Here is a 55816-nt window from a genome sequence, read left to right on the forward strand (position 1 = left end):
TTGCCGTGGTCGGCGAGCCCGCAGTCCGGGCACTGCTGGGCGAGCACCAGGCCGGCCACCGGGACGCCGAGCAGCCGGGCGGCGCAGAGCCGGACCAGCAGGTGCCCGGCGGTGAAGTCGAGCCGCCCGGACTCGTGCCGGAAGCGCGCGGCGCGTTCCCGTTCGAGGGCGGTCAGCAGGTGCTCGCCCACCTCGGGGTGCCGCAGCACGGCGTCGGCGGACGCGACGGCGACGAGCGGTGCGCTCTGGTCCTGGGCCTCGGTGGTCATGACTCCAACCTAGCTCCAACCCGGGCCCCGCCGGAGAGGGGTGCCGCCGCCCGCCGACCGGGTGTTCCCGGGAGACCGGTGCTCCGTTCGTATGAATGTCGGATGCGACCTGAGGGTCGAGAGGGTACGAATCACCTGATTTAGGGTTGGATGTCCCGGATCTGTGGGATCGACGGCAGATGTCATGGAAAACGGCAGGTCGTCCGAGCGCCTGCCCTTTCTCTTATGCGCGGAGGAATTGTCGATGGGTCAGGCCACCGGTTCGCCGGATCACCGAACGACCGCCGTGAGAACGCCCGCCACCCGTGGTCGCCGGGCCGTCCGCGCGGCGGTCGCGACCGTCGTGGCCGCGCTGCCGCTGGCCGCCGTGCTGACGGTCGGTTCGGCCGCGCCGCTGGCCCCGCCGCTGGGCGCCTGCACCGGGCCCTCCTGTCCCGCCACCTGGCCGACGCCGCCGAACAACGGCGACTTCACCGGGCGGGACGCCAGCATCAACGTCTTCACCGGCGGCAACTACACGGTGAACGGCCGCGCCGCCGAGGCCGAGGGCAAGATCGTCACCCTGGGGAACCTGACCGTCGACAAGAACGGCGGCGGCATCTACAACATGGGCGTCGTCGGCGTCGGCTCGCGCGTGGTGCCGCCCAACGGCAGCGACTTCGTGACCACCGGTGGCGCCGTCGACGTCAAGACCGGCAACTCCATCCTGATCGGCGGCAGCGACTCGCACGGCGCGGCCTTCGGCAACCTGCGCCACGCGGGCAGCGTGAGCGGCACCGTCAGCATCGACCCCACCGGCCAGTCGATCCAGGACGCCAACGCCGCCGCGCCCTACCAGACGGTGCTGACCCAGATCGAGGAGATCTCCGACTGCGTGGGTCGGTCCGCCCCGACCGGCCAGGTCGACATCGCCTTCGGTACGGCGACCTTCACCGGCGACGGGACCAGCATGCGGCAGGTCTTCAACGTCACCCAGAACCTCGCCTCGCCGACCGGCGGACAGATCGGCCTCGCCTTCACCAAGATCCCGGCCGGCGCCACCGTCGTGGTCAACATGATCGGCGACAGCCCGATCATCAACACCTACACGGGCACCGGTCTGGCGGGCGACCAGACCACCGATATGCGCTCGAAGCTGATGTACAACTTCCCGACCGCGACCTCGGCCCAGATCCTCGGCAGCGCCCAGTTCCAGGGCTCCGTCATGGCCGGCAACCCGGGCGGCACCACGACCATCGCCCAGCCGGGCATGAACGGCCGGGTGTACCTGGCGGGCAACCTGATCCACACGGGTACCGGTGGCTACGAGATCCACAGCTACCCGTTCGACGGGGACCTGCCGGAGTGCACGGTGACGCCCAGCCCGTCGCCGACCTCCTCCTCGCCGTCTCCTTCGCCGACGTCTCCTTCGCCGACCTCTCCGTCTCCGACCTCGCCCTCGCCGACCTCGCCGAGCCCGACGTCTCCGTCGCCGACGTCCCCCACGCCGACCTCTCCGTCCCCGACCTCCCCGTCCCCCACCTCCCCGTCTCCCACCTCGCCGAGCCCGACGTCCCCGTCCCCGACGTCTCCCACGCCGACCTCGCCGGCGCCCACCTCCCCGACCCCGAGCAGCCACTCGCCGTCGGCCAGCGCGTCCACGTCGAGCGCGGGCCCAGCCCCGACCAGCCACCACCCGACCAAGCAGCCGACGAGCCACCACCCGGGCGGCGGCGGTGAGTTGCCCTCCACCGGTGCGGGCAACGCTCCGGTGGTCTTCGGTCTGGCGGGCGTCGGCCTGCTCGGCCTCGGCGGTCTGGCCGTGATGGCCGCCCGCCGCCGCGGCCGCCACAGCTGACGGCCCCGCACGACGGCTGAACGGCGCCGAGCGCGCCCGAGCAGCCGGCCGGCGTACAGGCCGCCCGAGTCGATCCGACCGGGCGGCCTGTGTCGTACCCGGAACTCCAGGGGTACCGGGCTACCGCTGCGCCGGGTAGTCCGCGAGCCCGGAGGCGAGCAGGGCGAAGGCCCGGTCCACCGCCGTCTCGATCCGGGGGCGGATCTCCTCGGCCGATTCGCCGGCCACCACGGCCCGCCGGATCTCGGCGAGGACCGCCCGGTGGGCGCCCGCGACGGTGCCGGCCACCACGTGCGGGAGCGGGTCGTCCGGGGCGGCTCCCGCCTCCTCGGCCAGGACGGCGGCCAGTGCCCCCTCCGCGCGTTCGCCGAGCTCCAGCAGTCGGGCGCGCAGCGCGGGGCTGTCCGTGACGATCCGCCAGAACGTCGCCATCCGCGGGTTCAGTCCGACCGTGGGCTCCCCGTCCGCGACCGCGGCCAGCAGGTCGGCCCGGACGGCGTCCACCGCGGAGCTGCCGGCCGGGCGGCGGCGGACCACCTCGGCCAGGTGGGCGACCACGGCGTCCTGCCGGTCGAAGAACAGGTCCTCCTTGGTCGGGAAGTAGTTGAAGACCGTGTTGGGGGAGACCCCGGCGGCCCGGGCCACCTCGACGACCGTGACCCGGTCGAACCCGCGCTCGGCGAACAGGCCCATGGCGGTGTCGGCCAGGAGGTCCCGGGTCTGCTGCTTCTTGAGTTCGCGAAGTCCCATGCCGGGATCCTACGGCAGAATCATGGAGTCACATAAAACTTGCAGTGACACCAAGAATATCGGCTACGGTGACGGCATGACCTTCACCTTCGGCATCTACCCCGGCGGACTGCTCGGCGACGACAGCGGTGTGCTGGCGCCCGTCCGCCCCGACGACCCGGCGCTGATCACCGCGGCCCTGCGCGAACTCCAGGGCGGGGCAGGCGAGTTCCTGGTCCGTGCCTACCGCTCGTGCGGCGATCCCGGGTGCGCCCCGGAGCGGCCCGAGCAGTACGCGGTCGAGGGGCGCAGGCTCGACCTGGTGCTCCAGTACCGCGACCGCAGCGGGGAGTTGGCGGGCTGGCTGGACTTCGTCCGGGAGACGGTCCGGACCGAGGGCCACCGGGTCGCCCTCCTCCAGATCTGCGAGGAGCCCAACCTCGATCTGCCGCCCGTGGACGGCAGCATCCCCGACGTGCGGCGGGCGCTGGTCGCGGGCGTGGTCGCGGCCAAGGAGGAGGCGCTGGCCCGCGGGTACGACGAGCTGGCCGTCGGCTTCAACGCGGTGCCGTCCTTCGACCCCGCGGACACCTTCTGGTCCGAACTCGGCGAGCTTGCCGACGAGCGCTTCCACCGAGCCCTGGACTACGTCGGCCTGGACTTCTTCCCGGACGTCTTCCGGCCCGTGCCGCCCGGGCAACTCACCGACGCGGTACGGGCGGTGGTCACGTCGTTCCGGCGGGACTGGCTGCCCCGGGCCGGCATCGGGGCCGCCGTCCCGCTGCGGGTCTGCGAGAACGGGTGGCCCACCGGCCCCGGGCGGAGCGAGGCGCGGCAGGCCGAGGTGGTCGAGGAGGTGGTGCGGACGGTCGCCGGGCTGGCCGCCGAACTCGCCGTCACCGGTTACGCGTTCTTCGCCCTGCGGGACGCCGACAGCGCGGGGGCGGGGCTGTTCCACCACTTCGGCCTGCTGCGCGACGACTACTCGCGCAAGCCGGCGTTCGACACCTACCGGAAGCTGGTCGCCGAACTGACCGAACTGACCGAACCGGCCGAACCGGCCGGACCGACCGAACCGAGCGCAACATCCGGACCGACCGAACCGAGCGCAACGGCCGAAACATCCGAACCGGCCTGCCGGGAAGGCTAGTTCGTCTCGAAGAACCGCTCCACCGTGCGGCGCCGGGCGGCGACCTCGTGCACCGGCTCGCCGATCACCCGCCCGGCCAGGGTGACGGCCAGCTCGCCGACGTCCTGGCGGAGCCGCTCGGCCGCCGCGGCCCGGTCCGCGGCGATCCGCGCGCGTCCGGTGGTGAGCAGCTCGTCCCGTTCGCGCAGGCCCTCTGCCCGGGCCGCGGCGATCGCCGCCGCGCCGCGTTCGGTGCAGTCCTCCCGGATCCGGGCCGCCTGGTGCCGGGCCTCGGCCAGTTCGCGCAGGTGGGTGTCGCGGACGGCCTCGGCCTCGGCGCGCAGGGCCTCGGCGTGCTCGGCGCGGCCCTCGGTGGCCTCCCGGCGTTCGGCCTGCACCCGTTCGATGCGGGGGAGCAGGTGCCGGCCGAGCGTCCAGAGGATCAGGAAGAACAGCGCCAGGCCGAGGGCCAGCGGGGCCGGTTCGGGCTTGAGCGGGCCGAGTTCGAGATTCACGCAACCTCCCCGTGGTCCGACGTGCCGTCAAGCGGCAGCCTTCCCTGGGTCGACGGTGGTCGAACTCGACCCTGGGATGAGCTTCGTCACGACGCCGGGGAGGTTGCCGCTTCCGGCTCGTCGGGCGACGGCCCCGGTCAGGTGACCTCGCCCCGGCGGGAGAAGCGCTCCGCCCGCCATTCGCCGCTCTCCAGGACCTCGGCCAGCTGCCGGGCGGCGTCCCAGACCTCGGTGTAGGACAGGTAGAGCGGGGTGAAGCCGAAGCGCATCAGGTCCGGCGCGCGGAAGTCGCCGATCACCCCGCGCTCGATCAGCGCCTGCACCACCGGGTAGCCGTCGGCGTGCCGCAGGGCGACCTGGCTGCCGCGCCGGGCGTGCTCGCGCGGGGTCACCACCTCGATCCCGTCCAGGCCCTCCGTCAGCGAGATGAACAGGTCGGTCAGCGCCAGGCTCTTCGTCCGCACCGCCGCGAGGTCGGCCCGCTCCCAGACGTCCAGCGAGGCGTCGAGGGCGGCCTGGCCGAGCAGCGAGGGCGAGCTGGTCAGGAAGCGGCCGATGCCCGCCTTGGGGTCGTAGCCGGGCTCGAAGGCGAACGGGCGGGCGTGCCCGAACCAGCCGCTCAGCGGCTGCAGCGGACCGGCCGCCAGGTGCCGCTCGGCGACGTACAGGAAGGCCGGCGAACCGGGGCCGCCGTTCAGGTACTTGTAGGTGCAGCCGACCGCGAAGTCCGCGTCGGCGGCGCCGAGTTCGACCGGCAGCGCGCCCACCGCGTGGCACACGTCCCAGATCATCAGCGCGCCCGCGGCCTGCACCCGGGCGGTGATCCCGGGCATGTCCAGCAGCTCGCCGGTGCGGTAGTCCACCTGTGAGAGGACGACCGCGGCGACGTCCCCGTCCAGGTGCCGGTCCAGCTCCTCGGGCCGGATCAGCGCACTGCGCGCGCCCTCGACCAGGCCGGTCACGCCCTCGGCGATGTACAGGTCGGTCGGGAAGGCCTCGGCGTCGCCGAGCACCGTGTGCCGGCCGGGGCGCAGCCGCAGCGCGGCCGACAGCACCTTGAAGAGGTTGACCGAGGTGGTGTCGCAGACGACCACCTCCGCCGGATCGGCCCCGATCAGCGGCGCGATCCGCCGTCCCAGCCGGTACGGCTGCTCGAACCAGCCGGCGTCGTTCCAGCTGCGGATCAGCTCCCGGCCCCACTCCTCCTCGACCACCTGGCGCACCCGCTCCGGCGTGCGCACCGGCAGCGCGCCCAGCGAGTTGCCGTCCAGGTAGATCACCCCGTCCGGCAGCGAGAACTCCTTGCGGAACGCCGCCAGCGGATCGACGGCGTCCAGCGCCGCGCAGTCCTCGCGCGTGGTCATGCCCATGTGCCCGTTCTCCTCGCTCACAGCTCGTCCCGGATTGCTCACAGCTCGTCCCGGATCGTCCACAGCTCCGGGAACACGTCCTGCTCGGCCGACTTGCGCAGCCAGGTCAACCCGCTGGAGCCGCCCGAGCCGGGCTTGGCGCCCATCGTCCGCTTCACCGCCGACAGGTGCCGCTGGCGCCAGCGGGTGACCCGCTCGGCGACGTCCAGCAGGGCCTCGCCGAGCGGCTGCAGCGCGGCGAACTCCGGCTCGGTGTACACCCGGCGCCAGGCCGCGGCGGCCTCCTCGGACGGGCGGTAGCGCTGCTCGGAGGGCTCCGGGAGCGGGCCCAGTCCGCGCCGCGCCAGCAGCGCCAGCGCCTCGTCGTACAGCCCGGGGGAGCGCAGTGCCTCGACCAGCTCCTCCTGGGTGCGCGGCATGCCGTCGTACATGGCCAGCAGCGCGGCGTTCTTGTTGCCGAGCGTGAACTCCAGGTGCAGGAAGGCCGCGGACTGGAAGCCGGACGCCTCGCCGAACAGCGAGCGGAAGGAGTTGAACTCCTGCGGCGTCATAGTGGCCAGCAGGTCCCAGGACTCCACCAGCACGTCCTGCGCGTGGGTGCCCCGGCGCAGCGCGGCGAGCGCGGCGGGGAGGTCGTCCTCGCGCAGCGCCTGCCGGGCGAGCGTCCACTCGTGCCGCAGCAGGTCGAAGAGCAGCTCCATCACCTGGGTGGTGATGATGAACGACAGTTCCGCGGGCTCCTTGCCGCGCGGGTGCTGCAGGCCGTGCAGCTCCTCCAGCCGTACGTACTCGGCGTACGGGGTGCTCCGACGCGGCGCCCCGCCCCGACCGAACGACAGGTTGGGTGTCTCCACCGTGTCGTGCCCCATCCCGATTCCTCCTGATCCGTCGGGCGCCTGGCCCGCTCCGGTGAACCAGCCGGATTGCCCGGTTCCACCGGGTGCCCATTGTGCGGCGGTGGCGGCCCCCGCTTGAATGGTCGACGGATACCGCAACCGCCGTCGGAGCTGTCGTTCGCGAGGCGTTCGGCTGATTCGCTTTACGAACGAAAATCCCTTGATCCGAACACCCCGGGGAGCCGCCATGGACGCCGTCGACCGCCGCCTGCTGGCCGAGCTGCAGGCCGATGCCCGGCTCTCGTACAACGAACTCTCCCGCCGGGTGAGCCTGTCCGCACCCGCGGTGGCCGAACGGGTCCGCCGCCTGGAAGCCGACGGGGTGATCAGCGGCTACCACGCCCACGTGGACCCCACCCGGGCCGGGCTGCCGATCACCGCGCTGGTGCAGATCCAGTGCTACGGCCCGCGCTGCCTGCTGCGCGACCCCGAGGTGGCGACCTGGCCCGAGGTGCTCCAGCTGCACCGGGTCACCGGCGGGGCCTGCTGCGTGCTGCTGGTCGCGGTGCCGACGATGGCCGAGTTCGAGGCGCTGTGCGACCGGCTCGGCGCGTACGGCCAGCCGTCCAGCTCGATGATCCTCTCCAGTCCGGTGCCCTGGCGGCCGCTGGCGCCGCGCTGACCGGGAGGGCGGGAGAGTCGGGAGGGCGGGCGGCGGCCCGCTGGCCTTGACGCGGACGTCAAGGAGTAGGTTCCGGCCCATGTCGAACGAGCGCCACATCCTGCTGCTGCCGGGGAGCCTGCGGGCCGGCTCCACCAACGAGACCGTGCTGCGCACCGCGGCCGCCGTGGCCGCCGCCACCCCCGGCCTGCGGACCACCTACTACACCGGGCTGGCCGGGCTGCCGCACTTCAACCCGGACCACGACACCGATCCGCTGCCGGAGCCGGTGGCCGGGCTGCGGGCCGCGATCGAGGCGGCCGACGCGCTGCTGGTCTGCACGCCCGAGTACGCCGGGACGCTGCCGGGCTCGTTCAAGAACCTGCTGGACTGGACGGTCGGCGGGGTGGAGATCTCGGACAAGCCCACCGCCTGGATCAACGCCGCCGGCCCGGGGCGCGGCGGGGGCGCCGAGGCCACCCTGCGCACCGTCCTCGGCTACACCGGCGCGGCCGTGGTGGACGCGGCCTGTGCGCGGATCCCGCTGGAGCGCGGGGCGGTCGGCCCGGACGGGCTGGTCGCCGATCCGCTGGTGCGCGAGCGGATCGGCGAGGTGCTGGCGAAGCTGGCGGCGGCCTGAGCGGGGCCTGAGCGGGGCCCGGCCGCCGTCCGGCCGACGACCGGCCGTGGCGCGGCGGGCTCAGTGCGCCGAGGGCAGGGGCACCCCGAGCCCGGCCAGGCCCTCCAGGAACAGCTCCACGCCGACCGCCGCCAGCAGCAGCCCGAGCAGCCGGGAGAGCACCTCCAGCGAGGTCCGGTGGGTGCGCCGCATCAGCGGTGCGAGCAGGGCCACGCAGACGTAGTTGATCACCGTGACGGCCGCGTACGCCCCGGCGACGGTCGCCTTCCAGGCCAGGCCGTCCCGGTTGAGCGAGGCGACCAGGACGGCCGTCACCGCGAGCGGGCTGGCGATGTACGGCAGCAGCAGCTCGCGGATTCCGTCCACCAGCGGGTTGGGCAGGTGCTCGTCCTCCTCGGCCTCGCCCCCGAGGTGGACGCCGAAGACCAGGGCGACCGCGTAGACGAAGAAGATCAGACCGCCGGCGAGCTGGAGCGACTGGTCGCTGATGTGGAACAGGCTGGTCACCTGGTCCGCCGAGAATCCGAGCACCAGGCCGATCACCGCCGAGATGACCGTGCTCCAGGCCGCCAGCCGCCGCAGTTCCCGGGTGCTGCGGGTGGTCGCCAGCCGGGCGAAGGCCAGCAGGGTCTTCGGCGGTCCGACCACGGCGAAGAAGGTGATGAACGCGCTGCTCAGGTTGAAGACGAACATGCCGCCCAGCATGACCTCGGGGCCCCGGACGGCCGACCCGCCACGCCCCGCGACCGGCGTGGTGTCCGTCTCCCCGGGGCCGTGGCGAGTCTCCCGGTTCATTCCCGATCGCCGACGAATTCGCCCGGATGGCGGCCCCGGCTCGAACGGGTGGACGGTCTCGGTTGCTATGGAGACAGGACCGCCACGCCGGCGGGCCCCACCGGCACGACCACCGGCGCCGCCACCGGCGGGGACCACGCCGTGGAATCGAGGATGCGACATGTGCCTGAACCGTAAGGACCTGGGCCTGCTGGCCCTGCGCAGCGCGGTCGGCGGGGTGCTGATCGCGCACGGCACCCAGAAGCTGTTCGGCTGGTTCGGGGGCGGCGGCCTGGAGGGCACCACCCAGGCCATGGACCACATGGGCTTCCACCCGGCCCGGCAGAGCGCCATCGCGGCCGGCCTCGGCGAGGCGGGCGGCGGGGCGCTGCTGGTGGCCGGACTGGCCACCCCGGCGGCCGGCGCGGTGGTGGCCGGGACGATGGCGGGCGCGGTGGCGGTGCACGCCCCGGCCGGCTTCTTCGCGATGTCCGGGGGCTACGAGTACCCGGCCTTCCTCGGCGCGACCGGGCTGGCGATCGGCCTGGCCGGGGCCGGGCGGTACTCGCTGGACCACGCGACCGGCCACGTCTTCGACCGTCCCTGGGTCGGCCTGTTCACCTTCGTGGCGAGCGCGGCCGGGGCGTACGGCGTGGTGGCGCGCCGTCGGCACGTGGTGCGGCTGCGCGAGGAGCGGGCCGCGGTGGAGGCGGACGAGCAGGAGGGGTCGGGGCTGTCCTGACAGGGCCCGGGGAGCCGGGTCCGCGGCCCGCGGTCGGCCGGTCCGCGGTCCGCGGTCGGTGGCGTCACCCGGAGGCAGCAGTCCTGCTGGCGGCTGCTTCCGGGCGCTCGGAACGTGGGCGGGGAGGCGTGCCGGGCAGCCCGGCGCCGACCGCAGACCACGGACCGCAGACCACCGACCGCAGACCGGCCGACCGGAAACGAGGGACCGCATGGACCGCCAGCCGCTCACCCGGGCCACCGCCCCGAGCCGAACGGCCACCGCGCCGAGCGCGACAGCGGGCCCGAGCTCGACGGCGGGCCCGAGGGTCGCCGCCCCGGGCCCCAGGGTCACCGCGCAGGACCTGGACGCGCCCCCGCTGCGCGGTCGACGGCGTTCGGTGGCCTGGGTGGTGAGCGCCGCCCTGCTGGGCTTCGCGGTGCTGGCGGGCTGCTCCTCGGGCAAGTCCGCGAGCAGTGTGGCCTCCCAGGCGGCGTCCGCGGTGGAGAAGGGTGCGGGCGCGGCCGCCTCGGCCGCCTCGGCGCTGGCCTCGGCGGCGGGCGGGGCCGGGTCGGCGCTGGCCTCGGTGGCCGGCGGGGCGGGGTCCGCGCTGGCCTCGGTCGAGGCGCAGGCCTCGGCGGCGGTGTCCGACGCCGCCTCGGCCCTGGCCGGGGTCAAGGGCGGGCTGGACGCCAAGGCGGACGTGGCCGCCGGGGAGGTGACCACCGGCTCGGACGGCAAACCGCAGGTACAGCTGACCGTCACCAACCACGGCCAGCAGTCGTACCGGTACGTGATCCAGGTGAACTTCACCGACGGCTCGGGCAAGGTCCTCGACGCGACCGCGGTGACCGTCCAGGACGTGATGGCCGGGCAGAGCGCCCAGGCCACCGCGCACGGCAACCGGGACCTGTCGGGCACGGTCAAGGCCGAGGTGGCGAACGCCGTCCGGTACTGACGCGCAGCTCAGCACGGGAGCGGAACCTTAAGCGGGGCTCAAGGCCCAACGGGACCCCTTGACGGGCGAGTTGGTCTAGTCCATTTTTATTGCCCAGGTGCAGGGAGCCCCTGAACCGGCGCCGACGGCCTCGTGCCGCCGGCGCCGGTTCGGCACATCCCGGTGTCCGTCATGGCCTGATCCCGCACGATTCCCCACCCATTCCTGTCATGTCCCGGTCGTCCGGCCCCACCCCGGACGCGCGCCCCCGGGGCGGTGGCGGGGACCCCCACAACCAGGAGTCACGCACCCATGCTGCGCTCACGCATTGAAAGGGCCGGGACCCCGGCTCCGCAGGGCGGCCGCCGACGCCGCCCGAAGAGCCTGGCCGCCGTCGCGGCCGGCACCACCGCCTCCCTGCTGCTCGGCGCGGGCCTCGCGCTGTCCGGCGGCGGCGCGGCCAACGCCGCGACCACCAACTCCACCGGGGCGCCCGCCACCAGCGGCGGCATCAAGGTCGCCTACTTCGACCAGTGGTCGATCTACGCGAACGGGTACTACCCGAAGACGATCCAGGACACCGGCGCGGCCGGGAAGCTGGACTACCTGATCTACGACTTCGCCAACATCCACCCGACCGACCTCGGGTGTTTCGAGGCCACCAAGGCCGCCGACACGAACGACAACAACCCCAACGCGGGCGACGGCGCGGGCGACGCGTTCGCCGACTACCAGAAGAGCTTCGGCGCGGACATCTCGGTCGACGGCGTCGGCGACGTCTGGAACCAGCCGATCGCGGGCAACTTCAACCAGCTGAAGAAGCTGAAGGCGAAGAACCCCAAGCTCAAGGTCCTGATCTCGCTGGGCGGTTGGACCTACTCCAAGTTCTTCTCGGCGGCGGCCGCGACGGACGCCTCGCGCAAGCACCTGGTCTCCTCCTGTCTCGACATGTTCATCAAGGGCAACCTGCCCTCGGAGGCCGGCTACGGCGGCCCGGGCACGGCGGCCGGCGTCTTCGACGGCGTCGACATCGACTGGGAGTACCCGGGCGGCGGCGGCCACGCCGGCAACCTCTCCAGCCCGGCCGACAAGCAGAACTTCACGGCCCTGCTGAAGGAGTTCCGCACCCAGCTGGACGCGCAGGGCAAGGCCGACGGCAAGACCTACGCCCTGTCGGCGGCGGTCGGCGCCGGCCAGGACAAGATCATGAACGTCGAGACCGACAAGGTCGGCCAGTACCTGACCTTCCTCGACGTCATGACCTACGACATGCACGGCGGTTGGGACGCGCAGGGTCCGACCAACCACCAGGCGCCGCTCTACTCCGCCCCGGGCGACCCGTCGACCCCGGCCAAGCCGGGCAACGGCAAGTACTCGATCGACAACGCCATCAAGGCCTGGACGGTCGGCGACGCGGAGTACGGCATCCCCGGCGGCTTCCCCGCCAACAAGATCAACATGGGCGTGCCGTTCTACTACCGCGGCTGGACCGGCGTGAAGGACAACGGCAAGCACGGCCTCTTCCAGCCCGCCGCCAGCCCCGCGGCCGGTGCCGCGATGTCCGGCAACGTCCCCGGCATCCAGATGTACAAGGAGCTCGCGGGCTTCGTCGACAACCCGGCGAAGACCTTCTGGGACGACGAGGCCAAGGCCACGTACTTCTACGACGGCACCACCTTCTGGAGCGGTGAGGACGCCAAGTCGATCCAGGCCAAGCTCGACTACGCGCACTGCAACGGCCTCGGCGGCTCCTTCGCCTTCTCGATGTACGACCTGGGCACCAAGACCGCCCTGTTCGACACGATGGTGACCGCCACCAACGGCTCCGCCGCCGGGTGCCCGGCCCCGCCGACCGGCACCCCGACCCCGACCCAGACGCCGACCGGCACCCCCACCGGCACCCCGACCGGCACGCCCACGGGCACCCCGACCGGCACCCCGACCGGCACCCCGACCACGCCGGCCACCTGCTCGGCCGCCCCGAGCTGGGACGCCAACACCACCTACGCGGCCGGTGGCACCAAGGTCTCGTGGAAGGGCCACTACTACACCAACAAGTGGTGGACCAAGGGCGAGGACCCGAGCCTGAGCGGCCAGTGGGGCGTCTGGACCGACAACGGCCCCTGCTGACCGACCGCACCACCGAACCACCGAGGGGCCTGGCGGACCCTCGCGCCGAACGCGGGCGGCCCCGGACGAGCACGATCTCGTCCGGGGCCGCCCGTCGTGTCCGGCCGCTCAGATCTTGGCGTAGGTGACCGTGATCGTGGTCGCCGAGCTGGTGATCACCAGGTTGCTCTCGCCCTTCTCGGCGAGGCCCGAACCGTTGCCCGCGGACGTCACCTCGAAACCGGCGGCCTTGAGCGCCGCCTCGTACTTGGCGTAGTCGCCGGCGGTGGCCTCGCAGGTGATGATGTAGGCGCCGGCCGCGCCGTTGACCAGGGTGATCTTCCCCGGGGGGAGCGGGATGTCGGCGGGCAGGTCGGCGGGCCTGGTCTTGCCGCCGACGACCGCGTTGGTGGGCACGGCCCCGCCTGCCGCAGGGGCGGCCGGGGTGGTGGCCGGAGCGGCCGCCGGCTGCGAGGCGCTCGGGGCGGCCGCCGGGGCGGAGGAGGCGGGGGCGGCGGCCGGGGTGGTGGCCGCGGCGCTGCTCGGGGCGGCCGTGGACGAGCTGTCGTTGTTGCAGGCGGTGAGCCCGAGCCCGGCCACGATGACGGTGGCGAGCAGGGCGGAGGTGCGCTTGAGCGGCATGGTGAAGGCCCATCGGTAACGGAATCTCAGTGGTCTTATAGCGCCACGCAGATTGGCATATGAAAGGCCTGATGCCAATGGGATTCCGTGGACCTGGAGTCCTCGCCCGTGCTCAGCCCAGGTCGGCGGTCCGCCCCGGGGCGTCCGGGCGGCTCTCCTCGATCCGGCGGAGCATCCGGGCCAGCAGGGCGGCGAGCGCGGTGCGCTCCTCGCCCACGACGTCCTGGAGCAGCTCCTCCTCGAAGACCGCCGCCATCCGCATCGACTCCAGCCACTTGTCGCGGCCGGCCTCGGTCAGCTCGATGATCACCCGGACCCGGTTGGACTCGTCCCGCTCCCGGGTGACCAGGCCGTCGGCCACCATCCGGTCGATCCGGTGGGTCATCGCCGCCGGGGTCAGCCCGAGCCGCTTGGCCAGCTCGCTCGGACCCAGCCGGTACGGGCTGCCGGAGACCACCAGGGCCTTGAGCACCTCCCACTCGGCGGACGTGATTCCGAGCACGGTCAGCTGGCGGTCGTACGCCACGCCCATCCGCCGGGAGACCCGGTTGAGGGTCTGCACGATGGTCTCCACCTGGGGGTCCACCATGGGGAACTCCCGCTGGTAGAGGGCCACCTGCTCGGCGATGCCGAGTTCCAGGGGGGTGGCCGGGGCGGGCTTGTCGGCAGCCGGCGCCGGCTTGTCCGTAGTCATGCGGACCAGTGTCGCACGAGGGTGCACTCCTTAAGCCTTTGACTCCGCAGCCTTCCGGTGCTAAGACTTTATCTCGACAGACTTTAGCTCTGAAATCTTCTGGACTTAAGAGTATCCAGTCGAAACCTCGGAAGGGATGTGCACGGTGACCGGCACGGTGAAGCAGCAGGGGCAGCAGCGACGTGGGGCGGGCAGCCGGCTGCGCCGCGTCCAGATCGGCAACGCGCTCAGCGCGTTCGGCAGCGGGTTCACGATGCCGTACATGTTCGTGTACGTGGACCAGGTGCGCGGGCTGGGCTCGCTGGCGGCCGGGATGGTGTTCACCGTCTTCGCGCTGGCGGCCCTGGCCGTGCTGCCGTTCACCGGGCGCGGCATCGACCGGTACGGTCCCCGTCCGGTGCTGCTGGCCGGTACGGCGCTCGCCGCCACCGGCGCGTTCGCCTTCGGCCACGCCACCGACACCCCGGCCCTGCTGGTCTCCTCCTTCCTGTTCGGCGCGGGTGTCACCACCTGCCAGCCGGCGCTCGCCACGATGATCGTCCGCTGCTCGACGCCGGCCACCCGCTCGCACGCCTTCGCGCTGCAGTTCACCCTGGTCAACCTGGGCATGGGCATCGGCGCGCTGGTCGGCGGGCAGATCGTGAACGTCGCGGACCCGGCCAGCCTCACCCGGCTGTTCACCATCGAGGCGGTGACCTTCCTCGGCCTGGCGCTGGTCACCGGCACCGCCCGGATGCCGCGGGTCCAGCTGAGCGTCGTCCACGGCAAGAACGACGGTCCGACCGGTCTGCGCGCCCTGGTCGCCGACAAGGCGATGCTGCGGCTCTGCCTGCTCGCCGGCCTGATCTTCTTCACCTGCTACGGCCAGTTCGAGTCCGGTGTCGCGGCCTTCGCCACCGACACCGTCGGCACCGCGCCCTCCACCCTGGGCCTCGCGATCGGCGCCAACGCGCTGACCATCGTGGTGCTGCAGATGTTCATGGTGCGGATCACCGCGCGCCGCCGCCGCACCACCGCGATGGCCGCGGCCGGGCTGGTCTGGCTCGGTGCCTGGGCGATGGCCCTGGTGGCCGGTCTGATCCGGACCGAGACCATGGCCGCCACGGTCGCCATCGTCTCGATCTACGCCCTCTTCGGCGTCGGCGAGTCGCTGCTCGCGCCCACCATGGGCCCGATCGTGGCGGACCTCGCCCCGGCCCGGCTGCTCGGCACCTACAACGCCGGGTACGCCCTGGTGAAGCAGATCGCGATCGCGGTCGGCCCGGCCGTCGGCGTGCTGCTGGTCGGCTCCGGCACCTGGCCGCTCTACCTGGCGGCGATGGCCGGTTCGACGCTGCTGATCGTCATGCTGGCGCTGCGGCTGCGTCCGCACCTCACGCCGGAGCAGGACAATGCCGCGCCGGTCGTGGTCCGTACCGTCCCGGTCCGGGAGCTGCAGACCGCCGCGTAGCGCAGGGGTGCGCAAAAGCGTTCGAAACGGGCGCCGACCGGGTCACCTGGTCGGCGCCCGTCGCGCTTGGCTTCACGACCACCGCCACATAGTGTCAGTGGCTGTTGACCGCCCGGATCCGGCCGCGACGCCGGGTGCCGGGCAGAGCAGACAGGCGAAATCGGCGAGGCAATGACGCAAGCGGCGCTCACGCACCCCCCGGCGGCCCCGGCCCCCGCCGCCCCCGCACCAGCCCCGCGCGGGGGCCCGGTCCGCTGGGCGGCCGACCGCTCCGGCTGGCTCGGGCCGATCGCGGTCGCGCTCTTCGCCGGTCTGCTGCGGTTCTGGCACCTCGGCTACCCCAAGGCCTTCGTCTTCGACGAGACGTACTACCCCAAGGACGCCTGGTCGCTGCTGCGGCAGGGCTACGAGGGCAGCTGGCCCGACCACGCCAACGCCGACATCCTGGCCGTCCCGCAGTCCGTCCCGCTCGGCTCCGCGCCGGAGTTCGTTGCGCACCCGCCGCTCGGCAAATGGGTGATGGCGATCGGCGAGCAGCTGTTCGGTCTGCACCCCTTCGGCTGGCGGTTCATGACCGCCCTGCTCGGCACCGTCACCGTCCTGATGCTGGCCCGGATCGGCCGCCAGCTCTTCGGCTCCACGCTGGTCGGCTGCACCGCGGCCCTGCTGATGTCGGTGGACGGCCTGCAGCTGGTGATGAGCCGGGTCGGGCTGCTCGACGGCATCCAGATGTTCTTCGTCCTGGCCTCCTTCGGCAGCCTGCTGATCGACCGCGACCACGCCCGCGCCCGGCTGGCGACCGGGGTGGCGGCCGGCGGGAACCCCGACCGGGTGCGGCTCGGGTGGCGCCCCTGGCGGATCGCGGCCGGGGTGTTCATCGGTGCCGCCTGCGCGGTCAAGTGGAACGGCGCCCCGGTCCTCGCCGCCTTCGGCGTCCTGACCGTGCTCTGGGACCAGTCCGGCCGCCGTGGGGCCGGCGCCCGCCGCCCCTGGCGCTCGGTGCTCCGCCGGGACGCCGGGCCCGCCCTGCTCGCCATGGTCGGCTCCGCCCTGGTGGTGTACGTCGGCTCCTGGGGCGGCTGGCTGCTCAGCGGAGGCAACGGCGAGGGCGGGTACGACCGGCACTGGGCCGACGGCCGCGCCGGGCTCTCCCCGGACAGCCTCCTCGGCCTCCCGCTGCCGCAGGTGTCGATGAGCTGGGTGCCGGGGCCGCTGCGCAGCCTCTGGCACTACCACTCGCAGATGTACGACTTCAACACCGGTCTGAGCACCCCGCACACCTACCAGTCCAACCCCTTCGCCTGGCTGGTCGACGGCCGCCCGGTCTCCATGTACTGGGAGCAGGTCCCGAACGGCAGCCGCGGCTGCACCTCCCCCGGCGGCTGCTCGGCGCAGATCCTGGGCCTGGGCACGCCGTTCCTGTGGTGGGCGGCCTGCTTCGCGCTGGTCTACCTGCTGTGGCGCTGGTTCTTCCGGCGGGACTGGCGCTCGGGCGCGGTGCTGTGCGCGGTGGCCGGGATCTACCTGCCCTGGTTCCGGTACCAGGAGCGGACGATCTTCTCCTTCTACATGGTCGTGCTGGTGCCGTTCCTGTGCCTGGCCGTGGCCCAGATGCTCGGCGCGATGCTCGGCCCGGCGGGCTGCAGTCGAGGGCGCCGCCGGATCGGCGCGATCGGGGCCGGGGCGGTCGTACTGGCGATCGTCGGCTGCTTCGCCTTCTTCTACCCGCTGTACACGGCGGAGGTGATCCCGATGTCGTCCTGGCAGGACCGGATGTGGTTCACCAGCTGGATCTGATGGATCTTGCGGCGTCCGGCGCGCAGCTGCTGCCGGTCACCCCGCTGCTCGGGGTGGTCACCGCCGTCCTGCTGCTGGCCGCCGTGGCGGTGGCCGGGCGGGGGCTGCTCGGCCACGGGCACGCGGTGCTGCGGGCCGGGTTGCGGGCGGTGGCGCAGCTGGCGGCCGTCGCGGCGGTGATCACCTGGGTGGTCGGTTCGCTCTGGTGGTCGGCGCTGTTCGTGCTGGTGATGTTCTCGGTGGCGGTGCGCACCGCCGGGCGGCGGATGACGCCGGGGCCGGGCTGGGTCTGGGCGGCGGCGCCGATCGGGGCCGGGGTGCTGCCGGTGCTCGCCCTGCTGCTGGGCGTCGGGCTGCTGCCGGCGAAGGGCCTGTCCGTCATCCCGGTCGCGGGCATCCTGATCGGCGGCGCGCTCACCGCGACCTCGCTGGCCGGGCGCCGCGCCCTGGACGAGTTGCAGCAGCGGCGCGGGGAGGTGGAGGCGGCGCTGGCGCTCGGCTTCGAGGAGCGCGAGGCACGGCTGGAGATCTGCCGGACGGCCGCGGCGACCTCGCTCGTCCCGGCCCTGGACCAGACCCGTACGGTCGGGCTGGTCACCCTGCCGGGGGCTTTCGTCGGGATGCTGATCGGCGGGGCCTCGCCGGTCCAGGCGGGGGCGGTCCAGCTGTTCGTGCTGGTCGGGTTGCTGGCGGTGGAGTCGGTGGCGATCGTGGTGGTGCTGGAACTGGTGGGCCGGGGACGGGTGACGGTCGGGTCGTTCGACGTCGTCCGGTAGGCTTGGGGACGTTGAAGGGGAGTAGCCCTCCACCGGACCGTCGACATACTGGCCCCCAGGGGCCCGGCGCCCGGGGCACCGCTCGCAGAGCGTTGTCGGCGAGACCTTCGGCCGCAGTGCTGTGACCATGACCAGTGCTGTCGGGCCGAAGCGTCCCCTGACGGAGCTGCGGAGGTCCGGCAGCCCGACCGAGGAAGCCCCCCCCTGATGAGTTTCTCCGTTGCCGTGTTGACCTTCGGCATCATCTTCCTGGCCGAACTGCCGGACAAGACCGCGCTGGCCAGCCTGGTGCTCGGCACCAAGTACCGGGCGAGCTACGTCTTCGCGGGCATCGCCGCCGCCTTCGCCCTCCAGGTGGGCATCGCGCTCGCCGCCGGGCACCTGCTGTCGCTGCTGCCGCACCGCTGGGTGGAGGGCGTCACCGGTGCGCTGTTCCTGGCCGGCGCGGCGATGCTGCTGTTCCACGGCGGCGGGGACGAGGACGGGCACGCGGCCAAGGAGCCGTCCTCGAACAGCTTCTGGAAGGTCGCCGGGGCCAGCTTCGTGGTCGTCGCGATCGCCGAGTTCGGTGACCTGACGCAGATCATGACCGCCAACCTGGCCGCCAAGTACGCCGACCCGCTGGCCGTCGGCATCGGCTCCTGGCTGGCGCTCTGCGCGGTCGGCGGGGTCGCCATCGTGGGCGGGCAGAAGTTGCTCAAGCACGTGCCGATGAAGCTGATCGTCCGGGTGGCCGCGTCGATCATGGTGGTGCTGGCGGGCGTCAGCATCGTCGGGGCGATCACCGGCTGACGGCCGGGGCTCCATGTCGCGAGCGACGGGCGGCGTCCGCCGGTGCGGGCGCCGCCCGTTCGCGTGTCCGGGGGCGGAAGGTCAGCGGCCCGGGCCGGAAGGTCAGCAGCCCGGGTCGGAAGGTCAGCAGCCCGGGTCGGCGGCGAGCACGGTCTGGGTCTTCGGGCCGTAGACGCCGTCCTCGCCCTTGATCCGGTTCTCCTTCTGGTAGCTGCTGAGCACCGACCGGGTCCAGTAGTCGAAGGTGCCGGTGATGATCGACCTGTCGACGAATCCGCACTCGGCCGCGTACAGGCGCTGCTGCAGGTCCTTGACGTCCGGCCCGGTCATCCCGATCTGCAGCACGCGCGGTGTGGGCGCGGCGGTCGGCGTCGGCGTCGGCGTGGGGGTCGGGGTGGGCGTCGGCGTGGGGGTGGCGGTCGGGGTGGGCGTGGGTGTCGGAGTGGGGGTGGGCGTCGGCGTCGGGGTGGGGGTCTTCGTCGGCGTCGGCTTGCGGGTGGGCGTCGCGGAGGGGCTCGGCGCCTCGCTGCTCGGCGCGGGCGTGGTCGCGGTGGGCACCGCCGACGGGACCGGGTCCACCGGCGCGGGCACCAGGGTGGTGGTCGGCAGCGGCTGCGCCTGCCGGGTCTGCGGGTCGGAGGAGGGCGTCACGGCGTACGCGACGCCGATGGTGAGCGCCACCAGCGCGGCGCCGATCCCGACCAGCAGCCCCTTGCGCTCGGCCAGCGGGCTCCTGGCGCCCTGTTCGGCCGCCCGGCGCGCGGCCCGGCCGCCGGTGGCCTCCGGAGCGGGCCCGGCCGGGGCGTTGTCGAAGGGGAAGACGCCGATCTCGCCCCCGGCGCCGTACCCGTCGGGGGCCGGCGGCCGCGGGGCCGCGTAGGCGCCCGGCCCGGAGGGCGGCACCGGGGGCAGCACGGTGGTGGCGTAGGCGTCGGCGTCCGGCCGGAGCGGGGCCTGTCCGAGCGGGACGGGCGGCAGCACGGTGGTGGCGTACGCGTCCGCGTCCGGGCCGAGCGGCGGCCGCCCGGGGGCGACGGGCGGCCGGCCGGGGGCGACCGGCGGCAGCACGGCGGTCGCGAACGGGTCCACGACCGGGGTGTGCGCCGACGGTTCCTCGGCCACCTGGTCCGCGGTCTGCGGCACATAGGGGCGGACCAGTGGCGGGCCCTCGACGTGGGGGAGGACGGCGGTCTCGGTGAGGCTCGGGTCCGGGACGCAGCCGCACCCGGTCGAGCGCGCGGTGCCGCACGTCGGGCAGTGCTGGTCCGGCATCGGCCGGTCCTCCTCGGTTTCGGGTCGTTCTGGTGGACGGTTTCGGGCGGCTCCGGGCGGCTCCGGGCGGGGCCCGGGCGCAGGATCGCGCCTGATTATGCAGGACGGCCAGGAGGGTGCACAGGGCTGTCCGGCTCCCAGCGGGAGGGTTGTGCCGGTTGGTGCCGGTTGGCTCCCCGGAGAACGGCCGGGCGGCCCCGGATGTCCCCGGTGCTTACGTTCGGCTCAACCCGAAGGAACAAAACGGGACGAATCTGCCAGCATGGTGAGCTGGGAGTGATCATCCGCACGGACCCGGCAGCCGGGGCCCGCGACCCCTACGGAGACGCCATGCCCACGGAGACGCCATGACGGATCCGGCCGCCGCGTCCGACCGCGGCCCGACCGGCGAACCCGGCCCGACCGGCGCGCCCGGTCCTCCGGCGGTCGCCGTCCCCAGGCTCTGGGTGCCGATCGGGGCCCTGCTGCTGGCGATGCTGCTCGCCGCCCTCGACCAGACCATCGTCTCCACCGCGCTGCCCACGATCGTCAGCGACCTCGGCGGCCTCGAGCACCTCTCCTGGGTGGTCACCGCCTACATGCTGGCCTCCACGGCCGCGACCCCGCTCTGGGGCAAGCTCGGCGACATGTACGGCCGGAAGCGCTTCTTCCAGGCCTCCATCGTGATCTTCCTGCTCGGCTCGGTGCTCTGCGGGGTCGCGCAGGACATGGGCGGACTGATCGCCTTCCGGGCCTTGCAGGGCCTGGGCGGCGGCGGACTGATGGTGCTCTCCCAGGCGATCGTCGGCGACCTCGTCCCGCCCCGGGACCGCGGCCGCTACCAGGGCCTGTTCGGCGCCGTCTTCGGCGTCACCAGCGTCCTCGGACCGCTGCTCGGCGGGCTGTTCGTCGACCACCTCAGCTGGCGCTGGGTCTTCTACGTCAACCTGCCGGTCGGCGTCGTCGCCCTGCTGGTGATCGCCGCGGTGCTGCACGGGCGGGAGGTGCGGCGCGAGCACCGGATCGACTACCCCGGCACCGCCCTGATCGCGGCCGTCGCCACCTGTCTGGTGCTGATGACCTCGCTCGGCGGCACCACCTGGGCCTGGTCCTCCTGGCAGATCGTCGGCCTCGGGGTGCTCGGGCTGGTCCTGCTGCTCGCCTTCGTGGAGGTGGAGCGGTCGGCGGCGGAACCGGTGCTGCCGCTGCGGCTGTTCCGCTCACGGACCTTCAGCCTGGTCGCGGTGATCTCCTTCGTGATCGGCTTCGCGATGTTCGGCGCGCTCACCTACCTGCCGACCTTTCTCCAGGTGGTCGTGCAGGTCTCGCCCACCATGTCCGGCATCCACATGCTGCCGATGGTGCTGGGGATGCTGGTCACCTCGATCGGCTCCGGCCAGATCGTCGCCCGCACCGGCCACTACCGGGTGTTCCCGATCGCCGGGACGGCCCTGACGACCGTCGGGCTGCTGCTGCTCTCCCGGCTGGACGAGCACAGCGGCACGGCCGAGATGAGCGGCTACTTCCTGGTCTTCGGCCTCGGCCTGGGCCTGGTGATGCAGGTGCTGGTGCTGATCGTGCAGAACTCGGTGGGCTACGAGGACCTCGGCGTCGCCACCGCGGGCGCGACCTTCTTCCGCTCCATCGGGGCCTCCTTCGGCGTCTCCATCTTCGGGACGGTCTTCGCGAGCGGGCTGCGGGACCGGCTCGCCGAGGCCCTGGCGGGGGTGCCACTGCCGCCCGGGTTCCGGCCCGAGACCGTCACCGCCGACCCGAGGGTCATCCCCCGGCTGCCCGCCGCCGTCCAGCCCGGGATCTACCACGCGTACGCCGAGTCGATCACCAGGGTCTTCCTGTACGCGGTGCCGGTCGCGGTGGTCGCCTTCGTGCTGTCGCTCTTCCTGCGCGAGCAGACACTGCGCTCCACCGTCACCGCGCCGGACCTGAGCGAGTCCATCGGGCTGAACCCGGTCGAGCGCACCTCCCTGGACGAGATCGCCCGCGCGCTCTCGGTGCTGAGCAGCCGCGACGCCCGGCGCGACCTCTTCCGCCGGATCACCGCGACCGCCGGGCTCGACCTGCTGCCCGCCTCCAGCTGGCTGCTCCTGCAGATGCACCAGCACGGCTCGGTCGAGCCGGCGGAGCTGGCCGAGCGGCGGATCGTGCCGGTCGCCGTCGTCGAGGAGGCCGTCCGGGAGGTCGAGGGCCGGGGGCTGGCCGCGCGGACCGGCGGGCTGCCGCTGCGGCTCACCGAACCGGGGGAGGAGGCGGCGCTGCGGCTGGTCGCGGCCCGGCGCACCCAGCTCTCCGAGCTGCTGGGGGACTGGGACGAGAACCGGTACGCGGACCTCGCCGAGCTGCTCACCAGGCTCAGTTCGACCCTGTGCGCCGACCGACGGGACCGCCCCGACCCGGTCGGGCCGGAGCCGCCGTACCGGGGCGAGGGACGATCGTTCTGATCGTCGCCAAGTCATGTCTCCACCACGTGAACTGACTGGGCGTCATCACGTCCGGAGGGCCCGGTTCGGCATCGCCCCGATCCGCATGTTCCGGACAAAATCGGACGTGAGTGGTGAGAGGGTAAAGGGGGGGACAAGTCCCGATATCATTCCCAGGATTTTCCCGGATTCCTTTGTTCGAAGGCCGTTGACATGTCCTCAAGTGATCGTTAAGTTGAACGAGCTCTGAATGAGACGGAGCAACGGGGAAGTGCCCACCGCCTGAAGTGCCGGTGGGGGGCAAACGGGGAACGGGGATCTTTCATGCGCGGCTTCGCACCATTTTCCAGGCGGCTCGCCCTGGTTCCCTCCCGGATTTCACCGCGCGGCTGAAAGCGGTCGCCGCAACAGCGGCGGACCCGCCCTGCGGCGTAATTTCTGAATTTCCTCCCTAGGTTTCGGCCGTGCCCCCGCATGCCTTCGCGCTGCGGTGGCGCGGCCGATCACAGGCCTGCGCTCGCCGGCCTGGAGTCCCGCCCCGATCCGGGGCGACGAGCTTGTGTGAGGAGGTGCGAAATGGAGAACCTGGACGTCATCGAGGTCGAGGACGACATCGTCGAGTTCGAGTCGGACTCCGACAACGCGGCCAACGTCGCCAACATCGGCAACATTGGCAACATCGGTAACATCGGCAACATTGCGAACATTGGCAACATCGCCAACATCGGCAACATTGCCAACATCGCCAACATCGCGAACATTTGATGAAGGCCGTGGCGGGGGCCTTTCCGGCCCCCGCCACATCATCGGAAGGGATTATTCGAGCGTGGCATCGTCGATTATCGATGAGAAGATGGAAGCGGCCCGCAAGCTCGCCCGCGTGCTCGCCGAGAACAACAACGGGGAGATCGACTCCATCTACATCGCGGGTAGTCTCACCGCGGGGCTCGGTAATCCCACCAGTGACGCCGACCTTTTCGTTCTGTACCGGAACGAGGAGGATTTCGACGACGTCTCCCAGTACAACGTCGACGGGCATCGGGTCGACGTCGAACGGTACACGCTGGCCTTCGTCGAGGAGGCCGTCGGCGAGGTCACCTCGTTCGAGCTCCGCCGGGACAATCTGACCGACCTGCACAAACTGCCTTCCAAGCTCGACTTCGTCTGCCGGCTGTACACCTCGGAGATCGTGGTGGACTCACCGGTGCTCACCGAGCTGAAGAAGCGGATCGAGGCCTCCGTCCCGGCGATCCGCCAGGTTTCCGTCAACTACTCCGCCATCGCGATCAACGGCCACTTCGAGGACTTCCTCGGTGCCAGCGCCGACGGCGACGTGGCCACCGCCGCGCTGGTCGGCCAGGAGCTGGTGGCGTACGCGGGCAAGGCCATGACGGCCGCCTCGGGCGACCTCTACTACAGCAAGAAGTGGGTCTACAAGCAGCTGGCCCGCAATCCCGTCGAGGGCTTCCCGATGGAGACCTTCGTCGACTACCAGCGCGGCACCTGGGTCGACAAGGGCATCGGCGAGGCCGAGCGCCTGATCTTCTTCGTCCAGACCTGCGTGGCCGCGAGCCAGCTGCTCGGCGGTCAGGGCGTCGCCCTCGACGCCTGGCCCTCGTGGACGCCCACCGGCGCCGAGGGCGGCCTGTGGCGCAACCCCTCGTACAACGTGCTGCGGCAGAGCGACGGCGTCCTGCTGCACTGGGAGCTGCGCCGCCAGCTGCTGCTGCGCGACCCGGCCGCCTTCGTCTGGGCACTGTGCGACGGCCGACGGCCGGAGCAGGTCGTCGCGGCGGTCGAGCAGCTGGCCGAGCGGGTGCCGGTGCTCAAGGCGCTCACCGCGGAGCGGGTGACGAAGATCCTCGCGTCGCTGCAGGAGCGGGAGCTCGTGGGGACCGAGCCGTTCGCCGTCCTCAGCACGGTCTGACGACCTCCTCGGCCCGGTCCGACCGGGCCGTCCGACGGCGCGCCGGCCGGTCGGCTTCGGCCGGCGCGCGTCAACAGCAAGGTTCGACACGGGTATTGGGTGAGGCGATGAGTGGGGCCGGATCGGAAGATCGGGTGACCGGGGACCTCCTGGAGCTGGCGCAGTGGGCGCTCGACGGCCTGAAGGGTTCCGCGGACTACGTGCAGGTCTTCGCGGAGCGCACCCTCCAGGTCCGGGTGGAGTGCCTCGACGGCGAGGTGCTGGCGACCTGCGTGGAGCCGCGCGAGGGCATCGGGTGCATGGTGCGCCAGGGTGACCGCTGGCGTCAGCGGTCCCTGGCACCCGCCGAACTCGGCGGCCTGCCGGGCTGGTTGGACCCGGCCGCGGGTGCGGCGGGGGAGCGGCCGGCCTGGCCCGGACCGGGCGTGCCCGACTTCACGCCGGTCCCGGCCGGGGAGTGGCTGGTCCCGGACGCCGGTACGGCCCACTCGCTGCGGACGATGGAGGACTTCACCGCCCGAGCCGTCGCCGTGGTCGACACCGACGGTGTCCGGGCGGCCTCGGCCGATCGGATCGTGCGCCGCCGGATGGAGGCGACGGTGGTCGTCGACGGCGCCCGCTACCGGGGCCTCAACCGCTGGCTGGAGCGCGGCCCCGCCGACCCCGACCGGGCGGCCGCCCACACCGAGTCCCGGGTGGCGCTCGCCCACGCGGTGGACTCCTCCCGGGCCGCCGTCACCGGCCGGTACCGCACCCCGGTGGTCTTCGGGCCCTCCGCGGCCTGCGGCTTCCTGCACGAGCTGGTCGGCCACGCCCTGGAGGGCGACAACTTCGCCATGCGCAGCGACTACGTCGCCGGTCTGCGCAAGCCGGGCGCCGTCCCGGCGATGCTGACCGTGCGGGACGACGCGACGCTGCCGGACGGCTACGGCTCCTACGCCATCGACGACGAGGGCGTCGCGGGCGGCGTCACCACCCTCCTCGCGAACGGGGAACTCGGCGCGCCGATCACCTCCGTCCGCGCGGCCCAGCGCCACGGCTACACCCCGACCGGCAACGGCCGGCGCACCGACTACCGCGAGCTCGCCCTGCCCCGGGCCAGCAACACCGTGGTGCCGCCCGGCACGGAGGACCCGGTCGCGCTGCTGCACGGCGCGGGCACCGGCGTGCTGTACGTCGGCTGCCTGGGCGCCGGAATGATCAACCTCGCCACCGGCGAGTTCTCCTTCGCGGCCCTGAACTGCGTGTACATCACGCCCGACGGCCACCGGGTGCCGGCCCGCGACGTGAGCCTGGTCGGCGACGCGCTGGAGACCCTGGCGCGGATGGAGGGCATCGGCTCGGACTTCGGCGGCGACAGCATCACCTGCGGCAAGCAGAACCAGATGGTGGGCATCGGCCTGTTCTCGCCGTCGATCCGCTACTCCGCCCTGGATTGGAGCGCGGCATGAGGGAGTTGGAACTCCGGGCGGAGGCCGGGCTGGCGGTCGCGGCCGCGGTCGAGGACGCGCTCGAACCCGGTGAGCACGCCGCCACCTTCCTGGACCGCACCGCCCGGCGCCGCCTGGTGGTCGACGCGGCGGGCAGGAAGCGGCTCTACATCGAGGACGGCACCTTCGGCGGCTTCGTCCGCCTCGGCCGCGGCGGGCGCGAACTGTACCTCAACGCCCATGAGTTGGCCGCCGCTGGCGCCCCGGCGCTGCTCGCCACGGGCCGGCCGCTGTTCCCGGCGGGCAGCCCGCTGCCGGCCCGCGAGCGCGCGGAGCTGCACACCCCGGTGAACGCCGACGGCGAGGGCTGGGAGTCCACCGACTCCCGGCTCGACCTGGCGGCCGCCGCCCCCGAGACGGCCCGGCTGACCGAAGCCGTCGCCACCGGACTGCGCCCCGGCCAGACCGTCCAGGGTCTCCAACTCGCCGACGTGCTAGGCGAATCGGTGCACTCCACCAGTGGCGGCCGGCGCCGGTGGAGCCGGTGCTACGGCGTCGAGCTCACCGCCGTCGCCGCGGACGAGCGCAGCGGCCGGATCGCCTCGGTGACCCGCTACGCCCAGGACCTGGCGAAGCTCGACCCGGCCGGCCTCGGCACCGAACTCGCCCTGACCGCCGCCGGGATGGGCACGCCGAGCGGCGACGAGCGCGAACTCCTCGGCAACGAGGTGGTGTTCACCCCGGGCGCCGCCGCCCAGCTGCTGCGCGCGATCGTCAGCACCGTCCTGCTCAACCCGGTGACCCGGGCCCTGCCGCTGCGCACCGCGCTGATCGACGACGGGCTCGCGGCCGGCTACGGCGCCAAGGCCTTCGACTGCGAGGGGACGCCGACCGGCCGTACCGAGCTCATCACCGCGGCCGGTGTCCAGCGGGCGGTCGCCACCCGCAAGGCGGCGGTCGGCGGCGACGGCGCGGAGCCGAAGCTGACCGGTCACGCCTGGTGGAACCCGCTCAAGAACTTCCCGCAGCTCGCCGCCAACAACGTCCACCTGGCGCCGACCACGGCCGGCGGTGCGCTGCTCGCGGGCGAGCGCCTGGTGGTGGTGGACGCCCGGACGCTGGGCGTCGAGGAGTTCCGCTCCGGCGGCCAGCTGGCGTTCCGGCTGCTGGCGGTCCGCGCGGTGGACGGTGTGCCGCAGGAGCCGCTGCGGCCGATGACGGTGGAGGGCGAGGCGATCGACCTCCTCGCCGCGCTGACCGAGGTCGGCGAGACCGTCTCGTACTTCCCCGGGGTCTTCTCGGTCGGTGGTGCCTATCTCGCGATGAACCTGTCGCGACTGACGTCGAGGAGTCGAGGAACCGATGAGCTCAGCTGAGAAGGGCCTGCGGGCCACCGGGTTGTGCCGGGAGTTCGCCGGCCGCGACGGCTCGGTGCGCAAGGCGGTCGACGGCGTCGACCTCGTGGTGCGGCCCGGCGAACTGGTCTCCGTCCTCGGCCCGAACGGCGCCGGCAAGACCACCACGGTCCGGATGCTGACCGGCCTGCTGCTGCCGACCTCCGGCTCGATCACCGTCGGCGGGTACGACATGGTGCGCCAGCGCCGTCGTGCCGCGCTGGCCTGCGGATTCAGCCTCGGCGGCGACACCGGGCTGTACCCGCGGCTGACGGCCCAGCAGAACCTGAGCTTCTTCGGGATGATGTACGGCCTGCGCGGCGACCGGCTGGAGCGGCGCGCCGCCCGGCTGCTGGAGGAGGTGGACCTCGCCGACCGGGCGAAGGACGCCGTCGGCTCCTTCTCGCGCGGCATGAAGCAGCGGCTGCACCTGGCCCGGGCGCTGCTCCACGACCCGGCGGTGCTGATCCTGGACGAGCCGTCGGCCGGCCTCGACCCGCAGTCCGCGGCCTCGATGCGCGCGCTGGTCGCCCGGCTGACCGGCGAGGGCCGCAGCATCCTGCTGACCACGCACGACATGCGCGAGGCCGAGGAGCTGAGCGACCGGATCGTCCTGATGATGGGCGGCCGGATCCGCACCGAGTCCACCGCCGCCGACCTGCGGCTGGCCGCCGCCGACCGGCTCGGCCACGTGGTGAACGTGGCGTTCGCCGACGGCCGGGTGCCGGCCGAGCTGGAGCACTGCCCCGGCATCCTCGGCGAGGAGCGCGACGGCGGCACGGTGACACTGCGGGTCACGGACGGCGCGGCCTCGGTGGAGTGGATCCTCAAGACCTTCCCCGGCCGGACCACCAGCGTCTCGGTCACCCCGCCGACCCTCGAAGAGGTCTTCCTCGACCTGGTGGCGGCGTCGTGAGCGGGCTGACGACGGACCGGACCGGCCTGGAGCAGCCCCGGCTGCCGGGCGCCTCGACCCTGCTCCGGTCGCTGGCCGACCAGCTGCGGATGCACGCGTCCAGCCCGATGGCGGTGTTCTCCGCGCTCGCGATGCCCTGCGTGTTCGCCTTCGTGGTGCACAGCAGCGCCTCGGACCGCAACGCCACCAGCGACCTCGCGGTCGGCTCGGCCGGCGTCGGCATGCTCGACTCGATCATCGTCCTGGTGGTCATCAGCCTGCTCGGCGAGAAGCAGTGGAAGACCCTGTACGCGGCGCTCGGCAGCCCGGGCGGACTCGTCCCGGTGGTGCTCGGCCGGCTCGCCGGGACGGCCGTGCAGTCGCTCACCGCGCTGCCGGGCACGCTGGTCATCCTCGCCCTGCTGTTCGGGGTCGACGGCGGCTTCGACTGGGCGCGCTGGCTGGCCGGCGGCGTCCTGCTGGCCTTCTCGACCGCCTCGGTGGTCGGCCTGCTCGGCTTCGCGGTGCTCCGCTACCCGTACTCGGCGGGCATGACCAACGGGCTGACCGGCCTGGTGATGGCGCTCAGCGCGCTGATCGTGCCGCAGTCCGCCCTGCCCGGGCCGGTGCAGAAGCTCGCCCTGGTGCTGCCGCAGTCCCACGTCATGGCGTGGGTGCGCGGCGGCGGCACCGCGGAGGTGCTCTGGGCGGCGGCGCTCACCGTGGTCTTCAGCGGCCTCGTCGTACTCGCGGTCCGGCGGCTGGAGAACATGGCCCGCCGCCAGGCCCTGCCCCTGGAGGCGTGAACCGATGCCAACCGACAACCTCAGGGCCGTCGACAACACCACGGCGGCCGGGGACACCGCGGCCGGGCCGGCCGTCCGCTCCCGGGCGGACGTCAGGTCTCTGCTGCGGGAGGCGATGCTCTCCTACCGCGCGCTGTTCACCTGGCTGAACCCGCTCGGGTACCTGAGCTCGCGGATCGTCCGGCCGATCGGCATGGCCATCGCCTTCACCTCGCTGTCCACCCACTACGGGGCCGGCGCCGGACGGATGCTGGTCGGCAGCAGCCTGCTGGCGGGTGCCGGGGCCGTCGTCTACGGCATGGCGCTGTCCATCGGCAACGAACGCTCCTTCGGGACCCTCGGGATCTGGCTGGCCTCGCCGCAGGGCAAGCTGCGGTCGGCCTGCCTGCGGGCGGTGCCGCACGTCGTGGACGGCTTCGTCGGCGGGCTCTGCACCTACCTGGTGTGCTGCCTGCTGTACGGGACGATGCCGGTCGGCCTGCCGCTGTTCGCCGGCCTGCTGGCCCTCGGCGTGGTGACGACCTTCGGCTTCGGCCTCTCGCTCTCCGCGCTGGCCCTGGTCGTCGAGGACCTGTTCGTCGGCCCGAACACGGCCGAACTGGTGCTGATGGTCCTCTCCGGGACCCTGGTGCCCCGGGCGAAGCTGCCGGGCTTCCTCCAGCCGGTGAGCGACGTCATGCCGCTCACCCACGTGATGAACGTCGTCGGTGACGAACTCGCCGGAGCGCCCTGGGCCACGTCCCAGCTGTGGGGCGAACTGCTCGTCGGCGTCTGCTGGTTCGCGGCCAGCTCGGTCCTGATGTACGCCGCGGTGCGCCGCGCCGCGTTCCGGACCGAGCTCGGCTAGCCCGCGCACGCCCGCGAGCACCCGGCCCGCGAGCACGTACGCCCGCGAGCGCACGCGCTCGGACACACACACGCTCGAAAGCTCGAAGTCCGCGGCTCACAGGCCCGCGGGCTCGTAAGAGAGAGAAGCAGATCTGGCATGAGTACTTTCAATGGATCGGCCGGCGCTTGGATCGACCCGCGCGGCGCGTTCGAGACCACGGTCACCCGGAACGACGGCCTGATCATCCGCGGGTCGCTCGGCACCGCCCCGGCCCCGGCCGGCGCCCCGTACGTCGTCCCGGCCCTGCCGGTCGAGGTGCACTGCCACGGCATCGGCGACGTCGACTTCTCGAACTTCGACGAGATCGACCTCTACGCCGTCGACAAGGCCGCGGCCGCCGAGGGCCTGCTCTGCATCCCCACGCTGTACCTGCGCCAGGAGCGGCTCGACGGCTTCGTCGAGTTCATGAAGGGCTTCGCGGCGCTGAAGGCGGACGGCCAGCTGCCGTTCGTCCCGGCCATCGCCCTGGAGGGCCCGCTGGTCGCCAGCTTCGGCGGCACCCCGGCCTCCTCGGTGTGGGCGCCCTCCAAGGAGGAGTGGGACAAGCTGGCGAGCTGCGGCCCGCTGGGCCTCGTCTACATCATGCTGTCGCCGGACGCGCTGCAGTCGAGCTCCTACCTCGCCGCGCAGTTCACCCCGGACCACCCGTCGCTGGAGTGGATCGTCAACCGGCTGGTGGAGCAGGGCATCCGCCCGGCGCTCGGCCACTTCGCCAAGGAGGACCCGCAGCTGGGCGCCGACTGCGTCGAGCTGGTGCTGTCGGCCGCCGAGGCCGCGGACTGCCCGCACGGCGGCGTCCGGGTCGTCACCGACCACCTGTTCAACGAGATGCCGCTGCTGATCAAGCACGCGTTCCGCACCTCCAAGGCCCGCGCCACCCGCGACGCGCTGCTGGCGAGCTACGACCTGCCGTCCTGGAACCTCGCCGACCTGCACGAGCAGGTGGGCCCGGTGCCGGCCGCGATCATGCGGGCGGCGCACCAGGGCCGGATCGCCGCGTGCCTCAACTTCGACGGCGAGCACGTGGACTTCGCGATCGCCAAGCGCGCGATCGAGATCGTCGGCCCGCAGAACATGATGCTGATGACCGACCGCAGCGACACCGCGCGGCTGGCCGGCCAGGACCTCCACATGGAGCCCGGCAGCAACCTCTGGTACCAGGACAAGGGCGTCGTCGCGGCCGGCACCCAGCCGATCGACCAGCAGATCGCCAACGTGCGCGGCCTCGGCATCCCCGAGACCGACATCTGGCACCTGGTGGCCTTCACCGCCTACCGCACCTTCTTCCCGGAGCTCGACCTCGCCGCCGAGCAGCACCGCAAGGGCTGCTACGTCGACGCCGAGCGGCAGCGCTTCGCGCTGATCTGACGGACGCGCGAGGGAGGGGCAGCGCAATGGAGACGACGGAGAACCCGGCCGGGGTCATGCACGACATCCCGCCGCAGGTCCTCGCCGAGGTGACCCGCTCGGCCGTCAAGGCACGCCTGTTCGGGGTGGACAACTACTTCCGGGAAGCGTGCTGGACGTTCGGCGAGGACGTCCGGGAGGTGCTGCCGGTCGCGCTGTGCGTGCTCAAGCCGGAGTCGGCGGTCGGGCGGCGCTACGACACGGCGCTGCGGGCGCTGCTCGACAACGGCTTCCGTCCGGTCGACGTCCTGCGCTTCCGGCACGACCGGCTGACCATCCGGGAGACCTGGCGCTTCCAGCTCAACTTCGCCGCCCCCGAGCGGATCGCCACCATGGACCTGGTCCTGCCGTCGCTCGACTCGGTGCTGCTCGTCCTCGCCGACGAGCGGTGGCGGCCGGGCGGGATCCCCGGGTCGGTACGGCTCGCGGCGCTCAAGGGGCCGTCCGCGGCCGAGCTCCGCAAGCCCGAGCACCTGCGCCAGCGGCTCGGCGCGATCAACGGGCTGTTCAACTTCGTCCACACGACCGACGAGCCGATCGACGTGCTGCGCGACCTCGGCCTGCTCTGCTCGGCCGAGCGGCGGGAGCTGGTGCGCGAGCGGATCAGGGAGCGGCACGACGCGCTGCCGGAGACCCGGCGGGTCCTGGCGGAGATCGAGGCGGCCACCGAGCCGCACGACCTCGACCTGGAGGCCTCCTGGAAGCGGCTGGTCGAGTCGGCCGCGCCGGCCGGGGAACTGGCCCGGCGCCGGGCCGCCGGCGAGGAGGTCACGGTGCGCGAACTGCAGGACGCCGTCAGGCACCCGCGGGCCGACCCGCGCGACCACTGGGACCTGCTGGCGGTCCTCACCAGCACGATCACGTTCAACGTGCCCGACGTGGAACGGATCTTCCCGAACGTGCTGCTCTCGGCCTGGCAGCCGGACACCGCGGGGGTGACCGGATGAGCGAGCCGAACATCTGCATCTGCGCGCAGGTGGTCGAGGAGGAGATCGTCGGCTGGATCGAGCGGGGCGTCGACACGGTCGAAGGGCTCGGCGAGACCTGCGGGGTCGGTCTCAACTGCGGGGACTGCGTCCCGCTGCTGGAGGAGCTGATCGAGGACTTCGCCGTGGACGGGGCGCCGGTCATGGCCTCGGAGGTGACCGGTGCGTAGCGCGGAGGTCGTCGAGCCGCGGGCGGACGGCGCCGGCCCGGAGACGTCCAGCGCGGAGCGGGAGCGGCTCGCCGCCTTCTGGCGCAAGGCGCTCGGCGAAGCCGGGAGCCTGCCGCTGGACGTCACGTGCGTCGAGCAGCCGACGCCGCTGCGCAGCACCGCCGTGTACGACGTCTCCTTCGCCGGCTCCCGCGGCCACCGCATCAGCGGCTGGCTGCTGGTGCCCCGGGGCGCCGGGCAGCCACTGGCCTGCGTGGTGCAGTTCCTCGGTTACGGGGAGGGGCGCGGGCACGCGCTCGACTGGCTGCTGTGGCCCTCCGTCGGCCACGCCACGCTGGTGGTCGACACCCGGGGCCAGGGCGGGAGCAACGGCCGGCCGGGGGCGACCCCGGACCCGGTCGGCCTCACCCACCCCCAGGTGCCCGGCTTCGTCACGCGCGGCATCCTGGACCCCGAGGAGTACTACTACCGCGACGCCTACGTGGACGCGGTGCGCGCGGTCGAGGCCGCGGCGGCCCACCCGGCGGTCGACCCGCGCCGGATCGCGGTGGCCGGCTGCAGCCAGGGCGGCCAACTCGCCCTGGCCGCGGCCGTGCTGAGCCCGCTGGTGGCGGCGGCCCTGGTGGAGTCGCCGTTCCTCAGCGCGGTCACCGACCTGACCCGGCTGCCCGACCGGCAGCCGTACCGCGAACTGCTCCGCTTCGCCGGGTACTTCCCCGAGTCGAGCGCACGGGCGCTGGAGACCCTCGGCTACTTCGACGTCGCGGTGCTGGCCGGGTACGGGCGCTGCCCGGCGCTGTTCTCGGTGGCCGGCCGGGACGACCGCTGCGCGCCGAGCACCGGGTACGCGGCGCACGCCCGCTACCCGGCGCGCAAGGAACTGCGCACCTGGCCGATGGCCGAGCACGCGGTGCCCAACACGGCGCTGCGGCTGGCGGAGGCGGACTTCCTCGCGGAGGTCCTCGACCGGGCCCGTACGGGGGTCGTCGGTGTCGGCGGTGTCGGCGGTGTGGACGGGGACGGCGGGGACGGCGGGGCCGGACGGGCGGACGGCGCCGCGCCGGTGGCGGAACCCGCGTTCTGGCAGGAAGAAGTGGAGGCCCAGGGATGAGCATGCTGTTGTCCGACAGCCCGCCGGTGGACCGGCTCAGCGAGGTGGACCGGTCGGTGCGCGACCGGCTCACCTGGTCCTCGGGGAAGGCCGACCTGTACGCGGTCGACCAGTACTTCCGGGAGGCCTGCGGGACCTTCGCCGAGGACCTCGACGCGATGCTCGGCGTCGCGCTGTGCATGCTGAAGTCCGAGGCCACGGCGGGCCGCAGGCTCCGGCCCGCGCTGGAGATCCTGGCCGGGGCCGGCTTCCGCCCGGTCGACGTGGTCCGGTTCCGGCACGACCGGATGACCATCCGCGAGGTCTGGCGCTACCAGTTCAACATCGCCACCCGGGAGCGGATCGAGGCGATGGACGCGATCCTGCCGAGCACCGACACGGTCTGCCTGGTCCTGCGGGACGAGCGCTGGACCCCCGGTGCCGTCCCGGCCGCCGTCCGGCTCAACTCCCTCAAGGGGCCGGCCGATCCGAAGCTGCGCGGCCCGGAGCACCTGCGCCACCGGCTCGGCGTCGTCAACGGCCTCTTCAACTTCCTGCACATCTCGGACGAGCCGGCCGACGTGCTGCGCGAGATCGCGGTGCTGTGCGACGGGCCGCGGCGCGAGCTGATGCGCGACCGGATCCGGTCCGGCTTCGACGCGGTGCCCGCGGTGCTGGAGGTCTTCGACGACCTGGAACGCCGCCACCCCGAGCACGACTTCGACCTGGAGCGGAGCTGGCAGCGGCTCGCCGAGGTGCCCGGCGCCCTGGGCGAACCGGCGCGCCGCCGGGCCAGGGGCGAGGAGGCCGGGCTGGGGGAGGTCCTCGCGCTGGTCCGGGCCGAGCCGCTGGACAGCCCCTCGCGCTGGGACCTGCTCACCGTCGTCACCCACCTGCTGACCGAGATGAGCCTGTCCTGGGTGACCCCGACGGTGCCCACCGTCACGGCCTCGTACGTCCGGGAGACACCCTCGGACGTGGCGTCGGACGTACCGGGGGCCTTGGGGACGACGGGGGCCGGGGCGTGAGCGCGGTCCTGTCCACCGTCAACCTGGGCGTCGAGCGGACCGGCCCCTGGGTCTCCGAGGTCGGCCGCAGCGGCATCGACAAGCGGCCGGTCGAGCACCGGGTGACGGCCCGGACCTGGGGCCTGGAGGGCGACCTGGTCGCCAACCTCAAGGTGCACGGCGGGCCGAACAAGGCCGTCTACGCCTTCGCCCGCGAGGACGCCGATTTCTGGGTCGAGGAGCTGGGCCGCGAGATCGGCCCGGGCGCCTTCGGCGAGAACTTCTCGACCCTCGGGGTGGACATCACCAACGCCGAGGTCGGCGAGCAGTGGGCGATCGGGGACGCGGTCTTCGAGGTGATCCGGGCCCGCAAACCCTGCAAGGTGTTCGCGGGCTACTGGGAAGTCCCTGACCTGGTCAAGCGGTTCATCGCGCACGGCGCGCCCGGGGCGTACCTGCGGGTCCTCCAGGAGGGCTCGGTCGGCGCCGGGGACCCGGTGGAGATCATCCACCGCCCAGGGCACGGCGTGACCGTCGGCCTGATGCTGCGGGCGCTGACCACGGAGCGGCACCTGCTGCCGCGCTTCCTGGACGCCCCCGAGATGCTGCCCAAACACCACGAGAAGGCCCGCCGGTGGCTGGCCCTGCAAGAAGAAGCCCTGCAACAGGAAGCGGAGAGTGCGTCGACGTGACTGACGTGACTGACGTGACCGGCACGACTGGCACGACGGACGGGACGGGCGGGACCGGCCTCGGCGGCGCGGCCGGGGAGCTCGTCGACCCGGCCCGGCTGGCCGCCCTCGACTGGAGCGACATGCCGGCCCTGCACGCTCCCATGGAGCGGCTGCTGGAGGACCTGGTCTCCTCGCCGACCTGGCTGAACGACGCGATCGACCACGTCCTGGCGACCCCGGAGCTGCTGGCCCAGTGCGAGCGGCTGCAGGAGCTGGACCGGATCGTCCTGGTCAACGACAAGGCCACCGACGTCCGGATCCGCCTGCACGTCTTCACCCGCAGCGCCTTCGAGCGGCCGCACAACCACCGCTGGAGCTTCGGCAGCCGGATCCTGCACGGCAGCTACCAGCACGACCTGTTCGGCGACTACGACGAGCTCACCACCGACACCCGGATCGGCTCGCCGGCCCTGGTCCGCCAGGAGACCGCCGGGACGGGCTACGTCATCCGGCACACCATGGTGCACACCGTCCGGGCGGTGCCCGAGACCACCTCGCTGATCGTCCGGGGCCCGTCCGAGAAGGACCGCTTCGTGGTGATGAACCGCGACAGCGGCGAGGCGTGGTGGCAGTACGGGCAGAAGGCCGAGAAGGCGGAGGAGCAGCGGGCCCGCCAGCTGGGCGCGGCGCGGGTCGAGGAGATCCGGGAGCTGCTCAAGCGCCAGGGCGTCATCGGGTGACGTATCGTCGCCTACCGTCCCCGGCGGCGTCGGCCGCCGGGGGAGTTCGTCGAGAGGGTGTGCGCGAAGGATGAACCGGCTGATCGATCTCGTGATCTTCGACTGTGACGGCGTGCTGGTCGACAGCGAGCCGATCGCCGTACGCACCCATGTGCGGCTCGGCGCCGAGTTCGGCTGGCCGCTGACCGAGGCCGAGGTGATGCGGCGCTTCGTCGGCCGCTCCACCACCTCCATCGGCGAGCAGATCGCGGAGCGGCTCGGCCCCGACACCGCGAAGCGCTGGGACGAGGGCTTCCGTGAGCTGCACGCCGAGGCGGTGGACCGCGAGCTGACCGTCGTCGACGGCATCGAGGAGGCGCTGGACGGCCTGGAGGCGCTCGGCTTCGGCCCGGACCGGCGCTGCATCGCCTCCAGCGGCAGCCACGACAAGATGCGCCACACCCTCGGCCGGGTGGGCCTGTACGAGCGGTTCGAGGGCCGGATCTTCAGCGCCCACGAGGTGGAGCGCGGCAAGCCCGCGCCGGACCTCTTCCTGCACGCCGCGCGCGGCAGGGGCGTCGACCCGGCCGCCTGCGTGGTCGTGGAGGACAGCCGCTTCGGCGTCGAGGCCGCGCGCGCGGCCGGGATGCGCTCCTTCGGCTACGCCGGCGGGCTCACCCCCGCGGAGTGGCTGACCGGTGACGGGACGGTCGTCCTGACCGACATGCGTGCGCTGCCCGCGCTGGTGGCCGAGCAGGACGGGAGGGTGGCGCATGCCGCTGGAAATTGAGCGCAAGTTCCGGCTGGCCTCCTTCGAGCCGCCGCCGGCGGCGGTGCGCCAGCACATCGAGCAGGGCTACATCGCGATCAAGGACGACGGGACGGAGGTGCGGCTGCGGCGGATCGGCGGCAGCTGCGTCCTCGGCGTCAAGCGGTCCACGGCGGGCGGCTCGCCGGCCCGGATCGAGGTGGAGCGGGAGCTCGGCGAGGAGGAGTTCACCGAGCTCTGGCCGGCCACCGCGGGTGCCCGGCTGGTCAAGGACCGGTACACCTTCGTCGAGGCCGGTGTGACCGTGTACGCCGACGTCTACCAGGAGGAGCTGGCGGGTCTGCTGACCGCCGAGGTGGAGTTCGGCTCGCTCGCCGAGGCCGAGGCCTTCACCCCGCCGGACTGGTTCGGCGCCGAGATCACCGGGGTCAAGGCGTACAAGAACCAGACCCTCGCGACCCGGGGGCTCCCGGAGGCCTGAGGCCCTGCCCGCCTGTGTCCGTGTGCCACCCCGTCCTGACCGGGCGGGGTGGCACACGTGCGTCCGGACCGTTCCCTCACGGCGAGCCGAACCAGCGCGGCGTGTCGAGGCGGAACGGGTCGCCGGGGGCGAGCCGGCGCAGGCCGTCCTCCACCTGGCGCAGCTGCTCCTCGCCCAGGGTGGCGGACCACTCGGCGCGCAGCTCGTCGAAGATCCGGGCCGAGCGGACCAGGCAGTCCACGCCCCGGGCGGTGAGCCGGACCACCTTGCGGCGGGCGTCGGCCGGGTCGCTGCCGCGCTCGACGTAGCCGAGCTGCTCCAGGGTCTCGACGGTCTTGCCCGCCGCCTGCTTGGAGACGCCGAGCCGGCGGCCGAGTTCGACAGCGGTGGTGCCGTTCGGCCCGATCGCCTGGAAGACGAAGCCGTGCATCGGGCGGAGGTCCGGGTGCCCTTCGAGGGCGATCCGCTCGTGCAGCTCGTCGATGATCGTCCGGAAGGCGAGCAGCAGGCGCAGCGGCAGCTCGAAGCCCGGCGGGGGCGGTGCACTTGACACGATAGACAACCTCATTGACCATATAGACAATTCCGTTGTCCATCTTAGGGGAGCTCCTTCACCATGCCAGTGATCCGCCGCGCCGACGCCCGCCAGTCCGAGACCCCGAACGCCACCATGACCACCTTCGCCTCGCCCACCCAGGGCTCCACCGCCCTGGCACTCTGGCGCGTCGAGATGCGGCCCGGCGCCCAGGGCCCGCTGCACGCCATGGACGCCGAACAGATCTGGACCTTCCTCACCGGCTCCGCCACCGCCGAACTGGCCGGGGAGACCCACGAACTCGCCACCGGCGACACCCTCGTCCTCCCCGCCGACACCGCCCGCCGCATCACCACCGCCGAGGGCTTCACCGCCGTCGTCGCCGCCCCCTCCCCGACCCACGCCTACAACCCCGACGCCATCACCCCCGAAGGCGCCTGCGAGATGGCCCCCCGCGACGCCCAGCGCATCCTCCCGCCCTGGATCGCCTGACGCGGCCGGGAACGGTTTCGCTGACGTACCGCTGAGGCGCCGGTCGTCCGTTGGTCGTCCTGTCAGGTGAGGCAGGATGGAGCCATGAGCGTAGTCAAGATCAACGTACTGACCGTTCCCGCCGAGCAGCGCGAGGTGCTGGAGAAGCGCTTCGCCTCCCGCGCCGGTTCGGTCGAGGGCTCCGACGGCTTCGAGTGGTTCGAACTGCTCCGCCCGGTCGAGGGCACCGACAACTACCTCGTCTACACGCGCTGGCGTGACGAGGAGTCCTTCCAGGCCTGGATGGAGGGCCCCATGAAGTCCGCCCACCGGAACGGCGCCGAGGGCGAGGCTCCCAAGCGCCCCGCCGCCTCCGGCTCCACCCTCTGGTCCTTCGACGTCGTCCAGTCGACCGGTCCCAAGAACGCCTAGGTCGCGCCGCTGCTTCGCCCTCGGGCCCTTCCCCTCGCGGGGCGGGGCCCGAGGTGCGTTCCGGGGCCGGCCCGACGGTCCCGGCGGGGTTCAGGCGGAGGCGGCGTAGAGGACTTCGCGGAGGCCGGGGACGGTTTCGCGGTCGGCACGCCAGACGAGGCGGAGGTGGAGTGGTGGGGGGTCGAGGGGGAGGCGGACGAGGGTGCCGGCGGCGAGTTGGTCGTGGACGGCGAACTCGGGCAGGAGGGCGAGGCCGAGGCCCTGTTCGGCGCAGGCGCGGGTGACGGCGACGCCGCCGGTGGGGACCCGGTCGACGTCGTGGCCGAGCAGGCGTTCGCCGGCCAGGTGGAAGGAGCAGGCGGGGGTGTTGACGAGCAGGCGGCGGCCGCGCAGGTGTGCGCGGGTGAGGGCGGTGGTGCCGGCGAGCGGGTCGGTGGGGGCGGCGACCAGGGCGAGCGGGACGTCCTGCAGGTCGATGTGGTCGAGCGGGGCCGGCGGCAGGTAGAAGCCGAGTTCGCCGAGCGGGCCGGAGGTGTCCAGGATCAGGGCCGCCTCCAGCGCCCCGGCCGCGACCCCGCCGAGCAGGCCGTCCCTGGCGGTGTCGGTGTGCAGGGATATCTCCAGGTCGGGCCGGCGTTCGGCGAGCCGGGCCAGCACGCCCGGCACATGGGTGGCCGCGATGGTCTCCAGCGCGCCGAGCCGCAGCCGGGCGCGGGCGGTGACCACCTCCCGCCGCGCCTGCTCGGCCTGGTCGAGCAGCCGCCGGGACCACGGCAGCAGCCGCACCCCGGCCGGGGTGAGGGTCATGCCGCGCGGGGCCCGCTCGAACAGGTCGGTGCCCAGGCTCCGTTCCAGCGTGCGGATCTGCTCCGAGACGGAGGACGGGGCGAGGCCGAGCGCCACCGCCGCGCCGGTGACGGTGCGATGGGCGACGACGGCTTCGAAGACGCGCAACTGACGTAGTTCCACTGGTTTCCCCCGGACTCCCCGACTTTAGGAACGCCTCGCTCCGGTGCTGCGGGACAGCGTACGGGTGAGTGCCCGCCGTCGTACCGGAGCGTTCGGAAATTCCGAACGGTGCGTGCGGCCGCGGCGGTCGAACGGACGGCGGTGGCGCGGCGAGAGTGGGCGGCCGTTCCACCCGTCGATCAGGAGGCTCCCGATGACCGCCCCCGTCCTCCCCGCCGTGACACCGGCCCCGCCCGTGCCACCCGTTCCGTCCGCGGCGGCCCGTTCCCGGGCCCTGCTCGGCCTCGCCCTCGGCTACTTCATGGTGCTGCTCGACACCACCGTGCTCTCCGTCGCCGAGCCCGATCTGGCGGCCTCGCTGGGCAGTTCGACCGCCGGGCTGCAGTGGGCCGTCACCGGGTACAGCGTCGCCTTCGGGGCGCTGCTGCTGTCGGCCGGGGCCGCCGCCGACCGCTACGGCGCCCACCGGGCCTTCCGCTTCGGCATCGCCGTCTTCGGGGCGGGCTCGCTGCTCAGCGCGTTCGCCCCGGACCTCCGGACGCTGGTGCTGCTGCGCGCCGTGCTGGGCGTCGCGGCGGCGGCCTGTGTCCCGGCGAGCATGGCGTTGATCACCCGCCTCCACCCGGAACCGGGGGAGCGGGCCAGGGCGGTCGCCGTGTGGGCGGCGGTCAGCGGCTGCGCGATGGCCTTCGGGCCGATGATCGGCGGGGTGCTGGTCGACCTCGCCGGGTGGCGGGCGGTGTTCCTGGTGAACGTCCCGCTGGCGGTGCTGGTACTGGGCCTGGTGGCCGGACGGGCGGTGCACTGCCCACGCGGCGAGCGGCGCGTCGACTGGCCCGCCCAGCTGGCCGCCTGCGCGACGCTCGCGCTGTTCACGGACGCGCTGATCGCCCTGGGCGACGCCGGGTGGCCGCGCGCGGCCTGGTCGGGGGCGGGCGCCGCGGCGGCCTGCGCCGTCTTCGTCCGGCGCGAACGGCGCAGCCCGGCACCGGTCCTCCCGGTGGAGGTGCTGCGGGCCCGCGGCACGGGGGCGGTGCTGCTGGCGGGCGGCGCGGTCAACTTCGCGATGCTGGGCGTGCTGTTCCTGCTGCCGCTGCTGCTGCGGCGGGAGGTGGGGCTGTCGCCGACGCTGGCCGGGGTGGCGTTCCTGCCGATGACGCTGCCGCCGGGCTTCAACCCGCTGCTCACCGGGCGGATCGTCGCGAAGGTGGGTCCGTGGCGGCCGGTGCTGGGCGGGCTGGCGCTGCTGTCGGCGGGCTGCGCGGTGTTCGCGGTGGCGGTGCTGCTCGGCACGCCCTACTGGCTGCTCGCGGTGGGGCTGCTGCTGGCGGGCTTCGGGGTGTCCTTCGCGCTGCCCGCGCTGGTCACCGCCGTCGTCACCACTGCGCCGGGGGGCGGCGCGGGCGCGGCGGGCGGTCTGCTCAACGCCGTCCGGCAGGTCGGCGCGACGCTGGGGGTGGCGGTGACGGGCGCGTTCGCCGGCGGGGCCGGTCCGGAGGCGGCGGCGATGCTGCTCCCGGCGGCGGTGTGCGCGGGGGCGGCGCTGGTGGTGCTGCGCAGCAGGCGTGAGGTGTGAGGCGTGAGGCGTGAGGCGTGAGGCGTGAGGCGTGAGGTGTGAGGCGTGACGGCGCTCGGCGGCTGAGCGGTTCGGCCGGGCCGGGCCCACGTCGCCGGTGCAGGACCGGCCCGTGTGGCCTACCGGCTCTCGGGGCCGAACAGGGCTGCCGGCGCACCGGTGGCCAGCGCCCAGTACCGGTCTCCGTACGACCAGTGCCACCACTCGGTGGGGTAGTTGACGAGCCCGGCCCCGGTCAGAACGCTGCCGAGCAGGCGCCGATTGGCCCGGGCCTGCGCGCCGATGCCGTCGGCGTCGGTGTAACAGGCCCCGGCGCTCTCCTCCGGACTGGCGTTGACCCTGGTGCCGAGGTCGAGTTCGCGGCCGTCGGCGTCGGCGAGGGTGAGGTCGACCGCGGCGCCGGCGCTGTGCGGCGCTATCTCGGGCGGCGACACGTAGCGGCTGGTCGCCGACCTGACCCGGTCGTCCGGCCAGTCGGGGTTCGCGGCCCGCAACTCGGCGGCGTACTCGTCGAAGTAGCGGCTCTGGAGCTCCGGCGGACGGTAGCCCTCCACGAACAGCAGCCGCAGTCCGTCCGGCAGTTGGGCCTGAGCGTCGAGCAGCCGGTCGAGGACGGCGGGCCGCAGGTGCGCGAACGCGCCGGTGCCGTCCTGCTTGCGCTGGTCGACCAGCAGCCCGTGCCCTCTCCCGCCCCGCACGTCCAGGAGCCGCTCACCGCACTCCCGCACGGCGACGGCGGCGACCCTCGGGTCGGACATCAGGATGATCTCGCTCAACTGTGCCTCCTGGGCGGGGAGGGGGAGTCTGGTTCGCCTGCGTTCCCTGAGGTGGACGTGATCGCGAGGCCCACGAGTTCCCACGTCGTCCGGGTGCATTGAGAACGTCCCCGAAGGTGCGGCCGGTCATGGCGCATGCTCGCTCTCGACTGGGCCGGGCCCGCGCCGGACAGTGCGGGCCCGGCCGGTGGGGCGCTTCCTCTCGCGTGCCCCGGCCGGGTGGCCGGGGCACGCGAGGGAACACACACGGAGCGATCCTCAGACGGGGCGGAAAGCCGGACAGGCCGAGAACTTCAGCCATCGGCCCCACTGCTGTGAACCGAGCGAGCCTCGGGCCTCGCCCGAGGCTCGCTGAAGGATCCGACGCGGCGGATGCCGGACCTCAGATCAGCGATCCCAGGTCACCGCGCGCCCAACGACCGAGCCAGAAGGCGGCGGTGGATTCGGCCTGGTCTTCTGTGGAGCCGTCATGGGGCAGGAATTCGGTGGGCGCGATATAGCCCTCACCGGGGTCGAGGCGAATCCGAAGACACCGGAGGGGGAGGCCCAGGGCGGCGTAGGACCGGAGGTCATCGGTGTGCGGGTAGCAGGACGCGTAGTCCTCGCGGACGGCTCGGCAGATGGTCTGGGCGTCGGTGTCGCCGAGCAGGATGTACCGGCTGCCGGGCCCGAGATTGATGCAGAGCCTTCGCCGGCCGGTGTGCTTGTCCGTGTAATTGAGCTTGTCCCAGTTGTCGAGGTGCAGGCCGATCAGTCGGCCATTCTGGTAATCCGGTGTCGTGGTCAGCGAGTTCGCGAGGCTGAAGGACTTGCCAAGCTCGTGGACACCGAGCCCGGATAGATGGTCGGGGTCGATGCTCTCGACCCCGACCACCTCGACCAGGACGTCGTCGGCAGTGGACGGGTCGGCCTGGAGGCGGTCGACCAGGTAGCCGTCGAGCGGGCGCCAGGGTCCGTCGGGGACGACCGCGCCCCCCCTCGAACCGGGTATCGCCTCGGATCGTGCGGACTCCAGCTACTCGGGTACGAGCTTCGAGGGCGGCGCGGGAGGTGAAAGCGATCCTGAGGCTCATCGGGTCCTCCGTGAGCCGGGTTCATCGAGGTCGTCTCCGAAGGTGACGTCCAACTCGGCGATGAGTGCCTGAGTCAGCTCGATCTGCTGCGCGCGATCGATGATGACCTCCGTGAGGTTGCCGACGCCTCGGAGCGCGGTGAGGTCGTTGCCGCGCAGGTCGGTCGCCTTGTAGGTGCCACGGCCGAACTCGGTGTCCCGCAGCGTGCAGTTGTTGAAAGCAGCGGAGGTGAGGTCGCATCCGGTGAACGTCGACTCGGTGAGTACGCAGCGGTTGAAGACGAGAGGGCCGGTGGCACGGAGCTTCTCGAAGGTGGAGTAGTCCAACTTGCAGTTGTCGAACAGCACGTTGTCGAGGGCCAAACCGCTCAAGTTGCCGCCCATGATCTTGCAGTTCGTGAAGACGACGCGCGACAGTTTGCTGTCGGCCCACCGGAGATTTCCGAGCAACGTCATGGTGTGGTCTCCGTTCGGACGGTATCGGACAGGGCAGTGAGAAGGGCTTGCCGCGACACGCGGCAGTAGTTCGTTTCGGTGGTGTCGAATCTGCCATTCTCGAAATACCTGTTGCCCGCCTGCGCGCCTCGGCAGAAGTCGAAGAACTCGCAGGTGGCCTCACAGGCGTCCAGACCGGTCGGGAACTCGTCCACGTAGCGCAGCTGGTGGGCGTCCGCCAGCATTCTGCGGAGAGAGAGTTCCAGAATGTTGCCGGCTCGGAAGTTTTGGTACCGGGGAGCTTTGACGCCCGACAGTTCGGGGGACAGAAGGACTACCTCTCCGGCCGACGAGATGGTGGGGATGGGATCGATCAGCACGTGTCGCCACCCGCCCCCGGCTCGCAGGGCGCGCAGGTAACCGCCGAGGCGGTCGATCTCGCGTACGGCCAGACGGGGGTTCGATCGGGTCCAGGCGATCGCGCGACGCCAGAAGTCGGTTGCATCTTCGAACGTCGGAGTGGGTCTATCGGTACTGGCGCCCTCGCTCTCCTCGATGTTGAAGCCCACCGTGTGGCAGCCCAGCTCGGCGAAGAACTCCAGCAGTTCCTCGGGCCGACCGATGCCGGCCGCTGTGACCACGGCGAGAGCGGAGAAGCCGATCTCATGTCGGCGCAGGTGGTCGATGCCTCGCGTGATCCGGTCGAAGATCGGTTTTCCTCGGCGGTCGACGCGTTCCGTGTTGCAGTCGGCGGGACCGTCGATGCTCACCCCGACGCGTACCTCGCGTGATGCGAAGAACTCGCACCAACGGTCGCTGATCAGAGTGCCGTTGGTCTGCACATAGTGCTGCAGCCGACCCTCCTGTCGGAGGTCCTCGAACGGGTCGGCCAGTTCGGTGAAGCGCGGAACTCCGAGTGTCAGGGGCTCGCCCGCATGCCACACCAGGTCCACCGGGTCATCGGCGGTCGCGAACTCGGCGATCGATCGGGCAACCGCCTCGGCGACCTCGATCGTCATCGGAGCCCGGCGGTCCTTGTCGGGCAGATAGCAATACCCGCACGCCGCATTACAGAAGCCGTCGGGCTGCACCACGATCGATCTCGGGCGAGAAGCGATTCGCTGACGGTAGCGGGCGCGTGACCGGCGCGACGAGTCGATGGACACGGCGGTTCCTTTCTCAGACAGTACGGTGATCACCCGACGCGGAGATCCGCGTGCACGGTCTTTCCGTGGGCGTCCAGGGCGGCGCCCCAGCGCCCGGAGGTGAGCTTGTGCACGAGGGCGAGGCCGCGGTGGCACTCCTCGTCGCACGCGGCATGGAGCAGGACGGGCATCGCGCGGGAGCCGTCGCGGACCGAGATGCGGACCGTCTGGGAGGTGATCCTGCGGATCTTGACGGTCATGGACGTCATGCAGCCGGTCTTGCAGGCGTTGCTGACCAGTTCCGTGACGATCAGCTGGGCGTCGTCCGCCAGGTCGTCCAGCCCCCAGTCCTGAAGCTTGCGTCGGACCAGCCTGCGGGCCGCGCCTGCCGACTCCGGCCGGTACTTCAAAGTGGCTGTCGCAGGGCCGCAGATCCGAGAGGTGAGTGGGACTACCGCAGTCACGGAATCCTCCGGCTCAGCCAGGATCTGATCATCGGCAGAGCGGTGCACGGGGGTCTCCTGGAGGTCTGCCTGGGCGAAATGGCTCTCCGAAGATGGGGACGGAACGGAGAACCATCGAGATCGGCTCACCGGAGGTCTCACGGCCGAGGCCGGCCTTCCCCGCAGGTGTGCTGACTGACAGTCAACGATGCTTGCGACTCCGTGACGAGGTCGGACCAGGGGACACATCACCGGACACTTCTGTAGATGAGCTGTGTCCATTGCAACTGGTCGGACTTGCTGGCTTAGCCTGGATTTACGGGGGTGAAGAGGTTGCCTGAACACACAGCGAACGAGACGTTCGTTGTCGCACGGATCACGCGTGGCTGGCGCACACAGGAGGACTTCGCCGAGGCGTACAACGCCGTGGCCGCCTCCGTGGACTCGAAGGCCAGAATCTCGGTGCGCCAGGTCAGGCGCTGGGAATCGGGACAGACCTTGTGGCCGAATCGGGATGCGCGCCACGTGCTGACCGAGATGTTTGGTGTGCCTCTCGACCAGCTCGGATTCGTCCCGGCCCCGGGTAGGTCCACGCGGATCGGACTGACCGCCAGCTCCAAGTCAGACAGGGAGGCCTCCATGCTCCGTCGCAGCTTCGTGGGCGGTCTCCTTCTGGCGCCCTTGCTCGACCTCGAGGCCCTGGACTACCTCACAGCCGCAGCTCGCAACGCCCATCGGTTCAGTGACCACGAACTCGTCGACCACCTGCGGGCTGCTCTGAATGAGACTGCCCGCATGGATCTGAAGATGGGATCGCATCGGGCGGTGCCTGCAGCGCTGGGGATTCTGTCTGCCATCAGTACTACTGCCCGCGACGCCAAACCACCGATCCGCCACGAGCTTCTTGCCCTCGGCTCTCGCGCGGCAGAGTTCACGGCGTGGCTACACCACGATGCGGGTGCTCCCGAGCAGGTCATCGCCTACTGGCACAACCAGGCCAAGGAATGGGCGACGTTCACCGGAGACGGTGCTATGCATGCTTATGTGCTGATGCGTCAGGCCCAGTCCCTGGGAGGCGGCGATCCGGCGCGTATGCTCGACCTTGCCAGGGCTGCGACCACCGGGCCATGGAAGCTGCCACCCCGCGCTCACGCTGAGGCGCTCCAGCAGGAGGCACGGGGAATGGCGATGACTGGTGCGCATCCCGATGAGATCGCCCGGGTTCTGGATCAGGCGCACGTTGCTCTCGACCGAGCCGATAAGCCGGCAGAACATCCGTTGTGCACGGGGCCGCTTGGCAACGGGTACACGCGCGAACGACTTCTTGTGCAGGCGGCAATCCGACTACGGGAAGCCGGGCGCCCCCTTGAGGCCGTCGCAGCGTTCCAAGCGAGTCTCACTGCTGAGGCGTTCGCCCCTCGTGATCACGCCCACTACAGCGCGTTCTTGGCTGGTGCTCTTGCCGATCTCGGGGAGCCGGACGAAGCTGCCGCGGTTGCCCTGGAAGCGCTGCACGTCGCTGCGGTTGTTTGCTCTCAGCAAGCCATCGGCGCACTTCACAGCACCGCGAGGACACTGTTCCCGTACCGGCAGCGACCGCAGGTACGGGAACTTCATGAGCGTCTTGTCGCGCTGGCAGCTGGTTAGGAGGCCAGGAAACCAGCCACCTTGGCGATGACTTCGCGCTGCCAGGACTGCGACTGCGGGCTGGCGTAGGTGGGATCGTCGTGGACAGCGAAGCCGTGTTGTGCGCCGTCGAGTTCGTATAGCTCGGCTCCAGCACCCTCCCCGAACAGGGGAGCGTACCGTCGTGACAACTCCACATCCACGAAGGTGTCTTTCGTGCCGTGCACGATCAACACTGGACGATGAACGCTGGCGCAGAGGGCTTCTGGTGTCGGCAGATGGAACATCTCATTGAGCAGTGCGCGGCCGGTCTCGAACGGCTGCCTGGGCAACGACCCGGCGTGATCGAGCTGTGCGGCGCGGTCCAGGGAAAGATGGTTGTCTGACCAGCCGGCTCGCTCCGTGATGAACCTGTCCTTGTAGTCGATGCGCGGGTTCAACAGCACCAGTCGCTGCACCTCTTCGGGGTACTGGCTAGCGTGCATGGCGGCGGCGCCACCTGAGAACGACGCTGAGACGACGTGAACTGTCCCAGGCCGACCGGTGAGTTCGGCGAGGTGATCGCCCGCGGAGCGAATGTCGTTGGCCACCCCGGCGATCGTGAGATCTGCTGGGCGGCCTCCGCTCGCTCCGTGGGCCCGCAGGTCGAAGCGCAAGGAGGTGATACCGGCGGCGGCGAGGCCGGTTGCCAGGCGACTGAAGAAGCCGCCCTCTTCGCGCGTGACTCCGGCGCCGTGTGCGAGGACGGCCAACGCGGCTGGGGGAGTGGGTGAGGGGGTGACCGTACCGAACAGCGCTGTGCCGTCCAACGACCGGAACGCGGTCTCGTAGTCAGTCATGTGGTCGACGGTAGCAATCGGGCGGTGACACGGCAGTGCCTTCGGGCTCGCGCTCTCGGGGCGCGCGGGGGTGGGTGCGCTTGCGCCGCCCGAATGGGTGATGTGAACGGGAGTTTGACGCTCGGTTAGAGCATTACGGTGAATATTGCGGTGCCGGCGCTCCAGTGGGGCGCTCGGTGCGTGGGCAAGAGAAAGCCCCGGCGGTGCGGCAACACCCCGGGGAATGGCACCAGGAGTTAAGGACCTCCCGAATGCAGATTCATCGTATCCCCAAGCATGCGCCCGGGTACACGATCCTCGACAACGGACACGTCGTCCGTAAGCACTCGCTGTCGTGGGCGGCGCGCGGGCTTCTGAGCTACCTGCTCAGCCTGCCGGATGGGGCGCGCGAGGACGTCCGTACGCTCGCGGCGAAGAGCGTCGAGGGGCGGGCGACGGTTTCGCGGGCCCTCCGTGAGCTTGAGGCCGCCGGGCACTACGTTCGGCGGACGTTGCGGGATCCCCTGACGGGGCAGGTTCGGACGGTCGCTTCGGTGCACGAGGTGCCGGTGACGACGGGGAAGGCGGTTCACACCGTTCCGCGGCCGCTTCCCGTGGCTCCGGCCGCCGGTGGGCCTGGAGCTGGAACCGCAGGCGCCGGGAAGGCGGGAAGCCCTTCCAAGGAAGCGAGGGAGAAGGATGTGGAAGTCCCTTCCGTCCGTCCCCCCGGAAAGTCGACGGCCGGCATGGCGCTCCTGCTGGACCTCGGGCGCCGCGAGCCCCGGATGGCGTTGGCGGGGAAGCCGCTGTCCGACCAGGCCGCGCGCGTGGAGGGGTTGCTCGCGGGTGGGTGGACGAAGGAAGCGTTGACCGGGATTCTCGCGGCGCCGTTGCCGGAGAAGATCACCCACAGTGTGGGGGCGGTCCTGGCGGGGCGGTTGGCGCAGGTGCCGGCCGTTCCGATGCAAAGGCACGGCGACGGGCCGCGCCGGCACGAGTGTCCCGGGCGGGACGGGATGTGCGGGCGGCCCGTCGCGTGCGCCGGGCAGGTGTGTGCGACGTGTCAGAGGGTGTCGCGGACCTCGATGTAGCCGCGGTCCACCACGAACTTCTGGTTGGGGTTGGTGACGTCGCAGCCGTACAGGAACACGGTGTCGCCGTTGTTGCGGTACGAGCCGACGTCGACGCACTTCTCCTCCCCGCTGCCGACCGTCCGCTGCAGGACGAGCGAGCCCCGGCGCAGCAGCCAGGTCTGGTTGGCGCGGGCGGCCTGGGAGTTCTCGCAGGTCCAGATGCGGACGATGTCGCCGTCGGTGCCCGTGTAGTCGGCGTCGAGGCACATCTCCTGCGCCGCGCCGACGGTGTCGGCGACCTTGATCCTTCCGTCGTCCAGGACGAAGCGCTGGTTGGTGTGGTCCAGGCAGTCCCAGATCCGGACGTTGTCGGCGTTGAAGCGGGTGTTGCCGACGTCCAGGCACTTGCCGGTGGGCACCCGGGGCGGGGTGGCGACGTTCAGGGTGCCGTCGGTGACGGTGTACTCGGTGCCGCTCCCCGGATTGCTGTAGCGGAAGCCGCCGTTGCCCTGCGCGAGGGTGGTGCCGGACGGCGCGGAGGCGTCCACCGTGACCTGCGGCGAGAAGCGGAAGTAGCCGCGGGCCGGCCAGCTGCTGTTGCCGCCGTTGCGGCCGTAGCCCTCGCAGGTGAGGGTCCGGTTCCCGTTGCCGAGGACGCAGCCACGCAGGCCGACGTTGTTGGAGCCCCAGGACGAGCCGTCGCCGCTGTACTCGGTCGGGACGGTGCTCTGCGCCGGGAAGGTGCTGTTGCCGGGGGCGGTGAAGACGGCGGTCATGCCGGAGGACGGGAGCAGCCCGGCCCCGCCGGTGTTCTGGTAGGTCCAGGGCACGGCGCCGGTCCCGCCGGGCGCGATGGTGACCGTGGTGGGGACGTCGCGGCCGATGAAGGTGACGGCGGCGGCGGGGGAGGCGAGGGCCGTGGCGAGGGCGAGGGAGAGCGCGGCCACGGTCGCCGTACGGGTGAGGGTTCGGATCACGGTCGCGATGATCGTGGACGAACGGGAGCGGGGAGGGTGAGCGGCACGGGGAAGGGGACGCGGTTCACCCTTCCGGCGGCCGGGAGGCGGCCGGTGCCTCGGAGGCGACCGGTGGCTTGAAGGCGACCGGTGCGTCGAAGGCGGCCCGCCGGGTGGCGCGGCGCAGCGCGCGCAGGACGGGCGTGCCCAGGGTGAGGCACAGCACGACGGTCAGTGCGGCCCGCGGCAGGTCCCAACCCAGCGACGTGGTCAGGCAGTAGGCGGCGAAGCGGACCAGGTTGGCGGGCAGCGGGTCGCCGGGGACGAAGGAGACGGAACCGGCCAGCCCGCCGATGTACGGCCAGCCCTGGAGGTTCATGACGGTGCCGTACAGGACGGCCGATCCGGCGCCGTACCCGGCGAGCAGCAGCAGTTCGCGCCGTCCCCGCAGGGAGGCGGCCCCGGGCAGGAGCCCGGCACCCAGGCAGACCCAGCCCATCGCGAGCATCTGGAACGGCAGCCACGGCCCGACCCCGCCGGTGAGCAGGGCGGACGCGAACATCGACAACGAGCCCAGGACGAAGCCGAATCCGGGACCGAGCACCCGCCCGGACAGCACCATCAGGAAGAACATCGGCTCCAGGCCCGCGGTGCCCGCGCCGAGCGGGCGCAGCGCCGCGCCCGCCGCGGCCAGGACGCCCAGCAGCGCGACGGACTTGGCGTCCAGCCCGGGGGCGCCGCCGCCAGCCTCCCGGCCCTCGGAGATCTGCGCGATGACGACGGCGAGCAGCAGCGGCAGGAGCAGCGCGAACAGCCAGGGCGCGTCGGTGGAGTGGCCGACCAGCGCCGACTCGGTGGAGGCGAGCAGCGGCCAGCCGAAGGCGGCGACACCGACGGCGGAGACGAGCAGCAGCGTCGCGACGGAGCGGCGGCCGAGCGGGACCGGTCGGTTCATGCGCCCATCGCCTCCGCGACCTGCCCCACGGTGAGCCACGGTCCGGGCGCCAGCACCTTGGCGACCTGCGGGGCGAAGGCGGGGGAGGAGACCACGACCTCGGCCGTCGGCCCGTCCGCGACGATCTCGCCCTCGGCCAGGATCACCGTGCGGTGGGCGAGTTCGGCGGCCAGTTCGACGTCGTGGGTGGCCAGCAGCACCGCGTGGCCCTCGGCGGCCAGGGCGCGCAGGACCTCCACCAGCCGGGCCTTGGCGGCGTAGTCCAGGCCGCGGGTCGGTTCGTCGAGCAGCAGCAGCGGGGGCCGGGCGGTGAGCACGACGGCGAGGGCGAGGGTGAGCCGCTGGCCCTCGGAGAGGTCGCGCGGGTGGGCGGTGTCGGCGATGCCGGGCAGCAGCCGCTCCACCAGGGCGCGGCAGGTGCCGGGTTCGGCGCCCGCGTCCGCGGCGGCGCACTCGGCGGCGACCGATTCGCCGTACAGCAGGTCGCGCGGGTCCTGCGGGACGAGGCCGACCTCGCGGATCAGCTCGGCGGGGCGGGTGCGGTGCGGGACGCGGCCGCCGACCCGGACGCTGCCGGAGGCGGGCGCGTGCAGGCCGACCAGGCCGCCGAGCAGGGTGGACTTGCCGGCGCCGTTGCGGCCCATCAGGGCGGTGATCTCGCCGGGGCGCAGCGCGAGGTCGACCCCGCGCAGGGCGTGCACCGGGCCGCGCCGGACGGCGAGCCGGTCGGCGACGGCGACGGGGGAACCGGTCGCGACGGCGGTGGGCGACGGTGCGCGGCCGGTCAGTTCGGTGCGCAGCGCCGCGGCCTTGCGCCGGGCGTCGCGCACCGACAGCGGCAGCGGCCGCCAGCCGGCGAGCCGGCCGAGGCCGACGACCGGCGGGTGCACCGGGGAGTGCGCCATCACCTCGGCGGGCTCGCCCAGCACCGGGGGCGCGCCCGGGGTGAGCAGCAGCACCTGGTCGGCGTACTGGACGACCCGTTCCAGCCGGTGTTCGGCCATCAGGACGGTGGTGCCGAGGTCGTGCACCAGCCGTTGCAGGACGGCCAGCACCTCCTCGGCGGCGCCCGGGTCGAGGGCCGAGGTCGGCTCGTCCAGGACCAGCACCCGGGGGTGCACGGTGAGCACCGAGCCGATCGCGACCCGCTGCTGCTGGCCGCCGGAGAGGGAGCCGAGGGCGCGGTCGCGCAGGTCGGCGAGGCCGAGCAGGTCGAGGGTCTCCTCGACCCGGCGGCGCATCACGTCGCCCGGCAGGCCCAGCGACTCCATGCCGTAGGCGAGTTCGTCCTCCACGGTGTCGGTGACGAAGTGCGCGAGCGGGTCCTGCCCCACGGTGCCGACCAGGTCGGCGAGGTCGCGCGGCCGGTGCTCGCGGGTGTCCCGGCCGCCGACGGTGACCCGGCCGTGCAGCACGCCGCCGGTGAAGTGCGGTACCAGGCCGCTGACCGTCCCCAGCAGGGTGGACTTGCCGGAGCCCGACGGACCCACCAGCAGGCAGAGTTCGCCCTCGGGGACGGTGAGGTCCACGCCGTCCAGGGCGGGCGCCGCGGAGTCCGCGTACCGTACGGAGACCTGCTCGAAGGTGATCACGATGCCCTCCGGGGCGGGGTCGGGGCGGCGAATGCCGGTACCAGGCCGAGCAGGACGGTCAGCACGGCGGCGAGCGGCAGCGCGGGGACGGTCGGTGGGACGACGGTGGGGGCGAACGCGGCCGGGTCGCGCACGGCCAGGAAGGCGGTGAGGGCCGCCACGGCGGCGCCGGAGCCGGCGGTGAGCCACTCGGGCAGCGCCCAGGGGTCGGGCCGGTAGCGGGTTCTGACGGAGCGTCGGCCGCCGAGCAGCAGTCCGGCGAAGGCGGCGGCCAGGCCGAGCAGCAGGACGGGCAGCGCCCAGCCGGCGCCGCCGGCGGTGAGCAGCCCGTACGCGGCCAGGCAGATCCCGAGGAGCCCGGCCAGGGTGAGCGCGGCGGTGGCCCGGGCGAGCCGGCGCGGGACGTCGGCGGTGCGGCCGAAGCCGCGGGTGTCCATCGCGGCGGCCAGCGCCACGGACCGCTCCAACGCGCCCTCCAGCACCGGCAGTCCGACGCTCAGCACGGCCGCGACACCCTTGTCCGCGCGGCCGCGCAGACGGCGCGCGGCGCGCAGCCGGCGGACGTCGGCGACCAGGTTCGGCGCGAAGGTCATGGCCACCACCACGGCCACGCCCGCCTCGTAGAGCGCGCCGGGCAGGGTGCGCAGCAGCCGGGCCGGGCTGGCCAGCGAGTTGGCGGCGCCGACGCAGATCAGCAGGGTGGCCAGACGCAGCCCGTCGTACAGCGCCGCCAGCAGGCCCTCGACGGTGACCCGGCCGCCGATCCGCACGCCCTGCGCCCAGGCGGGCAGCGGCACTTCGGGCAGGGCGAACAGCACATGGGTGCCGGGGATCGGCGACCCGAGGAAGACGGCGAACACCAGCCGGATGCCGAGCACCAGCAGTCCCAGCCGCAGGAACGCCCCGTACGACCGGGACCAGGGCGCGTCGCCGCGCCGGGCCGCGACCACGTACCCGGCGACGGCGGCGAGCAGCAGCAGGATCGCCGGATTGGTGGTGCGGGTCGCCGCCGCGCCGAGCCCGAGCGCCCACAACCACCAGGCCCCGGGGTGCAGTTGGCGGGGGCCGGTGGGCGGTCGGGTGCTACGGGCGGTGCTGCTCACGGGGGTGTTCCTGGGTCGGGAGGGGTTCAAGGGGTGCGGCGGCGGCGCGCCTGCCAGACGGCGCCGCCGGCGAGGACGGCGACCAGCGCGCCGCCGGCGATCAGACCGATGTCCGGGCCGCCGCCGTGGCCGGCGGAGGACGTGGCACCGGCCGGGCCCGCGGCGCCGGCCGCGCCCACCTGGTCGGCGCAACCCGCCTGCGGGTACCCGGCGATGGCGCACAGCAGCCCGTTGGTGTCGTACCGCAGCGGCGGGGCGACCGCGGCCAGCACCTCGGCCGAGCTGGCCCGCGGCGCGACGCTGGCGCAGGCCGTCCGCGGCCCGGGCACCGCGGCGCCGGCCGCCCCGGCGTCCTCGGCGGTCCCGAAGTCCAGCACGACGGCGACCCGCTTGCGGCCCTCCTGTACGGGCGTCGTCGCGCAGACCTCCGCGAAGCTCCCGCCGGTGCGCGGCTTCGCGGCGTCCTGCCCGCCGTCCGGGCTCACCGCGTACCGCCAGCCGTCCACGGCACCGTCCGGCGGCACCGCGACCGAGGGGCCCTGCTGCTGGTACGCCCACCCGGCGTCGGCCCCGCGCCAGAACGACCAGTACCGGTAGCCCGACGCCTGCGCCGGCGCGGCCCCGAGGACCACCAGTAACACCCCGACCACCAGCGGGAGCAGGGTGGCGGGGCGCCGGTGCGCGCGGGTCGGAGGTGTCACAGGCTCGGGTTGCGCTTGCGCTGGAGGCTGAGGAGGAGGCCGCCGCCGGTGCCGATCAGGAGGCCGACGATGATCAGCCAGTACTGGCCGAAGCCGTCGTTCTTCTTCTTGGCCGGGGTGGCCTCGTCCGCGGTGGCGGGTGCGGCCTTGGGGGTGGGGCCGAGGGCGGTGAGCTTGCCGGTGAGGTCGGCGGTGGGGCGGTGGTCGGCCTGGGCGACCAGGAGCAGGGTGGCCGTGGCGCCGGCGTCGGTGCCGTCCTTGGTCCAGACGGCCTGCTGCTGGTCGAGCCAGTCGACGGTGTCGGAGGCCTGGTCGGGGTGGCCGCTCTGGACGAGGGAGAGGGCGGCCCAGGCGGTGGCGGTGTAGTCGGGGGTGGGGGCGGCGCCGGGGTTGGTGAGGGTGAGGTGGCCGCCGCCGGACTGGAGCTGGGCGGTGAGGTGGGCGGCGGCGGCCTCGCCCGACTCGGCGTGCGGGACGGTGGCGGGAGCGGAGCTGTCGGTGCAGGCGAGGGGCTTGGGCTCGGAGTCGGCGCGCACCGAGCCGGCGACCGGCAGGTGTCCGCCCGCGGCGGCGAGCGAGGCCTGGCCGCCGGCCAGGGCGTTGGGGGTGAGGGCGCCGGTGGCGGCGTCGGGCTGGTAGGCGAAGGCGCCGCGCTGGTCGGCGGGGGCGGTGCAGCCGAGCTGGAAGCGGGCGAGGCCGTCGAACGCGTTCTTCCCGGCGCCGGAACCGGCGGTGCCCGGCTTGGCGACGCTCGCCGGGTCGGTCCGGGCGGCGAACAGCGCGCTGACGGCCAGTCCGGTGGAGTTGCCGTCGCCCGGGTTGCCGGGGTTGTAGGGCCAGCTGCCGTCCGGGTTCTGGTTGGCCTTGAACCAGGCGACGCCCTTGTCGACGGCCGGCTGGTGGCCGCCGAGGGCGACCAGGGCCTGGACGGCGAGGGCGGTGGCGTTGCTGTCCTCGCTCTTGGGGTCGCAGGCCGCGCCGGCCGCCCGGTAGGAGGGCCAGCCGCCGTCCTCGCACTGCTGCCCGGCGAGCCAGGCGACCGCCGAGTCGGCCGGGGTGACCTTGGCACCCGAGAGCGCGATGAGCGCCAGCGACTGCCGCCACACGCCGTCGTAGGTCGGGTCGCCCTTCCCGTACAGGCCCTCGGGGACGGTGACGGGCGTCGGCGCGGGGCTGTCGGCGAGGGCCGGTCCGGCGGCGACGCCGGCCAGCAGCGCGGCGGACAGGGCGGCGGCGCCCAGGCGGGCGGCGGTGAGCATGGTGCGGGTGTGCCTTTCAGTGAGCGGGTGGCCCTGGCGGGGGCCGTTCCGTGGTGCTCGACGGGGTGCCGGGCGACCAGGGCGCCGGGCGCCGGTGCGCCGGGCGACGCCGTGCCGGGCGCCGGTGCGTCCGGACCGGCCGCTCGCTCCGCCCGCCGGGCGCCCCGACTCGTCCGGTCACCCGGGGGCCGGACCCACGGAGGCGGGGTCGGCGCCGGAGTCGCACCGGCTGTCCCCGGGGGAGGAGCGGGATGGAGTTGTGCTGCCCGTCGACTCTAACCGCCGGAGCGCGCCCGCCAGCGCGCCGCGGCAGGAACAGGTTCCAGTCCGGGGGGTGGGCGCGGCGGCGGGCTCAGGGCAGGGCGAGCAGTCGGGCCGCGGTGTGCAGGTCGGCCCGGACCTCGGCGATCGAGGAGCGCCCGGAGAGCCAGGAGACCAGGGCCGAGTGCCAGGTGTGCTCGATCACCCGGACCGCCGCGCGCTGGCTGTCGCTGGGCGGGCCGGACTGGCCGATCGCGTCCAGGATGAGCTGCCCGGTGGCCACGCTGACCTGGTCGACCTCGGCGCCGACCGAGCGGTCCGCGAAGGACAGCGCCCGGACCATCGCCTCGGCCAGCAGCGGTTCGCGCTGCAGCGAGTGGAAGGCCCGGGTGAGCGTGTCGGCGACCCGCGGGGCCGGTTCCGCGTCGGTCGGCGGGTGGCGCCGGATGTGCTCGCGCAGGCCCTGGAGCTGCTCCAGCATCACCGCGACCAGCAGGTGCACCTTGGACGGGAAGTACCGGTACAGCGTGCCCAGCGCGACCTGCGCGCTCTCCGCGACCTCCCGCATCTGCACCGCCTCGTACCCGCCCCGGGCGGCCAGCGCGGT

Annotated in this window: 57 protein-coding genes (2 of these 57 cut by a window edge); 33 read left to right on the top strand and 24 right to left on the bottom strand. The window is 72.8% G+C overall.

Annotated elements, in window-relative coordinates:
- On the bottom strand, positions 1–269 hold the 5' end (the start) of the coding sequence (locus IE332_RS20100; RefSeq protein ID WP_189918248.1) for a 4'-phosphopantetheinyl transferase family protein. 439 nt of this gene lie to the left of the window's left edge; 269 of the gene's 708 nt are visible here — the first part of the coding sequence; it begins with the start codon at positions 267–269; its stop codon lies beyond the left edge, outside the window.
- Positions 270–555: 286 nt separating this feature from the next.
- On the opposite strand from IE332_RS20100, the gene IE332_RS20105 reads away from it, so the two are divergent.
- Positions 556–2106 carry a choice-of-anchor A family protein gene (locus IE332_RS20105; protein WP_229928736.1) on the top strand — a complete coding sequence of 517 codons (1551 nt, stop codon included), beginning with the start codon at positions 556–558 and terminating at the stop codon, positions 2104–2106.
- Positions 2107–2226: 120 nt separating this feature from the next.
- On the opposite strand, the gene IE332_RS20110 is transcribed toward IE332_RS20105, so the two are convergent.
- Positions 2227–2856: a TetR family transcriptional regulator gene (locus IE332_RS20110; protein ID WP_189918253.1), complete on the bottom strand. Its 630-nt coding sequence runs from the start codon at positions 2854–2856 to the stop codon at positions 2227–2229.
- Positions 2857–2932: 76 nt separating this feature from the next.
- Here IE332_RS20110 and IE332_RS20115 point away from each other — a divergent pair, with 76 nt between their 5' ends.
- A complete protein-coding gene (locus IE332_RS20115) occupies positions 2933–3985 on the top strand; it encodes a hypothetical protein (RefSeq protein ID WP_229928737.1) in 1053 nt (350 codons plus the stop codon).
- Here IE332_RS20115 and IE332_RS20120 read toward each other — a convergent pair.
- The 3 genes from IE332_RS20120 to IE332_RS20130 all read right to left on the bottom strand — a co-directional run bounded on the left by IE332_RS20120 (position 3982) and on the right by IE332_RS20130 (position 6718).
- Entirely contained in the window at positions 3982–4479 is a 498-nt protein-coding gene (locus tag IE332_RS20120; RefSeq protein ID WP_189918255.1) for a F0F1 ATP synthase subunit B family protein, read from the bottom strand. The genes IE332_RS20115 and IE332_RS20120 overlap by 4 nt on opposite strands.
- Before the next feature lie 137 nt (positions 4480–4616).
- Positions 4617–5849, bottom strand: a complete 1233-nt coding sequence (gene kynU, locus IE332_RS20125; RefSeq protein ID WP_189918257.1) for a kynureninase — start codon at positions 5847–5849, stop codon at positions 4617–4619.
- A 38-nt stretch (positions 5850–5887) separates the two neighbouring features.
- Positions 5888–6718 (bottom strand): tryptophan 2,3-dioxygenase, encoded by an 831-nt coding sequence (locus IE332_RS20130; RefSeq protein ID WP_189918259.1) that lies wholly within the window; start codon positions 6716–6718, stop codon positions 5888–5890.
- 214 nt (positions 6719–6932) lie between these two features.
- On the opposite strand from IE332_RS20130, the gene IE332_RS20135 reads away from it, so the two are divergent.
- Together IE332_RS20135 and IE332_RS20140 are read left to right on the top strand one after the other, a co-directional pair.
- On the top strand, positions 6933–7367 hold the full coding sequence (locus tag IE332_RS20135) for an Lrp/AsnC family transcriptional regulator (protein ID WP_189918261.1): 435 nt from the start codon (positions 6933–6935) through the stop codon (positions 7365–7367).
- A gap of 79 nt (positions 7368–7446) precedes the next feature.
- Complete coding sequence (locus IE332_RS20140) at positions 7447–7986, top strand: NADPH-dependent FMN reductase (RefSeq protein WP_189918269.1); 540 nt, start codon at positions 7447–7449, stop codon at positions 7984–7986.
- Between the two features lie 60 nt (positions 7987–8046).
- Here the strand turns inward: IE332_RS20140 and IE332_RS20145 are convergent, their stop codons facing one another.
- Positions 8047–8679: a MarC family protein gene (locus IE332_RS20145; protein ID WP_189918271.1), complete on the bottom strand. Its 633-nt coding sequence runs from the start codon at positions 8677–8679 to the stop codon at positions 8047–8049.
- 262 nt (positions 8680–8941) lie between these two features.
- On the opposite strand from IE332_RS20145, the gene IE332_RS20150 reads away from it, so the two are divergent.
- From IE332_RS20150 to IE332_RS20160, 3 genes are all read left to right on the top strand, one after another.
- Positions 8942–9502, top strand: coding sequence for a DoxX family protein (locus tag IE332_RS20150; RefSeq protein WP_189918273.1), 561 nt, complete (start codon positions 8942–8944; stop codon positions 9500–9502).
- A gap of 211 nt (positions 9503–9713) precedes the next feature.
- Complete coding sequence (locus IE332_RS20155) at positions 9714–10439, top strand: FxLYD domain-containing protein (protein WP_229928738.1); 726 nt, start codon at positions 9714–9716, stop codon at positions 10437–10439.
- 291 nt (positions 10440–10730) lie between these two features.
- Positions 10731–12548, top strand: coding sequence for a glycosyl hydrolase family 18 protein (locus tag IE332_RS20160; protein ID WP_189918275.1), 1818 nt, complete (start codon positions 10731–10733; stop codon positions 12546–12548).
- A 108-nt stretch (positions 12549–12656) separates the two neighbouring features.
- Here IE332_RS20160 and IE332_RS20165 read toward each other — a convergent pair whose 3' ends face one another.
- Both IE332_RS20165 and IE332_RS20170 read right to left on the bottom strand, forming a co-directional pair.
- The gene (locus IE332_RS20165; protein ID WP_189918277.1) at positions 12657–13169 is read right to left on the bottom strand and encodes a hypothetical protein; all 513 of its coding nucleotides are present in this window, start codon (positions 13167–13169) and stop codon (positions 12657–12659) included.
- A gap of 112 nt (positions 13170–13281) precedes the next feature.
- Positions 13282–13863, bottom strand: coding sequence for a MarR family winged helix-turn-helix transcriptional regulator (locus IE332_RS20170; protein WP_189918279.1), 582 nt, complete (start codon positions 13861–13863; stop codon positions 13282–13284).
- A 145-nt stretch (positions 13864–14008) separates the two neighbouring features.
- Here IE332_RS20170 and IE332_RS20175 point away from each other — a divergent pair, with 145 nt between their 5' ends.
- From IE332_RS20175 to IE332_RS20190, 4 genes are all read left to right on the top strand, one after another.
- Positions 14009–15313: an MFS transporter gene (locus IE332_RS20175; protein ID WP_229928739.1), complete on the top strand. Its 1305-nt coding sequence runs from the start codon at positions 14009–14011 to the stop codon at positions 15311–15313.
- 171 nt (positions 15314–15484) lie between these two features.
- Positions 15485–17110: a dolichyl-phosphate-mannose--protein mannosyltransferase gene (locus IE332_RS20180; protein WP_189918291.1), complete on the top strand. Its 1626-nt coding sequence runs from the start codon at positions 15485–15487 to the stop codon at positions 17108–17110.
- On the top strand, positions 17110–17886 hold the full coding sequence (locus tag IE332_RS20185; RefSeq protein ID WP_189918497.1) for an ABC transporter permease: 777 nt from the start codon (positions 17110–17112) through the stop codon (positions 17884–17886). The genes IE332_RS20180 and IE332_RS20185 overlap by 1 nt, the downstream gene beginning before the upstream one ends.
- A 204-nt stretch (positions 17887–18090) precedes the next feature.
- Positions 18091–18678 (top strand): TMEM165/GDT1 family protein, encoded by a 588-nt coding sequence (locus IE332_RS20190; protein WP_189918499.1) that lies wholly within the window; start codon positions 18091–18093, stop codon positions 18676–18678.
- 123 nt (positions 18679–18801) lie between these two features.
- Here the strand turns inward: IE332_RS20190 and IE332_RS20195 are convergent, their stop codons facing one another.
- On the bottom strand, positions 18802–19950 hold the full coding sequence (locus IE332_RS20195; RefSeq protein ID WP_189918300.1) for a peptidoglycan-binding domain-containing protein: 1149 nt from the start codon (positions 19948–19950) through the stop codon (positions 18802–18804).
- 347 nt (positions 19951–20297) lie between these two features.
- On the opposite strand from IE332_RS20195, the gene IE332_RS20200 reads away from it, so the two are divergent.
- The 17 genes from IE332_RS20200 (at position 20298) to IE332_RS20280 (ending at position 37011) form a co-directional block, all read left to right on the top strand.
- Positions 20298–22388, top strand: coding sequence for an MDR family MFS transporter (locus tag IE332_RS20200; protein ID WP_189918301.1), 2091 nt, complete (start codon positions 20298–20300; stop codon positions 22386–22388).
- Between the two features lie 555 nt (positions 22389–22943).
- The gene (locus IE332_RS20205) at positions 22944–23132 is read left to right on the top strand and encodes a hypothetical protein (RefSeq protein ID WP_189918303.1); all 189 of its coding nucleotides are present in this window, start codon (positions 22944–22946) and stop codon (positions 23130–23132) included.
- 61 nt (positions 23133–23193) lie between these two features.
- Positions 23194–24294 carry a PqqD family peptide modification chaperone gene (locus IE332_RS20210; protein WP_189918305.1) on the top strand — a complete coding sequence of 367 codons (1101 nt, stop codon included), beginning with the start codon at positions 23194–23196 and terminating at the stop codon, positions 24292–24294.
- A 134-nt stretch (positions 24295–24428) separates the two neighbouring features.
- Positions 24429–25745, top strand: a complete 1317-nt coding sequence (locus IE332_RS20215; protein WP_189918307.1) for a TldD/PmbA family protein — start codon at positions 24429–24431, stop codon at positions 25743–25745.
- On the top strand, positions 25742–27100 hold the full coding sequence (locus IE332_RS20220) for a metallopeptidase TldD-related protein (RefSeq protein WP_189918309.1): 1359 nt from the start codon (positions 25742–25744) through the stop codon (positions 27098–27100). Before IE332_RS20215 ends, IE332_RS20220 begins: the two co-directional genes overlap by 4 nt.
- Positions 27087–28034, top strand: coding sequence for an ABC transporter ATP-binding protein (locus IE332_RS20225; RefSeq protein ID WP_189918311.1), 948 nt, complete (start codon positions 27087–27089; stop codon positions 28032–28034). The genes IE332_RS20220 and IE332_RS20225 overlap by 14 nt, the downstream gene beginning before the upstream one ends.
- Positions 28031–28819, top strand: a complete 789-nt coding sequence (locus IE332_RS20230) for an ABC transporter permease (RefSeq protein WP_189918313.1) — start codon at positions 28031–28033, stop codon at positions 28817–28819. Before IE332_RS20225 ends, IE332_RS20230 begins: the two co-directional genes overlap by 4 nt.
- A gap of 4 nt (positions 28820–28823) precedes the next feature.
- Positions 28824–29666: an ABC transporter permease gene (locus IE332_RS20235; protein ID WP_189918315.1), complete on the top strand. Its 843-nt coding sequence runs from the start codon at positions 28824–28826 to the stop codon at positions 29664–29666.
- A 138-nt stretch (positions 29667–29804) separates the two neighbouring features.
- Entirely contained in the window at positions 29805–31076 is a 1272-nt protein-coding gene (locus IE332_RS20240; RefSeq protein ID WP_189918317.1) for a hypothetical protein, read from the top strand.
- A 26-nt stretch (positions 31077–31102) separates the two neighbouring features.
- Complete coding sequence (locus tag IE332_RS20245; protein ID WP_189918319.1) at positions 31103–32062, top strand: hypothetical protein; 960 nt, start codon at positions 31103–31105, stop codon at positions 32060–32062.
- Positions 32059–32271: a (2Fe-2S)-binding protein gene (locus tag IE332_RS20250; protein ID WP_189918327.1), complete on the top strand. Its 213-nt coding sequence runs from the start codon at positions 32059–32061 to the stop codon at positions 32269–32271. Before IE332_RS20245 ends, IE332_RS20250 begins: the two co-directional genes overlap by 4 nt.
- Positions 32264–33382 carry an acetylxylan esterase gene (locus IE332_RS20255; RefSeq protein ID WP_189918329.1) on the top strand — a complete coding sequence of 373 codons (1119 nt, stop codon included), beginning with the start codon at positions 32264–32266 and terminating at the stop codon, positions 33380–33382. The genes IE332_RS20250 and IE332_RS20255 overlap by 8 nt, the downstream gene beginning before the upstream one ends.
- Positions 33379–34389 (top strand): nucleoside-diphosphate kinase, encoded by a 1011-nt coding sequence (locus IE332_RS20260; protein ID WP_189918331.1) that lies wholly within the window; start codon positions 33379–33381, stop codon positions 34387–34389. Before IE332_RS20255 ends, IE332_RS20260 begins: the two co-directional genes overlap by 4 nt.
- A complete protein-coding gene (locus tag IE332_RS20265) occupies positions 34386–35060 on the top strand; it encodes an MOSC domain-containing protein (RefSeq protein WP_189918333.1) in 675 nt (224 codons plus the stop codon). Before IE332_RS20260 ends, IE332_RS20265 begins: the two co-directional genes overlap by 4 nt.
- The gene (locus IE332_RS20270) at positions 35057–35782 is read left to right on the top strand and encodes a hypothetical protein (protein ID WP_189918335.1); all 726 of its coding nucleotides are present in this window, start codon (positions 35057–35059) and stop codon (positions 35780–35782) included. Before IE332_RS20265 ends, IE332_RS20270 begins: the two co-directional genes overlap by 4 nt.
- A 70-nt stretch (positions 35783–35852) precedes the next feature.
- Positions 35853–36551 (top strand): HAD family hydrolase, encoded by a 699-nt coding sequence (locus tag IE332_RS20275; protein WP_189918337.1) that lies wholly within the window; start codon positions 35853–35855, stop codon positions 36549–36551.
- Complete coding sequence (locus IE332_RS20280) at positions 36535–37011, top strand: CYTH domain-containing protein (protein ID WP_189918339.1); 477 nt, start codon at positions 36535–36537, stop codon at positions 37009–37011. Before IE332_RS20275 ends, IE332_RS20280 begins: the two co-directional genes overlap by 17 nt.
- A 76-nt stretch (positions 37012–37087) precedes the next feature.
- Here the strand turns inward: IE332_RS20280 and IE332_RS20285 are convergent, their stop codons facing one another.
- On the bottom strand, positions 37088–37564 hold the full coding sequence (locus tag IE332_RS20285; RefSeq protein WP_229928740.1) for a MarR family winged helix-turn-helix transcriptional regulator: 477 nt from the start codon (positions 37562–37564) through the stop codon (positions 37088–37090).
- A gap of 63 nt (positions 37565–37627) precedes the next feature.
- On the opposite strand from IE332_RS20285, the gene IE332_RS41910 reads away from it, so the two are divergent.
- Both IE332_RS41910 and IE332_RS20295 read left to right on the top strand, forming a co-directional pair.
- Positions 37628–38038, top strand: coding sequence for a cupin domain-containing protein (locus tag IE332_RS41910; protein WP_189918343.1), 411 nt, complete (start codon positions 37628–37630; stop codon positions 38036–38038).
- An 84-nt stretch (positions 38039–38122) separates the two neighbouring features.
- A complete protein-coding gene (locus IE332_RS20295; protein ID WP_189918345.1) occupies positions 38123–38449 on the top strand; it encodes an antibiotic biosynthesis monooxygenase family protein in 327 nt (108 codons plus the stop codon).
- Between the two features lie 90 nt (positions 38450–38539).
- Here IE332_RS20295 and IE332_RS20300 read toward each other — a convergent pair whose 3' ends face one another.
- On the bottom strand, positions 38540–39403 hold the full coding sequence (locus IE332_RS20300) for a LysR family transcriptional regulator (RefSeq protein WP_229928741.1): 864 nt from the start codon (positions 39401–39403) through the stop codon (positions 38540–38542).
- Positions 39404–39611: 208 nt separating this feature from the next.
- Here IE332_RS20300 and IE332_RS20305 point away from each other — a divergent pair, with 208 nt between their 5' ends.
- Positions 39612–40994 (top strand): MFS transporter, encoded by a 1383-nt coding sequence (locus IE332_RS20305; RefSeq protein ID WP_189918349.1) that lies wholly within the window; start codon positions 39612–39614, stop codon positions 40992–40994.
- 119 nt (positions 40995–41113) lie between these two features.
- Here IE332_RS20305 and IE332_RS20310 read toward each other — a convergent pair whose 3' ends face one another.
- The 5 genes from IE332_RS20310 to IE332_RS20330 form a co-directional block, all read right to left on the bottom strand.
- Positions 41114–41770 carry a M15 family metallopeptidase gene (locus IE332_RS20310; RefSeq protein ID WP_189918351.1) on the bottom strand — a complete coding sequence of 219 codons (657 nt, stop codon included), beginning with the start codon at positions 41768–41770 and terminating at the stop codon, positions 41114–41116.
- Positions 41771–42152: 382 nt separating this feature from the next.
- Positions 42153–42644 carry a hypothetical protein gene (locus IE332_RS20315; RefSeq protein WP_189918353.1) on the bottom strand — a complete coding sequence of 164 codons (492 nt, stop codon included), beginning with the start codon at positions 42642–42644 and terminating at the stop codon, positions 42153–42155.
- A gap of 195 nt (positions 42645–42839) precedes the next feature.
- Positions 42840–43298, bottom strand: a complete 459-nt coding sequence (locus tag IE332_RS20320) for a pentapeptide repeat-containing protein (RefSeq protein WP_189918355.1) — start codon at positions 43296–43298, stop codon at positions 42840–42842.
- Positions 43295–44443 (bottom strand): cyclophane-forming radical SAM peptide maturase AmcB, encoded by a 1149-nt coding sequence (gene amcB / locus IE332_RS20325; RefSeq protein WP_229928742.1) that lies wholly within the window; start codon positions 44441–44443, stop codon positions 43295–43297. Before amcB ends, IE332_RS20320 begins: the two co-directional genes overlap by 4 nt.
- Positions 44444–44472: 29 nt before the next feature.
- Positions 44473–44832 (bottom strand): ATP-binding protein, encoded by a 360-nt coding sequence (locus IE332_RS20330; RefSeq protein WP_189918357.1) that lies wholly within the window; start codon positions 44830–44832, stop codon positions 44473–44475.
- A 366-nt stretch (positions 44833–45198) separates the two neighbouring features.
- On the opposite strand from IE332_RS20330, the gene IE332_RS20335 reads away from it, so the two are divergent.
- Positions 45199–46512, top strand: coding sequence for a helix-turn-helix domain-containing protein (locus tag IE332_RS20335; RefSeq protein WP_189918359.1), 1314 nt, complete (start codon positions 45199–45201; stop codon positions 46510–46512).
- Here the strand turns inward: IE332_RS20335 and IE332_RS20340 are convergent.
- On the bottom strand, positions 46509–47330 hold the full coding sequence (locus IE332_RS20340) for an alpha/beta hydrolase (RefSeq protein ID WP_189918361.1): 822 nt from the start codon (positions 47328–47330) through the stop codon (positions 46509–46511). The two genes, IE332_RS20335 and IE332_RS20340, sit on opposite strands and share 4 nt — an antisense overlap.
- 251 nt (positions 47331–47581) lie before the next feature.
- Between IE332_RS20340 and IE332_RS20345 the strand changes: the two genes are divergently transcribed.
- On the top strand, positions 47582–48400 hold the full coding sequence (locus tag IE332_RS20345) for a helix-turn-helix domain-containing protein (RefSeq protein ID WP_189918363.1): 819 nt from the start codon (positions 47582–47584) through the stop codon (positions 48398–48400).
- On the opposite strand, the gene IE332_RS20350 is transcribed toward IE332_RS20345, so the two are convergent.
- The 7 genes from IE332_RS20350 to IE332_RS20380 form a co-directional block, all read right to left on the bottom strand.
- A complete protein-coding gene (locus IE332_RS20350; RefSeq protein ID WP_189918365.1) occupies positions 48373–49359 on the bottom strand; it encodes an RICIN domain-containing protein in 987 nt (328 codons plus the stop codon). The two genes, IE332_RS20345 and IE332_RS20350, sit on opposite strands and share 28 nt — an antisense overlap.
- Before the next feature lie 64 nt (positions 49360–49423).
- Complete coding sequence (locus IE332_RS20355) at positions 49424–50293, bottom strand: ECF transporter S component (RefSeq protein ID WP_189918367.1); 870 nt, start codon at positions 50291–50293, stop codon at positions 49424–49426.
- Positions 50290–51885, bottom strand: a complete 1596-nt coding sequence (locus IE332_RS20360) for an ABC transporter ATP-binding protein (RefSeq protein WP_189918369.1) — start codon at positions 51883–51885, stop codon at positions 50290–50292. Before IE332_RS20360 ends, IE332_RS20355 begins: the two co-directional genes overlap by 4 nt.
- Positions 51882–52988: a CbiQ family ECF transporter T component gene (locus tag IE332_RS20365; RefSeq protein WP_229928743.1), complete on the bottom strand. Its 1107-nt coding sequence runs from the start codon at positions 52986–52988 to the stop codon at positions 51882–51884. The genes IE332_RS20360 and IE332_RS20365 overlap by 4 nt, the downstream gene beginning before the upstream one ends.
- Before the next feature lie 26 nt (positions 52989–53014).
- Positions 53015–53689 carry an SCO2322 family protein gene (locus tag IE332_RS20370; RefSeq protein WP_189918372.1) on the bottom strand — a complete coding sequence of 225 codons (675 nt, stop codon included), beginning with the start codon at positions 53687–53689 and terminating at the stop codon, positions 53015–53017.
- Positions 53686–54948, bottom strand: coding sequence for an SCO2321 family membrane protein (locus IE332_RS41915; protein ID WP_189918374.1), 1263 nt, complete (start codon positions 54946–54948; stop codon positions 53686–53688). The genes IE332_RS20370 and IE332_RS41915 overlap by 4 nt, the downstream gene beginning before the upstream one ends.
- Before the next feature lie 352 nt (positions 54949–55300).
- A protein-coding gene (locus IE332_RS20380; protein WP_373313770.1) for a TetR family transcriptional regulator crosses the window boundary here: on the bottom strand, positions 55301–55816 show its 3' portion. Its footprint extends 111 nt past the window's final position; 516 of the gene's 627 nt are visible here — the last part of the coding sequence; its start codon lies off the right edge, out of view — the gene reads right to left on this strand; the stop codon is at positions 55301–55303.

This window comes from Kitasatospora xanthocidica (assembly GCF_014656195.1).
GTDB lineage: Bacteria > Actinomycetota > Actinomycetes > Streptomycetales > Streptomycetaceae > Kitasatospora > Kitasatospora xanthocidica.

Coding starts and splice junctions, on each gene's coding strand:
- IE332_RS20165 (WP_189918277.1), bottom strand. CDS start 13,169: ATGCCGCTCAAGCGCACCTCCGCCCTGCTCGCCACCGTCATCGTGGCC.
- IE332_RS20130 (WP_189918259.1), bottom strand. CDS start 6,718: ATGGGGCACGACACGGTGGAGACACCCAACCTGTCGTTCGGTCGGGGC.
- IE332_RS20195 (WP_189918300.1), bottom strand. CDS start 19,950: ATGCCGGACCAGCACTGCCCGACGTGCGGCACCGCGCGCTCGACCGGG.
- IE332_RS20235 (WP_189918315.1), top strand. CDS start 28,824: ATGCCAACCGACAACCTCAGGGCCGTCGACAACACCACGGCGGCCGGG.
- IE332_RS20225 (WP_189918311.1), top strand. CDS start 27,087: ATGAGCTCAGCTGAGAAGGGCCTGCGGGCCACCGGGTTGTGCCGGGAG.
- kynU (WP_189918257.1), bottom strand. CDS start 5,849: ATGGGCATGACCACGCGCGAGGACTGCGCGGCGCTGGACGCCGTCGAT.
- IE332_RS20145 (WP_189918271.1), bottom strand. CDS start 8,679: ATGTTCGTCTTCAACCTGAGCAGCGCGTTCATCACCTTCTTCGCCGTG.
- IE332_RS20250 (WP_189918327.1), top strand. CDS start 32,059: ATGAGCGAGCCGAACATCTGCATCTGCGCGCAGGTGGTCGAGGAGGAG.
- IE332_RS20245 (WP_189918319.1), top strand. CDS start 31,103: ATGGAGACGACGGAGAACCCGGCCGGGGTCATGCACGACATCCCGCCG.
- IE332_RS20260 (WP_189918331.1), top strand. CDS start 33,379: ATGAGCATGCTGTTGTCCGACAGCCCGCCGGTGGACCGGCTCAGCGAG.
- IE332_RS20295 (WP_189918345.1), top strand. CDS start 38,123: ATGAGCGTAGTCAAGATCAACGTACTGACCGTTCCCGCCGAGCAGCGC.
- IE332_RS20240 (WP_189918317.1), top strand. CDS start 29,805: ATGAGTACTTTCAATGGATCGGCCGGCGCTTGGATCGACCCGCGCGGC.
- IE332_RS20170 (WP_189918279.1), bottom strand. CDS start 13,863: ATGACTACGGACAAGCCGGCGCCGGCTGCCGACAAGCCCGCCCCGGCC.
- IE332_RS20140 (WP_189918269.1), top strand. CDS start 7,447: ATGTCGAACGAGCGCCACATCCTGCTGCTGCCGGGGAGCCTGCGGGCC.
- IE332_RS20205 (WP_189918303.1), top strand. CDS start 22,944: ATGGAGAACCTGGACGTCATCGAGGTCGAGGACGACATCGTCGAGTTC.
- IE332_RS20275 (WP_189918337.1), top strand. CDS start 35,853: ATGAACCGGCTGATCGATCTCGTGATCTTCGACTGTGACGGCGTGCTG.
- IE332_RS20340 (WP_189918361.1), bottom strand. CDS start 47,330: ATGACTGACTACGAGACCGCGTTCCGGTCGTTGGACGGCACAGCGCTG.
- IE332_RS20150 (WP_189918273.1), top strand. CDS start 8,942: ATGTGCCTGAACCGTAAGGACCTGGGCCTGCTGGCCCTGCGCAGCGCG.
- IE332_RS20355 (WP_189918367.1), bottom strand. CDS start 50,293: ATGAACCGACCGGTCCCGCTCGGCCGCCGCTCCGTCGCGACGCTGCTG.
- IE332_RS41910 (WP_189918343.1), top strand. CDS start 37,628: ATGCCAGTGATCCGCCGCGCCGACGCCCGCCAGTCCGAGACCCCGAAC.
- IE332_RS20110 (WP_189918253.1), bottom strand. CDS start 2,856: ATGGGACTTCGCGAACTCAAGAAGCAGCAGACCCGGGACCTCCTGGCC.
- IE332_RS20115 (WP_229928737.1), top strand. CDS start 2,933: ATGACCTTCACCTTCGGCATCTACCCCGGCGGACTGCTCGGCGACGAC.
- IE332_RS20220 (WP_189918309.1), top strand. CDS start 25,742: ATGAGGGAGTTGGAACTCCGGGCGGAGGCCGGGCTGGCGGTCGCGGCC.
- IE332_RS20280 (WP_189918339.1), top strand. CDS start 36,535: ATGCCGCTGGAAATTGAGCGCAAGTTCCGGCTGGCCTCCTTCGAGCCG.
- IE332_RS20155 (WP_229928738.1), top strand. CDS start 9,714: ATGGACCGCCAGCCGCTCACCCGGGCCACCGCCCCGAGCCGAACGGCC.
- IE332_RS20200 (WP_189918301.1), top strand. CDS start 20,298: ATGACGGATCCGGCCGCCGCGTCCGACCGCGGCCCGACCGGCGAACCC.
- IE332_RS20345 (WP_189918363.1), top strand. CDS start 47,582: ATGCAGATTCATCGTATCCCCAAGCATGCGCCCGGGTACACGATCCTC.
- IE332_RS20160 (WP_189918275.1), top strand. CDS start 10,731: ATGCTGCGCTCACGCATTGAAAGGGCCGGGACCCCGGCTCCGCAGGGC.
- IE332_RS20185 (WP_189918497.1), top strand. CDS start 17,110: ATGGATCTTGCGGCGTCCGGCGCGCAGCTGCTGCCGGTCACCCCGCTG.
- IE332_RS20135 (WP_189918261.1), top strand. CDS start 6,933: ATGGACGCCGTCGACCGCCGCCTGCTGGCCGAGCTGCAGGCCGATGCC.
- IE332_RS20320 (WP_189918355.1), bottom strand. CDS start 43,298: ATGACGTTGCTCGGAAATCTCCGGTGGGCCGACAGCAAACTGTCGCGC.
- IE332_RS20305 (WP_189918349.1), top strand. CDS start 39,612: ATGACCGCCCCCGTCCTCCCCGCCGTGACACCGGCCCCGCCCGTGCCA.
- IE332_RS20180 (WP_189918291.1), top strand. CDS start 15,485: ATGACGCAAGCGGCGCTCACGCACCCCCCGGCGGCCCCGGCCCCCGCC.
- IE332_RS41915 (WP_189918374.1), bottom strand. CDS start 54,948: ATGCTCACCGCCGCCCGCCTGGGCGCCGCCGCCCTGTCCGCCGCGCTG.